This window comes from Singulisphaera sp. GP187 (genome assembly GCF_900129635.1).
Lineage (GTDB): Bacteria > Planctomycetota > Planctomycetia > Isosphaerales > Isosphaeraceae > Singulisphaera.
In genome coordinates this window covers 6,198,601-6,256,271 of sequence record NZ_FSRB01000001.1, presented here as the reverse complement: position 1 = coordinate 6,256,271, position 57,671 = coordinate 6,198,601, and the positions used below count along the sequence as shown (strand labels likewise).

Annotated in this window: 33 protein-coding genes and 2 riboswitches (2 of these 35 only partly in view); of the genes, 7 read left to right on the top strand and 26 right to left on the bottom strand. The window is 62.9% G+C overall.

Translation table 11 applies throughout. The annotated features are described in order from the left end of the window. The 4 genes from BUS42_RS24465 to BUS42_RS24450 all read right to left on the bottom strand — a co-directional run. Positions 1-292 carry the 5' end (the start) of a molecular chaperone DnaJ gene (locus tag BUS42_RS24465; protein ID WP_074310492.1) on the bottom strand. 629 nt of this gene lie to the left of the window's left edge, so the window shows 292 of its 921 coding nt (coding positions 1-292); the start codon lies at positions 290-292; its stop codon lies off the left edge, out of view. After that, positions 289-3,129 (bottom strand): PAS domain S-box protein, encoded by a 2,841-nt coding sequence (locus BUS42_RS24460; RefSeq protein ID WP_074310490.1) that lies wholly within the window; start codon positions 3,127-3,129, stop codon positions 289-291. The genes BUS42_RS24465 and BUS42_RS24460 overlap by 4 nt, the downstream gene beginning before the upstream one ends. A 235-nt stretch (positions 3,130-3,364) precedes the next feature. Then, a complete protein-coding gene (locus tag BUS42_RS24455; RefSeq protein ID WP_074310488.1) occupies positions 3,365-7,348 on the bottom strand; it encodes an LVIVD repeat-containing protein in 3,984 nt (1,327 codons plus the stop codon). A 614-nt stretch (positions 7,349-7,962) separates the two neighbouring features. Continuing rightward, entirely contained in the window at positions 7,963-10,011 is a 2,049-nt protein-coding gene (locus BUS42_RS24450) for a hypothetical protein (protein WP_074311426.1), read from the bottom strand. A gap of 548 nt (positions 10,012-10,559) precedes the next feature. Here BUS42_RS24450 and BUS42_RS24445 point away from each other — a divergent pair. From BUS42_RS24445 to BUS42_RS24430, 4 genes are all read left to right on the top strand, one after another. Next, positions 10,560-12,695: a heme-binding protein gene (locus BUS42_RS24445; protein ID WP_074310486.1), complete on the top strand. Its 2,136-nt coding sequence runs from the start codon at positions 10,560-10,562 to the stop codon at positions 12,693-12,695. 66 nt (positions 12,696-12,761) lie between these two features. Then, on the top strand, positions 12,762-13,151 hold the full coding sequence (locus tag BUS42_RS24440; RefSeq protein WP_074310484.1) for a hypothetical protein: 390 nt from the start codon (positions 12,762-12,764) through the stop codon (positions 13,149-13,151). A 515-nt stretch (positions 13,152-13,666) separates the two neighbouring features. Continuing rightward, a complete protein-coding gene (gene ltrA / locus BUS42_RS24435; protein ID WP_074308373.1) occupies positions 13,667-14,998 on the top strand; it encodes a group II intron reverse transcriptase/maturase in 1,332 nt (443 codons plus the stop codon). A gap of 733 nt (positions 14,999-15,731) precedes the next feature. Continuing rightward, positions 15,732-17,093: a dipeptidase gene (locus BUS42_RS24430; protein WP_074310482.1), complete on the top strand. Its 1,362-nt coding sequence runs from the start codon at positions 15,732-15,734 to the stop codon at positions 17,091-17,093. Positions 17,094-17,182: 89 nt separating this feature from the next. On the opposite strand, the gene BUS42_RS24425 is transcribed toward BUS42_RS24430, so the two are convergent. The 9 genes from BUS42_RS24425 to BUS42_RS43020 all read right to left on the bottom strand — a co-directional run bounded on the left by BUS42_RS24425 (position 17,183) and on the right by BUS42_RS43020 (position 30,700). After that, entirely contained in the window at positions 17,183-18,181 is a 999-nt protein-coding gene (locus tag BUS42_RS24425) for a DUF1559 domain-containing protein (protein ID WP_074310480.1), read from the bottom strand. A 176-nt stretch (positions 18,182-18,357) separates the two neighbouring features. Continuing rightward, the gene (locus tag BUS42_RS24420; protein WP_074310478.1) at positions 18,358-18,987 is read right to left on the bottom strand and encodes a hypothetical protein; all 630 of its coding nucleotides are present in this window, start codon (positions 18,985-18,987) and stop codon (positions 18,358-18,360) included. A gap of 4 nt (positions 18,988-18,991) precedes the next feature. Continuing rightward, positions 18,992-21,175 carry a serine/threonine protein kinase gene (locus tag BUS42_RS24415; protein ID WP_074310476.1) on the bottom strand — a complete coding sequence of 728 codons (2,184 nt, stop codon included), beginning with the start codon at positions 21,173-21,175 and terminating at the stop codon, positions 18,992-18,994. Positions 21,176-21,240: 65 nt separating this feature from the next. After that, positions 21,241-21,789 carry an RNA polymerase sigma factor gene (locus tag BUS42_RS24410; protein WP_074310474.1) on the bottom strand — a complete coding sequence of 183 codons (549 nt, stop codon included), beginning with the start codon at positions 21,787-21,789 and terminating at the stop codon, positions 21,241-21,243. A 978-nt stretch (positions 21,790-22,767) separates the two neighbouring features. Further along, positions 22,768-23,151, bottom strand: coding sequence for a hypothetical protein (locus BUS42_RS24400; protein ID WP_074310470.1), 384 nt, complete (start codon positions 23,149-23,151; stop codon positions 22,768-22,770). 1,372 nt (positions 23,152-24,523) lie between these two features. Further along, positions 24,524-25,522 (bottom strand): ribonucleotide-diphosphate reductase subunit beta, encoded by a 999-nt coding sequence (locus tag BUS42_RS24395; protein WP_074310468.1) that lies wholly within the window; start codon positions 25,520-25,522, stop codon positions 24,524-24,526. Between the two features lie 41 nt (positions 25,523-25,563). After that, a complete protein-coding gene (locus BUS42_RS24390) occupies positions 25,564-27,969 on the bottom strand; it encodes a ribonucleoside-diphosphate reductase subunit alpha (protein WP_074310466.1) in 2,406 nt (801 codons plus the stop codon). Between the two features lie 139 nt (positions 27,970-28,108). Continuing rightward, positions 28,109-30,430 (bottom strand): 5-methyltetrahydropteroyltriglutamate--homocysteine S-methyltransferase, encoded by a 2,322-nt coding sequence (gene metE, locus BUS42_RS24385; protein ID WP_074310464.1) that lies wholly within the window; start codon positions 30,428-30,430, stop codon positions 28,109-28,111. A 54-nt stretch (positions 30,431-30,484) separates the two neighbouring features. Beyond that, positions 30,485-30,700, bottom strand: coding sequence for a hypothetical protein (locus BUS42_RS43020; RefSeq protein ID WP_143206460.1), 216 nt, complete (start codon positions 30,698-30,700; stop codon positions 30,485-30,487). A gap of 115 nt (positions 30,701-30,815) precedes the next feature. Further along, positions 30,816-31,025, bottom strand: a riboswitch (cobalamin riboswitch). Positions 31,026-31,491: 466 nt separating this feature from the next. Continuing rightward, positions 31,492-31,692, top strand: a riboswitch (cobalamin riboswitch). Between the two features lie 464 nt (positions 31,693-32,156). On the opposite strand from BUS42_RS43020, the gene BUS42_RS24380 reads away from it, so the two are divergent. Beyond that, positions 32,157-32,642, top strand: a complete 486-nt coding sequence (locus tag BUS42_RS24380) for a carboxypeptidase-like regulatory domain-containing protein (RefSeq protein WP_254053711.1) — start codon at positions 32,157-32,159, stop codon at positions 32,640-32,642. A gap of 63 nt (positions 32,643-32,705) precedes the next feature. Further along, the gene (locus tag BUS42_RS24375; protein WP_074310460.1) at positions 32,706-33,740 is read left to right on the top strand and encodes a DUF1559 family PulG-like putative transporter; all 1,035 of its coding nucleotides are present in this window, start codon (positions 32,706-32,708) and stop codon (positions 33,738-33,740) included. Between the two features lie 720 nt (positions 33,741-34,460). Here BUS42_RS24375 and BUS42_RS24365 read toward each other — a convergent pair. The 6 genes from BUS42_RS24365 to BUS42_RS24335 all read right to left on the bottom strand — a co-directional run bounded on the left by BUS42_RS24365 (position 34,461) and on the right by BUS42_RS24335 (position 48,661). After that, positions 34,461-37,994 carry a YhaN family protein gene (locus tag BUS42_RS24365; protein ID WP_074310457.1) on the bottom strand — a complete coding sequence of 1,178 codons (3,534 nt, stop codon included), beginning with the start codon at positions 37,992-37,994 and terminating at the stop codon, positions 34,461-34,463. Next, positions 37,991-39,262: a metallophosphoesterase family protein gene (locus tag BUS42_RS24360; RefSeq protein WP_074311424.1), complete on the bottom strand. Its 1,272-nt coding sequence runs from the start codon at positions 39,260-39,262 to the stop codon at positions 37,991-37,993. Before BUS42_RS24360 ends, BUS42_RS24365 begins: the two co-directional genes overlap by 4 nt. A 253-nt stretch (positions 39,263-39,515) precedes the next feature. Further along, on the bottom strand, positions 39,516-40,523 hold the full coding sequence (locus tag BUS42_RS24355) for a DUF1559 domain-containing protein (protein WP_074310456.1): 1,008 nt from the start codon (positions 40,521-40,523) through the stop codon (positions 39,516-39,518). 129 nt (positions 40,524-40,652) lie between these two features. After that, entirely contained in the window at positions 40,653-41,114 is a 462-nt protein-coding gene (locus tag BUS42_RS24350) for a hypothetical protein (RefSeq protein ID WP_074310454.1), read from the bottom strand. 448 nt (positions 41,115-41,562) lie between these two features. Then, positions 41,563-44,664, bottom strand: coding sequence for a tetratricopeptide repeat protein (locus BUS42_RS24345; RefSeq protein ID WP_254053710.1), 3,102 nt, complete (start codon positions 44,662-44,664; stop codon positions 41,563-41,565). A gap of 889 nt (positions 44,665-45,553) precedes the next feature. Continuing rightward, positions 45,554-48,661, bottom strand: coding sequence for a tetratricopeptide repeat protein (locus BUS42_RS24335; protein WP_173878253.1), 3,108 nt, complete (start codon positions 48,659-48,661; stop codon positions 45,554-45,556). Between the two features lie 621 nt (positions 48,662-49,282). On the opposite strand from BUS42_RS24335, the gene BUS42_RS24330 reads away from it, so the two are divergent. Continuing rightward, positions 49,283-50,878, top strand: a complete 1,596-nt coding sequence (locus BUS42_RS24330; protein WP_074310450.1) for an alkaline phosphatase D family protein — start codon at positions 49,283-49,285, stop codon at positions 50,876-50,878. Between the two features lie 401 nt (positions 50,879-51,279). On the opposite strand, the gene BUS42_RS24325 is transcribed toward BUS42_RS24330, so the two are convergent. From BUS42_RS24325 to BUS42_RS24295, 7 genes are all read right to left on the bottom strand, one after another. Beyond that, the gene (locus BUS42_RS24325) at positions 51,280-52,680 is read right to left on the bottom strand and encodes a glycosyltransferase family 39 protein (protein WP_143206457.1); all 1,401 of its coding nucleotides are present in this window, start codon (positions 52,678-52,680) and stop codon (positions 51,280-51,282) included. A gap of 51 nt (positions 52,681-52,731) precedes the next feature. Further along, complete coding sequence (locus BUS42_RS24320) at positions 52,732-53,391, bottom strand: class I SAM-dependent methyltransferase (protein ID WP_074310447.1); 660 nt, start codon at positions 53,389-53,391, stop codon at positions 52,732-52,734. A 69-nt stretch (positions 53,392-53,460) separates the two neighbouring features. Then, positions 53,461-54,192, bottom strand: a complete 732-nt coding sequence (locus BUS42_RS24315) for a glycosyltransferase family 2 protein (RefSeq protein ID WP_074310445.1) — start codon at positions 54,190-54,192, stop codon at positions 53,461-53,463. Positions 54,193-54,313: 121 nt separating this feature from the next. Beyond that, positions 54,314-55,888: a glycosyltransferase family 39 protein gene (locus BUS42_RS24310; RefSeq protein WP_074310444.1), complete on the bottom strand. Its 1,575-nt coding sequence runs from the start codon at positions 55,886-55,888 to the stop codon at positions 54,314-54,316. A 91-nt stretch (positions 55,889-55,979) separates the two neighbouring features. After that, entirely contained in the window at positions 55,980-57,152 is a 1,173-nt protein-coding gene (locus BUS42_RS24305) for a DUF1559 domain-containing protein (RefSeq protein ID WP_083670482.1), read from the bottom strand. Position 57,153: 1 nt separating this feature from the next. Further along, positions 57,154-57,660 (bottom strand): Ig-like domain-containing protein, encoded by a 507-nt coding sequence (locus BUS42_RS24300; protein ID WP_143206456.1) that lies wholly within the window; start codon positions 57,658-57,660, stop codon positions 57,154-57,156. Between the two features lie 10 nt (positions 57,661-57,670). Beyond that, on the bottom strand, position 57,671 holds a 1-nt sliver of the coding sequence (locus BUS42_RS24295) for a glycosyltransferase family 87 protein (RefSeq protein ID WP_074310442.1). 1,469 nt of this gene lie beyond the right edge of the window; only 1 of the gene's 1,470 nt is visible here; its start codon lies off the right edge, out of view; the stop codon is cut by the window's right edge — 1 of its three bases falls inside, at position 57,671.

Here is a 57,671-nt window from a genome sequence, read left to right as displayed (position 1 = left end):
GGACCCGGGCCGTAATCCGGCGCACCTGGTCGGCGCTCGGCTGCTGCTTTTCGGGAATCTCGTTCTTGGTCCGAAGGTCGCCGCGAATCGCCTCGACGGCCGCGTTGTAGGCGAATGCCGCCAGCCAGCGGTCCGGGTAGAGGCCCAGGTTCACTTGCCGCCCTTTGCCCCGGCCGATCGAAGCTCGATACCGTCCTTCTCCATGGCTGGCGGGCTGCTCGCTGACGCCGCGAAGCCGATCTCGTTTCCGTTCCGAACCGGACTGATGAGCATGGGATCGCGACTGAGTCATGGGTTGACCGGCTCCTCGGCTTCAAGGCGGGCGACCTGCTGGATCGCCTGCTCGAGCGCCGGGAAGTCGACCGGCTTGGTCAGATGAAGGCAGAACCCCGCGTCACGGCTCTTGCGCACGTCATCCTCCATGCCATAGCCGCTCACGGCGATCCCCTTGACGTCGCGTTGGGCCCGAATCCGCCGCATCAGCTCCAGGCCGCTCCCATCCGGCAGACCGATGTCGCTGACGACGAGGTTGAACGGTTCGTCACGCTCCACCGCCTCGAGGGCCAAGGTGAAGCAGGAGGCCGACGTGACCTGATAGCCTCGGCGACGAAGCAGGCGGCTCATCACCCGGAGCGTATCGGCGTTGTCCTCCACGAGCAGGATGTGCAGCGAAGCAGGAGGCCGACTGGTCTCGATTCGAGGGGCCGGGATCGTGGCGTAGGGCACCGGCACGGTCGCCACGGGCAGGCGAAGCACGAACGTCGCCCCCTGGCCCCGGCCACCGCTCGAGGCGGTCAGGGTCCCGCCGTGCGCCTCCGTCAGGTTCCGACTGATCGCCAGGCCAAGGCCCAGGCCGCCGAATTGCCTCGTGACCTCGTTATCGCCTTGCTCGAACGCGTTGAAGATCTTCGGCAGGGCCTCCGGAGCAATGCCGACTCCGGTGTCCCTGACCTCGACGACCAAGCGCGGGCCGGCCGGTCCATCCACGTCATACGAGTTGATGACGACCATGCCCCCCTTCCGCGTGAACTTCACCGCGTTCTTGATCAGGTTCCAGAAGATCTGCTGGAGCCGGGCCGGGTCGCCGTCGACATGATGAGCGGTGGCCACCAGGTGCATGGAGAGGGCGATCCCGGCGGTGCCGACTTCGTCGCGGCAGATCTCGACCGCTCGTCGGATCAGCTCATGAGCATCGACGATTTCACGCCCCAGGTTCAGCTTGCCCTGGGTAATTCGGGTGATGTCTAGCAAGTCGTCAATCAGCCTGGCCTCCAAAGCAATATTCCGTTTGGTCACTTCCAGCGCCGGGCGGACCGACTCCGGCGTCTCCGGGTCTTCGAGCATCGCCGTCACGCTGACGAGCACCGGGGTGAGCGGTGTCCGGAGCTCGTGGCTCAGCACGGCCATGAACTGATCCCGCGCCCGCGTCCCGGCCTCCGCCGCGTCGCGGGCCGCCCGCAGCTCCCCTTCGGCGCGCTTCAGGTCGTGGATATCCGTCGCCACGCCGAACCAGTTCTCCACCTTCCCTCCGCGATCAATCATCGGTACGACCCGAGCAATGTGCCAGCGAAACTCACCGTCCCGATTCCGAAGGCGATACTCGCACTCATAAGGCTCTCCGGATTGGATGCTGACATCGCGAATCTGCCGCAACCGGACCAGATCCTCCGGGTGAACCACGTTGGGCCAGGATAGGCCGGTCAACAACTCGGGGGCGAACCCCGAGTACTCGCGCCAGCGCCGGTTGAAGAAGATGGTCCGGCCATCGGGATCGTTCACCCACATGAGCTGAAGGACGCCGTCGATCAGGGTGCGATACCGCCGTTCGCTATACCGGAGCGCCGCTTCCGAACGCATCTGTTCGGTAATCTCGGCGGTCATGATGCCGACCCCGAGCACCCGACCGTCGGTGGCACAGACCGGATACCAGTTGCTCAACCAACGGCCGACATAGCCGGGGAGACCCGGCATCTCCCCTTCGTGATAGACGCCGAGCCGGGGAACCCCGGTCTCGATCACTTCGCGAAGCGCTGATTCGTCGATCGCGGCCGCCGCCGACACGATCTCGCCATAGGATCGGCCCAGGTGGACGGATGTCGGCTCGCCGTTGAGCCGGGCCATGGCCTCGTTCAGGCGGACGAACCGCAGGTCGCTGTCGAGCAAGGCCAGGGCGAACGGTGCCCCCGCGACCAGCGCCTCGAGCTGCGCGAGCGTCTCCGACAGGCGCTCGCGAGAATGCCGGAGCTCTTCCTCGGCCCGCCTCCGCTCGCTGATATCGCGGAGGATGCTCAGCAGGAGCCGCTCGCCCGCGATCTCGGCGCCTCGAGAGCTGACCTCCACGGGGAATGTACTGCCATCCTTGCGGCGGTGGACGGTCTCGAAGGTGACCCCTTGAACGTCGGCCTGGGCCATCTGGTCGGGGACGAATGCGACCGTCTCCGAGTCGCGCAACTCGAGAATCGACATGCGTAGCAGGGTGTCCCGATCGTAGCCGTAGGCGGCAATGGCCGCGTCGTTGGCCTCGACGATTCGGCCGTCGGTTCGGACGAACAGGACAATGTCACGCGCATGCTGCGAGAGCAGCCGATACCGATCGAGCAGCCGCTCGGCACTCCGGCGATCGGCGACATCCCGGCGCAGCGTGATCTCGGTCATGACCGAGCAGGCCAGGTCGGTCAGCGCCGCGACCTCGTCCTCGGTCCACTCCCTCGGTTCGCGGTCGATGGCGCAGATCGCGCCAAGGACCAGGCCGTCGGTCGTGGTCAGGGGGACGCCCAGGTAGGCCACCACCCCGAGCTCGTCAATCGCCGGGTTGTCCCGGACCAGCGGGTGCGTGCGGGCATTCCCGACGATCAGCGGCTCGGACGAAGCGACGACGTGGCGGCAAAAGGAGTGAGTCAGCGGGGTCTCCCGCGCCGTGGCCCACGGTTCCGGCAGACCCAGACAACTCTTGAAGTATTGTCGACGGTCGTCCACGAGCGAAATCAACGCGATCGGGACTTTGAGAAACCGCGCCACCAGTCGCGTCAGCCGATCGAACGAAAGCTCGGCCGGACTGTCGAGAAGTCCGGTCTCTCGGAGCGAGGCGAGCCGTGCAGAGGCTTGGACTGAGCCGTCGGAATCGATCATTTGTCGGTGAACCGGTCCTCTCGCAGCCCCTTTTACGACGCCAATCAAGGCGTCCCCAGCCTGCGCGGGTCTTGGTCTCACGAGGGATGTCCGGTCTGCCCGCGCGGTCGTTGTTGGGGCGGCGCTCGATCGGAGGCCACGTCGCCTCTTATATCTCAACGATACAGAGGCGCGCCGGCTGCTGGCAACCCATCGGCTTACCGCCGAAGCTGGGATCGCCGTCCATCAAGGTCAACTAACGTCCCGGTGGTCTTGGCCCGACGAAACGATACAAGGGGTCGCGAGGGTCGTCGCTGACCTTCCAGACCTGCGGGCCACGCAGGTAAAGTTGCTGTTGTTCGAGCAGGTTGAACGGACGCGCTCCGATCCGTCCGAAGACGCCGATCTGGTTGCCGCTCTCGTCAACCGCCCGGTCGCGATCGAGGCCCTCCGAAATCGCCAGGGCATGGCCCCCCTTGGGCACCTTGTGAGTCGCAATCAGTTTCGGGGTCGGGCGCGGGCTGAACCCCATGTTGCCCGGCGTCTCCGGGGAGCTCAACTGGACGATCCGCAGGCCGTTGATCCCGTCGGCCAAGTAGGCGAACTCACTGCTGTACGTGATCCCGAGCTTCACGTCGTGCAGGTCGTTGATGCAGCCGTTGGCATTATAGACCTGGTCAATCCGCGGCCGTTCCGGATTCTCGACGTCAAGGATGACCAACCCTTGCTTGCCGGCGGCGACATAGGCATAGGTCCGCGCCACGTAGATCTTGTGGGCTTCGTGGAGCTCGAGCTCCGCGACCGGCCGAGGGATGGCAAGATCGGTCACATCAAAAACCTTGACCCCATGCGCGTCGCAGACGAACGCGTAGCGGAACTGCACCTGCACCGACGTCGGCTGCGCCAGCAAGGGGGCTTGCACGACCGACGTCACCCGCGGGTGCTTGGGATCGTCGAGCGACACGACCACCAGGCCAGCGTCGCAGCAGACATACGCATAGGTGCCCGCGATCGCCAAACTCTTCGCCCCGCGCAGCAGGCCCCCGGGGTTGAAGGTCACCTCCCGGCCAAGGAAATTGTTCGACGGGTTGCCGTCCAGGAGGGTACCGGCCGGAACGGTGATCAAACCTTCCTCACGGTCGGCGACGAAGAGATACCCATAGATCGGATGCACCGCCTGTTCCCGATTCTCCGGGCGGTGGGTCCGCGTCGGGTCCGGGGCAGGGGTCGCCGGCGCGGCGACGGCCGTGGCGTACTTGGTCCGGACGAAGAACCGCTGGCCGATCGGCGAGACCGGAGCGCTCGTGATCCGCTCGGAAAAGCCCTTGTGGTCGATGAACGAGATGTCGAAGACCCGCAAGCCATTCTCGCCGCAGGCCGCGTACAGATATTCGCCACGAGCCTGGATGTCGAGCACCTCCGCCTTCCGGCGCTTGAGCGAAACCGTCTCACCGACGTCGGTCGGCGCGTGCTCATGAGCATGCTCGAGCGTTCCTCCCCGCTCCTCGTGCTCCTGAAACGACTCGGGGAAGGCGAGCTTGTGGAGCGAGCTCCCCATGACCGCTTGGGGCTCATCGCGCTCGGTCACCACCACGCCTTCGAACCCGTGCTCGCCAGCCGCCACCCAGCAGTACCGACCGATGAAGTTGACGTAGTTCGTCCCCTGCATCAACAACTGCGCCACGATCGCGTTGTTGTCGTTGTCGCGGGACAGGTGACAGTCCGTGCATTGCTTGGTGTCGTTGCGCCCGGCGCGATAGGCCTCGGGTGAGACAGGGCGGCCCTTGTCCGGCCCTTTTTCGATCAAGGTGGGACCGCCGCGAACCGTGTGCGGAACGTTGGAGCTGAAGGCGACGCCGCTGAGTCCCTCGGCCGAGATCGTCTGCTGCTGGACGTAGATCGACTCGCGGTTCGCGTTGTACGACCCGACGTGAATCGCACACGACGACCGCGCGGGGCCAATCTTGTTGCCGGTCACGTCGCCATCGCGGGCGAGCATGTACACGTCATCACGAAGCGTCTGAAAATTATAAGAAACGTAGTTGCGTGAAATGTCCCCTTCGTTGTGCAGCGCCGGCATCTTCTTGTTCGCCTTCTGCGGCAGATGACAGCCGAAGCAGCTCGGGTTCCACGACGAGTGGCAGGCAATGCAGCTCATATTTTTGTTCGAGTGGGCGCACTTCTGGCTGTTCAAGCCGGGGGGCGTTCCCCACTCCATCTGGCCGGCGTCGTTGAACCGGACCGTCTTGGCCAGGTGCGACTTCTCGTTGTAGTGGTCGCTCGCCGGGTTGATCGTGTCGGCGGTCTGGACCACCTCCCACGCCAGGTTTTTCTCGACCATCGAGTTCTGAAAGAGCTTGTTCCCGCGGCGCTCGAACCGGCGCTTGCCGGACGGGGTCCGCAACGTCGCCAGGTCGCGGCCGTTGGGCCCGGACGTATACGCGGCCGGCCCCGAGGTCAGGAGGGTGGCCTTCTCATCGGACGAGCCGTGGCAATCAATGCACTGGATCTCGACGGCCGCGCGGACCTCCTGCTGGAGTCGCGTGTTGCCATGAACATCCTGCGAGAAGTGGCAATCGACGCAGTGCATCCCCTTCTCGAGGTGGACGTCGAGCAAGTGGACGGGGAGCCCGTCGCGATTCACCGGCGGCGGCGGAGCCTGGCTCCCCTCGCGGACCCGGTTCTGCTCCTTCAGCGCTTCGGGCAGGCCGATCGCCGCCATGAGCTGTTCGGTGGTCGGCTCACCCACCAGCCGCCCTTCATGGTCGAGCGCGTTCCCCTTGCGATCCTTTTTAAAGACGGCGCGGAAGACCCAGCCGTGCCCGTGGAAGTCGGCGAACTGGGTCTTCTTGGCTTTCGGGTTCAGCTCGGCGACCCGCTCGAGGAACCGCGGGTTCGACCAGAGCCCGCGTGCCGCGGCCTCGTCGGGGTTCGAAAGCTGGGACTGGGTGAACTCCTCGGCGGTCGGCTCGTGCTGATGCGCGGGGTACATCAGCTCACCGTCGGTCTCCTCGTCCCACCAGGTGTACCCCAGGTAGCTGTTCATGACGCTGGTGCCGGGGTGGACGTGGCAGACGATGCACTGGCTCGACGGCATCCCCGAGGTGAACCGGTGCTCGATCGGATGCCCTTGCTCGTTCTTCGGAATCGTCGGGTCGGGGTTCCGCGTGAGCCCAAGGTTACCGGCCGCCGCGTAAGGCCCGGAATGCACGGGCGAGCGATCGTTGGCGTAAACGACGTGGCAGGCGGTGCAGCCGCTCGAGCGATAGTCGCCTGGGTGATCGTTCGTCCCGAGGAAGTTGAGGGTCGGGTCGAGGAGCCGTGTCTTGGTCAGGCCCACGAAGGTGGGGTCGGTCCGGTTCCGGGTGCCCAGGCCGCGGGCACTCAGACGGGCGCGAGGCCGGCCTGGTTCTTCGAACGGGTCGGGCAGGCCGACCTCGGCCGGGCTCCGGCCTCCTCGTTCGAAGATGCGGAGGACGTTGCCGGGCTGGCTCACCTCGAAGTGGGGCAGGGGGTCGAGGAACGGGACAACGCCCTTGACCCGCATTTCCCACTCGCTGGGGGGAGGCACGGTTTGAAGCCGCTGCGGGGCGCCGTTCATGCTGTAGCTTTCGCCGTAGCGCCCTTGCTTCAACGGGATCGAGCCATTGTTGTAGAGGGCCGCCTCCCAGAGCATGGCCCCATGGGTCATCATGCTCATCCGGTTCTGGAGGACTTCCTTGGGATGGCAGCTCGTCGTACCGCAGCTCATATGGGCGATCCGGAGGTCGCCCGGATTGATGAAGCGGATGAAGTCGGGTGACTCGTGATTCAAGAGCGTGTAGGTGCGAACCGGATTGGCCGACGTCGCCCAGGCTCCCGGCTGGCGGGGCAAGATGTGGGCGCGGTGCTTATCGCCGGTCGTCGGGTCGCCGCCATGGCAATCGACACACCCCAGCTTGACCGTCTCACGCTCGTGAGGGTCGTGGGCCGTATGATGACACTGCAAACAGCCCGTGCTCTTGCCCATCGCCATCGCGTCGGTCTGCTTCGACAGGTCGATGCCTTGCAGTTCGGGAGGCACGGGGTAAGCGACCACGTCGACACCGCGTGCGATGGCCCGAGGAGCCCCAGGTCCACGCCGAGCCGCAGCTTCCGGAGGGCCCCCGAGCGAGGAGAGGCAGACGCCCGCGAGCAGTGCGGCAGCCAGCCCCAAGGCAAAGATCGGGGGAACTCGAAGCGCATGCGCGGCGGGGGGCATGGTGTCGCCGACCTCCGTGTCAACGAATGGATCCCTCACGACGCGAAAAAAAAGTTCATCGCGCACCGGGGGCGTGCCGGAACCATACCCGCGACCGCGAAATCGGTCAAGCGCAACCGCCTCTTATGAGAAAGAGTCTCTTACATGTTGGGCCCGGAGGTCGAAACCAAACCCACCTCAATTGAGCTGGGACACCAGGTCAAATCCCGGTCCCACACACATAAGTCTTGTAGGGTCCGCGATTGCGGAGACGGTAGCAAGAATACCGGGATCTCGTTCCCACGCTCTGCGTGGGAATGCCGTCTGCGACGCTCCGCGTCGTCTTGTCTTCCTCGGCGGGTGGGGCCGCAGAGCGGCCAAGACGGCATTCCCACGCGGAGCGTGGGAACGAGTTTCTCCTCTTCGATAGCCGCGTCCTTGGACATGGCGTCCGCGATGAAAACCGATGCCGAACAGCCCGCAATCGCGAACAATATTCATGCCCACATATTAAAGCAACCAGCCGCGTAAGTCTGAGACTCAAGAATGCGGGCGGGACGCCCGCGGTCCCAGGGAAAACGCAATCCGAAAACACCCTTCGACAAGCCAACCAATTCCACTGAGCTACGTTCAAACTAATAAACAAAATTCGCAAACAAGAAGCTGCCCACAAGCGGCTGAACGCGGTCGTTGGAGTTGTTGTAGAGGTCGCGGAACCCCTGGCCGGGGATCAGGCCCGAGACGCCCATCACGATGCTGACGTTCTCGGAGAGGAGCGGGCGGTAGTCGAAGCCAACGCTCAGGTCGGTGCCGATGTAACGGTCGATCTTGCCTTGAAAGAGGAATTGTTCGAGGACGTTGGTCTGATCGAACCAGAGAAAGTTGATGTTGTTGATCATCTTGAGCTTGGGGGTAAGGTCAAAGTCAGCGCCCAGGGTCGGCAGCAACAGGCCGGGGTTCACGAAGTTCGATTGGCCCTGGAACTTGCTGGAACGGAGGTCGGGGACCAGGCTGAGCCGCTGAACCAGGTTGACGCCGAAGAGCGGAACCTGCTGCCGATTCCAGTAGCTGAACGGGCCGCCTGCAAAGTTCGGGCCGTCGAGGATCGTGTCGAAGCCCGTGGCGTGGCTGTTATTGATGTTGTGATCGCCCGAGGCCCAGAAGAACGAGGCGCGGAACCGAGCCCAGTCTCGGTCGTATGAACCTTCAATGGCAAACATCTGAGCATTGATCGTCTGCGCCTGGTTGGCCAGCGGATTGAGCGTATCGCGGCCCAGCGCCCAGTAGAACTGATGCGTCAGATTGAACCGGCCGACGTGGCCGTCACCGGCCCAGCCCAGGTAGGCGACGTCGATCTGGTGGGGCCGGGCGATCCCGACCGGGTCGGGACGAACCAGGAATCGGTTCTTATCGAACTTAAACGATCGCGGATCGTTGTTGTACGCCACACTGAGCTGAGCCGTGTAGCCGGGGACCAAGAAATCCTGGCGGTAGTAGTTGGCAAACACCAAGTTCTGGCGGCGGTCGCTGAACGAGTTCAACTGGCTGTTCGTGTCCTTCTCCCACTGGCGGAAGTAGGCGAGGTTCCACTGATCCCGGTTCGCGTTGCGAGTGCCGAAAAAGCGGATCGCGCGATTCACGTCGTTGAACAGGAAGCCGCGGAAATCGTTATTGAACGGCTGCGTCCCCGCTCGAACCGAAACGAAGTCGTAGTCCGGCCCCACGTCAGCCAGCTTGGTCTCGAAGAAGGCTTCCTGAAGCGCCCAGAATGTGCGAGTTCTCGAGGTCCCCTGCAGTACGTTCGGGCTGACGATCGCGAGTTCCTCAACCGAGAGGTTGTTGAGGTTGAAGATCGGCATCACCCGGAACTTCCAGTCGAGCGGTTTGAAGGCGGCATCGCCGTGGCTCAGGTCGAACGCGAGCACGAAGAAGTTCGAGGTGAAGTACTGATTCGGCCGACCGAAGAAGTTCTGCTGGTTCGGGCGGGCCGTGCTCTCGAACGGGGTGGTGGCCGTCGGGACCTGGCGAAATTCCTGGAACGTGAACAACTGCGCGGTGAGGTCAAGGAACGTGTGCTGACCGAGGATCGGGTAATCCCCTTTCAGGACGTTCTGATTGAACGGGTCGCGGAGCCGTCCCGGCATAAACGGGTAGTCATCATTAACGGGGTGTCCCTTGCCATAGCGATCCCACTCGGGAAACCCGAGCCGCCAACGGTCCTCGACCGGAAGGAAGTGCCCGTCTTGCGGCCCTTCCGTCGGCAAGATCCCGGACGGACCGGTAAAGCCGAGCGACGGATCGACCGCGGTGGCCGTAATCGGCGCATCGGCCTCGGGGGGCAGGGCCGGCGGAGGGGGAGGGACCGGATCGATCGGCCGGTCCAACATCCGAGGCGCAAGGCGTGGCAGCGAGCCGATCGGCTCCGCAGCCCCGGCCGCCTCAGCGCTTCGAGAGGATCCCTCGAGAATCGGCGGTGGAAGCACGACGGAGTCCGAGCCTCGCGAATCGAGGGCGGTCGGCGCGCCCGGGGCGGGTCGTGGTGGGGGCGACGCGGCCACGGGATCGGGAGGCAACGGCGGCGAGTCCGTGTTGCCGGGCCGGTCGGACGCCACGCAGATCCCGGTCAAGACAAGCCCGGTGAGCCCACCGCGAAACAGGAATCGCGCCAGGTCTGCCAGGGTCATGCAATCGGCTCCGCTGACCGGGAATGAAAGAAAACTTGATTGAGGGGAATCCAGCTTGCCCAGCCGTATCTCCTTCACCCGTGGGGCGAATCGCGTTTGATCCGCTCGAAGGGAGATTCGGAACGCGTCGTGAAACGCGATCCCTTTAAGTGGCGCCAGGCCGTTGGGTCGCAAGCTTATATCGAACCGACGCATATCGATCTTGAGCATTATTCTGATTTTACGCTTTACGCCATTTGCCCCGCTTAAACCAAATCGAATCCGAATGCCTGTGATCCCAACCACCCGCCTCGATCGACCGCCCTCTTTTCCATCATTTCCAGAAAGGTCATTAAAATCAGTCACTCGATTTGGCCGAAAGAACGGGTGAGTCACCCTCGTCCGGGAGAGCGCATGGCGTATTGATTCGCTTTTGATCGGTTCCGGCCGCGTACCGACGCGGCACGAGCGATCTCGGATCGGTCCGCTCGCTTTTCGTGACGGGGGCGGAGGAGTTTGATCGTCGAACGCCTCGGCCTTTCCCCGCGGATGCCCCGGAGATGGACGTAATGCGTTGGCTCGATTTCCGAGGCCATCGAACGCCAGGCCGCGAGGTCTCCCGACGTGGGGAGAAGAGTCGGCGCCCCGAAATCGAGGGGCTCGAGACCCGAGCGCTGCTGGCGGCCAGTGCCGGCACCGGCGCCATCTCGGCCCAGGCGGCTTCGACGCTCCTGACGACCCAGGATGTCGAGACGCTACTCCAGCGCGCCGCGGGAGCGACGGCCAGTAACGACGGGATCATCGCCGTGGTCGATCGCGAAGGGAACATCCTCGGCGTTCGCCTCGAGAGCAACGTCTCGACCGCGATCACCGGCAACACCGAAAATAAGGTCTTCGCCATCGATGGCGCGATCGCCAAGGCGCGGACCGGGGCCTTTTTCGCGAATAGCCAGGCCCCATTGACCTCGCGGACGATCCAGAACATCTCGCAGTCGACGATGACCCAGCGCGAGATCGAGTCGAACCCCGATATCCCCGATCCCAACTCGACCTTGCGGGGTCCCGGCTTCGTGGCGCCGATCGGCAAGAAGGGGCACTTCCCAGCGCGGGTCATGTACACCCCGCAGGTCGACCTGTTCCAGATCGAGCACACCAACCGCGACAGCATCGTCAGCCCGGGGCCCGACCATATCCGCGGGACGCCCGACGACATCAAGCTCGCGAGCCGGTTCAACGCCGACCCGAACTTCATTCCGGCCGGTCAGGAGATCAACGCGCCGGAGTCGTACGGCTTCGTCACGGGGACCTTGCCCAGCGCCCAGTCGCGCGGAATCGCCACGCTGCCCGGGGGCATCCCGCTCTATAAGAACGGCACGCTGGTCGGCGGGATCGGGGTCTTCTATCCCGGCCAAACCGGCTACGCCACCGCGGAGAACTCGTCGCTCAACGACGCCGGCTTCTTCGACCCGACCAAGCCCGACCGATCGCTCGAGGCCGAGTACGCCGCCTTCGTCGCGGCGGGGGGCAGCAAGGCCGCGGGAGTCTCGTTCAACAACCCGCGAGTCAACAAGAAGCTCGGGCTCCCCGCCTTCCCCGCCGGGGAGAACTTCGACCTTCCGTTCGGACGGATCGACCTGGTCGGGATCACCCTCGACATCTTCGGCGGTCACGGCCGGCAGGGGCCCCGCAACCTCGTCGACAACGGCCGCACGCTCGGAATCGGCGACCCCAACAGTGGCACCAACCAACCGGTGAACACCGCCGGCGCCACGCTCCTGCCCGGGTCGCCGGTTCCCGACGGCTGGCTCGTCCTGCCTCACGCCAGCGCGGACGGGACGCTGACGGCCGACGACGTCACCGCGATGATCAATCGGGGGATCGCCGAGGCCAAGCACGTCCGCGCGGCGATCCGCCTCCCTCTGAACAGCCAGACCCGAATGGTCTTCGCCGTGACGGATAAGACGGGGGAAGTCCTCGGCCTGTACCGGATGCCCGACGCTACCGTCTTCTCGATCGACGTCGCGGTCGCCAAGGCGAGGAACGTGGCCTATTACGCCAACCCCAACGAGCTCCAGCCAATCGACCAGGTCGCGAACGTCCCCAAGGGGGTGGCGATGACCAACCGGACCTTCCGGTACCTGGCCGAGCCCCGGTTCCCGGAAGGGATCGACGGCAATCCCCCGGGCCCGTTCTCGATCCTCAACGACGTCGGCATCCGCAACGACGGCCCGGCATTGACCCCCTCCGCGTTCCAGAGCGTCCAGGGGTTCGACTCATTCAACCCGCAGTCGAACTTCCACGACCCGTTCAACGTCGCCAACCAGAACGGCATCGTGTTCTTCCCCGGCAGCGCTCCGGTCTACAACACGGTCGCCGGCAGTAGCACCCGACAACTCGTCGGTGGCCTCGGAGTCAGCGGTGATGGCGTCGATCAGGACGACGATGTCACCTACGAGGCCGCGAAGGGCTTCACACCCCCGAGCAACGTGCTGAGCGCCGACCAGGTCTTCGTCCGCGGCGTCCGGCTCCCCTACCAGAAGTTCAACCGCAACCCGCACCTCGGGATCGGCGAACCGCCTTCGACCCCGATGACACCCCAGCCGATCCTGCCAGGGGGTCAAACTGGCCTGACTCCTCAGGACGTCCAGCGGCTCCAAAAATTCAATCGGCAAGCCCGACAAGCCGCGCGGAAAGCCGGGCCTTGACGCGACGTTGGAATCGGATGATGTCGGGTGGGACAAGTCGCCCAAGAGCGACGGAGGATCAAGACGATGCCGCGAGTGAGTTGTCGAGCCTGGCTGTTGGCGCTATTCCTCGTGGCGGGACCAACCGCCTTCGCCGGCTCGTTCTTCCATCCCCCGGAAGCCACGCCGCCGCCCGGCCCGCCGCGTGCCATCGAGCACACCCACCATCGCGCCGGCCATCCGACCCGCGTCGCCGACCACGCCAAGGCCACGAACGGCCCGAGCTACGTCGGCTATTACGTCGGCGGCGGATCCGCCCACGGCGGTTGCTCGCGACGCGTTGAAGAGGGGACCTGGGGCTGGGACTACGAGGGGATCCACTTGCCCCGCCGCGTCTGGCTCTCCTGGAGCCACGGCCGCTGCTCCCAAGGGGGCACCGGCGCGTACAAGACCGATGGCCCCCACCTCGGGCATTGACCCATACCAAAGGCCAGACGACGCGGAGCGTCGAGGAGTGCGCCTGTAATTGCATTGAATCCGCAGGGTGTGAGTTCCTGCCGAAGTGTTCTGGCACTTCGTAACCGAGGGTAACTGCGTCGCCGCGAGGCGGGGTGGGAAGCAACCGTAGGTGAACGATCAGTCCGTAACGCAAGTAAACTCGATTCGGCCGACTGTCGTGGCGAGCCTGCTCCTCGATGGCGAAGCCCAATTGACGCATGGCCCCTCAGAAAGGGCGTCCACAGTGATGTGGTCCGGTAAGACCGACGCACAAAACCCCAGAATGGCGTCGGGACGACAGTAGGTTGTTGGAGACGGAATGATCGGAAGGTTCGATGACGAAACACAGGGAGACCTGGACCTCGCCAAAGCCGGTGTTCATTGTCCCTGATAAGGATACGAAGAGCCGGGGGTCCAGGAGTCAGAGCACCCATAGTAGCGCAGAAGCCGGGTAACTCCGGTGGAGCGAAGGGGTGCAGGGAGGTGGAGACGCGATGTCCGATGCGAAGGAATTCCCACTGGAGGCAGTGCCCGCGAGGGCTAGGCGCGCCAGAGAGATCCCGATCCCATGGGTCTGGGTCGAACCGACGGTCTGGACGGAGCGGATGTTGACGGCCCTCATCGAGGGGGTCAAAGGTGGAGTCTGGTATAGCCTGATGGACAAGGTCCACCCGCAACGCGCCCTGTATACGGCCTACTCTCGAGTCGCCGCCAACGAGGGTGCCGCGGGCGTGGACCACGTGACCGTGACGATGTTCGAGGACCGCCTGGAAGAGAACCTGAAGGATCTCAGCGACGCCCTGCGTACGGGAACCTACCGTCCGCAAGCGATCCGCCGACACTGGATTCCCAAACCAGGAAACCAGGAGAAGCGTCCGCTCGGGATTCCCACCGTCCGCGACCGGGTGGTCCAGACGGCACTCCGGCAGGTGTTGGAACCGATCTTCGAGCGTGACTTCGCCGCGCACAGCTACGGCTTTCGCCCCGGCAGGGGATGCAAGGACGCGCTGCGGCGGGTGGACGAGCTGCTTAAAGGCGGATTCACACATGTGGTAGATGCCGACTTGAAGAGCGATTTCGACACGATCCCCCACGACCGCCTGCTGGCGCTGGTCGCCAAGAAGGTAGCGGACGGGAAGGTGCTGAATTTGATCGACGCGTTCCTGCACCAGGGCGTCCTCGACGACCTGGAGGTATCGACGCCCGAACAGGGGACGCCGCAGGGTGCGGTGATCAGCCCGCTGTTGAGCAACATCTACCTTGATCCGCTCGACCACCTGATGGCCGAATCGGGTTTCGAGATGGTGCGCTACGCGGACGACGTCGTGATCCTGTGTCGAAGCTCGGAGGAAGCGGCCCAAGCGATGGCGGTGGTGCAGGAGTGGACGGCCTCGGCCGGCCTGACCCTGCATCCCACCAAGACGCGGATCATCGCCGTCAGGACCGAAAGCTTCGACTTCCTGGGCTACCGGTTTGAGGACGGCACACGCCGCCCGCGACCGAAGAGCCTGGACAAGTTCAAGGAGACGGTCCGGACGAAGACCTCGCGTACGACCGGGGGCAGCCTCTCCGCGATCATCGCTAGCCTCAACCCAACGCTTCGTGGCTGGTTTGAATACTTCAAGCACAGCCACAAGTGGACGTTTGAACGACTCGACGGCTGGATCCGCATGCGTCTGCGGAGTCTGCTCCGTAAACGGATGAAGAAACGAGGCCGCGGTCGTGGCACCGACCATCAACGTTGGCCCAACGCCTTCTTTGCCGACCATGGACTTTTCAGCTTGGAACGAGCCCATGAGTTAGCCAGTCAATCCTCTTTGAGGTAAAACCACCAACGGGAAAGCCGTATGCGGGAGATCCGCCCGTACGGTTTGGAGGGAGGGGGAGCGTAATCCGCTCTCCCTACCCCTATCGGCATTCCCACGGAGGACCGCTATGCATTACCCACAAGTGGGGGGTCTGGCCCGGTGTCCAGCGAGGGTGATCGGCGCAAGTGCTTGAGAGTCCTCCAGTTGTGGCATCCAGCTCGGGCCACAGCCCCCTTCCGTAACCTCCGGATTGCTAACGACTTACGACTTGTGGGTAAGGCATAGCGGAGGACCGTGGGAACGAGGTTGATTCCTCGCTCTCTAGAGCGGTTTTCCCTTGCATTGCGCACAGCGGAGGAAAAAGGGGACTGGCTCCCGGCCCCTGAGCCCTTGAATCTCGCCGAACGCCTTGGAGGCCGGGTGCCTGTCCCCTTTTTCCGTGCGCCAGCCGGTCGGGAACCGCTCTAGCAGGTCGTTGAAAGTGATCGAAACAGTCGCAAGAATACCGAGATCTCGTTCCCACGCTCCGCGTGGGAATGCCGTCCCCGACGCTCTGCGTCGTCTTCTCCGGCGGGTGGGGCCGCAGAGCGTGTGAACAAGTTTCTCCCGCAAAGCTCGGCCTCCGGGACAGACAGAAGGCCCGACTTCCTTTGCAACATGCTCAAATCAGCAAGCACACATTAGTGCTTCACTCCTGGCGATCATCGGTCGCCGCTTCGGGATTACGCACGACCTTGGGAGACATCGGAACATGCTTGCATTCCGCCAGAGTCGACGGCAATTCCTGCACGCGGCCGCAGCCGCATCCCTGGCCGGCCGCCTGGGCGTTCGGTCGGCTCGAGCGGCCGAGCTCGGAGTCGACACCGGGCCATTCGCCACTGCCAACGAGACGATCCGCGCCGCCAGGCGGGGGGCGCTCGCGATCCTCAAGCCGAACGAAGCGGACCTGAAGCGCGGCCTGGAGCTTCATGCCGATGCGTTGGTGTTCGAGTCGTACGGCTTCGCGCCGCGCGGTGCGCTCGATGGCGCGAGCTTCGCGAAGGCGATCGAGGACAAGGCGTCGGACAGCGAGCTCATCGACCTGCGCGAAGAGATGATGATGACCCGATGCGCGACCGATGCGGTCGAGCGCCGTGAGTTCTTCGAGGCCTTTGAAGCGGCCGGCGTCACCTGCATCTTCCAGAACAGCGGCGAGGAAGGGAACGATCCACTCCGCCTCCTCAAACGGCTGGCGCGATTCACCTTCACCACGGACACCCTACGCAACGAACTGTTCAAGGCGGTCGCTCCCGACGAGGTCGTGGCCGCAAAGCAGTCTGGACGACGCTGCCTGGCGTTCACCACCAACGGGGTGCCGCTGCCCCAGCGCTGGGAGAGCGAGCGCGATGAGTTGCAGATGCTCCGGATCTTCCGGGACCTCGGCGTGCAGATGATGCACTTGACCTACAACCGCCGCAACCCGCTCGGCGACGGGGCAGGGGAGCCGAACGACGGCGGCCTGAGCGACTTCGGACGCACGGCGATCGCCGAGATGAATCGGCTCGGCGTGATCGTCGACGTGGCCCACTCGGGCTGGCGCACCAGCCTCGAGGCCGCCAAGGCCTCGGCCAAGCCGATGGTCGCCAGCCATACGACCTGCGGTGGACTCTACAAGCACTTCCGCGGCAAGCCCGACGACGTCGCCCGCGCCATCTGCGACACCGGCGGCCTGATCGGCATCTGCTGCATCCCCCGCTTCCTGGGAGGCTCGGGAGACATCGCCGCATTCCTCGACCACGTCGACTACGCGGTGAAAACGTTCGGGGCCGACCACGTCGCGATCGGGACGGACGTGGCCTATTTCTCGCGAAACGACGGGCCCGAGCGGGCCAAACTCCCCAAAGGTCCCGGCGGTCGTTCCCCATTGGCCCTGGCCGGCGCCCGCTGGGAACACCTCTGGCCCAAGGACGACTTCCGCGAGTCGCCCCAAGGCATCCAGAGCCTGGCCTGGACCAACTGGCCCCTGTTCACCGTGGGCCTGGTGCAACGGGGCCATTCCGACGAAACCATCCGCAAGATCCTCGGCCTGAACGTCCTGCGCGTCTGGAAGGCCAATCAACCCACCAAGCCGTAAGCCGCGGCAGACGCATAATGCAAGGTAAGGTCAGCCGATCGGACGGCCGCGGGACCGATCGTCCCGCGGAAAAACTCCTACTCCTCAGCTCAATACGCTGAGGAGTCGATCGTTTCCCCTCCGGCACGGGTGCCCAACGCTCTCCACACATCCAATTGAATGGAATTTTTGATAAACCGAACCGAGCCGTCACAGAGGGCAACATTGACTCCACCCGAATGATAACTTCGGGAGGCGAGGTGGGATTGGTTGAGGGCCGCACTTACGCAGTCGCGATTCTTTGAATTTGGGACGAGCGTATGAGTGTAGAGCCCGGAGATCAATGTCCCGTTCTGATATTGGAGACCGACGTAGGGAAGCCGCTTGTAACCTGGCAGGACATTGCAAACCGCCAGAGGCATCAAATTATTCACATTGGTCGCAGGATCGCCCGTACCCCAGAGATTCGGAAGCACGACGATGACGTCGAGATCACTCAATGTCGGAGACGCACCGCGTTTGATCTCAGCGAACATCACGGTGTTACTGCTGCCGTCCGTAATTTCCGACATTCGTGTCGAGGATGTATAAGCAAAGACGCCAGCATATCTTGAATCTTTTACAGAGGTGCCCGATTGATTGAACGCCCAAGCATGGGCGCCCAGGTTGCCATAATAATTCGTTCGCCCGGACGCGACCGGCGGTTGGCCCGCCTTGACAAGGGGTTCCAACCATTGGCCCGTGGACGGATCGGAAGGACAAAGGAATCCAGAAATATCCTGGCTTCGTACGGTCCAGTTAGTCCAAGTGCTCGAGACGTTGGTCGTGAGGTCGAATTGGTCGTAGCGGCTGCCCTGTTCGAGAAACGGGAGCAGAAAAACGAGAGTGGACGCATAACTCGGGCCTGGACTCGTTCCAGGTGGAAAGGCGCCGTTCGCCGTCTCGAAATTGTGAGCGCCCAAGCCGATCTGCTTGAGGTTATTCGTGCACTGCATCCGCCGTGCCGACTCCCGGGCCGCCTGCACGGCGGGCAGCAACAAGCCAATCAGGAGCCCAATGATACTCACAACAACCAGCAGTTCGATGAGAGTAAATGCACGTCTACGCATAACAGGAACCCTTTAACACAAATCTGACAATCACAATGCCAACGCCCTAGTGCGCAAAGCACCGGCACGAACCTGGTCCACCAACGAGCTTTTGCCATTGAGGCACGCGCCGGCCTCGGGAGGACAAGAAGGTCTCGAACGCTCAGACCTGCGACCAACCGTCAGTTCGCAGGTGGCTACGGCCCCACATAGATTCCTGTTGCGGTCTGTCCATTGCCATTGGCGTCTTCAACATGCAACGAATAGGTACCAGGAGCAAGAGGAGGATAGGTCGCGATCCAACATTCCATGAACTGGTAGTCTTCGTACAGGCTGGTAGGTGTGATCACATTACCGCTTGAGTCTTTGAATTCAAGAAGGGCGAGCGGGTAAGTGATCAGGTCGCCATTGGCCGTTAGATTACTTGCCTCGAGGGTGATGTCTTGGTTCGTACCGGGATACAGGACGTTCGCGAGGCCCAATCCGGCCAGCATCGAAACACTCGCCTGCCCAACCCGAAACGGAACGCTCACCGGATCGGGGTCGAGGCTTCCGTCTGCTCTCAAGCCCGAGACCGTGAGGACGTAATCTCCCGGGCCTGGCGTCTTGACAACGATCGACCACCGGTAGCGGTACGCTCCTTTTCCGGCCCCCTCGGTCAACATGAAACTGACAACGGTGCATGGAATCGGCACCGCCGGTTCCGAAATGGACCGACATGCGCCGACGACCCCGACAGTCGACTCATCGGCCAGCCCGAACGCCACAAGCGACTTGGGAACCGACTGAGACTCGTGAGCCCGCGGCCAGGTGATCTCGAGCGACATTGCGTTACAACTCCTTGGATGTTTCACGAACGAGGGGGCTGGTCTTCAGAGGGGTCACAGTAAACGATCGGAACGACGCCGCGCCGTTCCGCACGTAGAGTCCAACTCCACCGCGTAGTTCAAACTTGGGAATAAACCCACGAGGCGTGCGCCTGACACGATCTGGATGGGCGGTCAGGCTATTCTCAATCTCCTGCTGTCCGAACTCGATCCCCTTCTGGACTTCCGCGGGGGTCATCGAGAATGTCCGGCCATTCCATCCCGCCGTGATCTTCGCCGGAGTGACAACGATCTCGAGGTCATTCCAGCGTGCTTCTAACTCACCAGACGGCTCGAACTCTGGCCCGGGAAAACTAGCAAGCTTCTGATCGTAATCGTCTGGCCGTTCTGAATTACTGATCAGACGAGGAAAGAGTTGGACACGGTGGGGCCGCTTTACCGGAAGCATTCCGGGCTTAGTAACCATCTGCGTTAAGACCGTTGACCTCACGGTTCGCACGTCATCGAAGGTCAACTGCGTAAAGAACTCAATTTTGGACGTTTGAAACGGAGACGTCTTGCGTGCGAAATAGAGCCCGACTTCACCTGCCGTACCATTTTTTTCATGACGCACCTGTACGTTGATCCGATAGCTGTCCGATTGCGGATCCGGCAGGAGTTCAACGAGTGCTCGGTTCCAGGTCGAAACCAACCAGGTTTGATCGACGCCAAGCTCCTGCAGGCCGTTGGCTTTTTCCGATCTCCAATCGGACCACTTCGGTCCCCCGGTCTTACCAATCAGTGTCACGGCTCGCCCGCTCGCTAAATCGCGTTGCGCCTGCTCAATCGCCTGATGGGATTTGTCCGGGACAGATCCGCTCACCGCCATGAGATCGGGTTTTTTCAGGGCAAATCCGCTCACAGCCATGAGGAGTGCCGACCCGCAGACCACCTTGCCCAGGTTCTTCCGCGTCGAGCGCGTGAGCCGCGTGATCGTACTCGGCGTTCCCTGGGGCCGTTCGTCGCTCAGCCAGCGTTCGAGGTCATCGGCCAGGGCTTGGGCCGTGGGAAACCGCCGCTGGGGTGATTTCTCGAGGCAGGTCAGACAGATCGCCTCCAACCAGTAGGGCACCTCGGGACGGAGGCCTGACGGGGAGATCGGTGGCGTGGCCCGAACTCGCTCCAAAGTCTTGAGCTTGGTCTTCTCCTGAAACGGCGGGTGGCCGGTGAGCAACGCGTAGAGGATCGCCCCTAATGCATAAACATCCGTCGCCCGGCCGATGTCCGCCGACCGGCCCTCCGCCTGTTCGGGGGCCATGTAGTTCGGAGTGCCCAGGATCGTGTCCGTCTCGGTCAGAAAGACGGTGGAGTTGTCGTCCGGGTCCGCGTCCAGCAGCTTGGCGAGTCCGAAGTCGGTGATCTTCGGGGTCCCGTCCTGGGCGAGCAGGACGTTGGCCGGCTTGAGGTCGCGATGCACGACCCCCTGATTGTGGGCGTACTGCACCGCCTTGGCCAGTATCACCATCAAAGCCGCGGCGTCTCTCGGCTCAAACGCCTCGTGCCCCAGCTTCGCCTCGAGACAGCCCCCTTCGACGTATTCCATCGCCAGGTAGGGGAGCCCCTCGTGCTCGCCAAGTTCGTAGACCTGCACTACGTTGGCATGATGCAGCCGCGCGACCGCTTTCCCTTCGCGCATGAATCGGGCGACTGTGGAGTCACTCGCGTGATGGCCCGCCAGAATCATCTTGATGGCGACCGTGCGTTGTAACCGCGGCTGCAACGCACGGTAGACGACTCCCATCCCCCCCCGGCCGACCCTCCCCAGCACCTCGTAAGGTCCGATTCGGAGGCCGACGACCGGTTTGCCATCGACGCCGAGCCCCTGGTCCCACGCGGCCGCCCGCCGGATCTTCGCCTCGGCTTCGAGCGCCTTCGCGCGATTCTCCAGCGCGGTGTATTCGAGGCTCATCGGCGACTGAGGAGCCCGCAAGCATTGCTTCAAGCAAGCAATGAGCGGGTCGTCGTCGGCTTCGTCCTCACCGTCGCTCAGGAGTTGGTCGAGGGTCTCCACGCAACGGTCGCACGACGAGACGTGCAACGAGATGCTCGAGTAGGCCGGATCGGAGAGCTCGCCGCGATCGAACTGCAGGAGCAGTCGTTCGTCGGGGCACTCCGCCACGGCGGTGGCGGCGGACGCGGATGGAATCATCGGAGTACCTCGAACAATTCCGAACAGGCTTCGGGAGCCAGCGACCTCGCCGCGCTCGTGCCTCGTCAGTCGTTGACGAGTTGGGCAAACCCTTCGCGGATCCGCCGCAAAATGTGCGACTTCGCCAGGTAGACGGCGTTAACCGTCATCCCCAGGTCGGCCGCCACGGAGGACGGATGTTCCCCTGCCACCACCACACGCAAGAAGGCCTGACGACTTTCCGGCTTACAGTTCTCAAGAACCAGGTCGCTGACGCGACGGACCAGGATCTGTTCCTCGTCATCGGGCGAAACCGGCTCGTCCACAAAATTTGCGGGAAGATCAAGCAGCATCGCCTGCGCATCGCTTCCGCCGACCGCCTCAGGCTCCTTCGCCTTACGTCGCAGGAAGTCGATGGTTCGGGTGCGCGTGATGGTGCGGAGCCAGCCGCGAAACGAATCCCCCTTCTGATTCCGTTGGAAACCGGCGATCGAGCCGGACACGGTCCGAAACACTTCCTGCCCCACGTCGGCCGCCTCGGCCTCTTGGAGGCCGAACCGCCGGCACCAGTGGTAGACGAGCGGCCCATAAAGTTGCACGAAACGCTGCCAGGCTTCCTGGTCCTTCGCCTTCATAAGAACAACGAGGCTTTCAGAAGTCTTCTCTGAAGCCTCATTAAACACAACGCAGTCATCTGTCACGGCGATTCCTCGGCGATCGGATGATTCGGTGTGGAAAAAGCAACGGCCTGGGGACCCGAAGGCCATTCGGGCTTGAGATTAGGATACGAATTGGACCATGACTTCGTCGAATGAAAAGCAACGCGGCACCAAAAACAAGGATTCCCGCATCCCGTTAATAGAATAGTTTTCTTTCGTCCCGAAGTCTCGTATTTTTCGGGAGAGTCCGCCGCGAACATCGCGATCCAGGCTGCGAACCTACGAACCGAGGTGGTCGTCGCCCGCACAAAAGGAAGCGAATCACAGCGTCAACAACACGAGCTGGAAGGTCCCCCCCCGGCCAACGAGATTCGCTCGTAAGAACGTGCGATCCCGATCGAATTTACCGATCCCGCGAATCGAATCGATTTTACTCCGACTGCGGCCCGAACCGAAGGCGCAAAACCAAGTCGGCCCGAGCTCAAAGCTCGGGTGCCCGTGCCTGAGCCGGTTCCGAACCGAGGCCGTACCGGCTCGAGGTGATGGTGCGCTCACCCGCATTGGATTCGCTTGATTCAATTCAATCTCTCCCTCCCCCTTGAGACTGCGGGTGTCCTGCCCGCAGTCTCAAGGGGGAGGGAGAGGCGTTGGGTTCAGCCAGGAGCCGTGTCAGAGACCTGTTCGATGTTGGAACTCAAGCCGGCAACGGCAATCACCGCGGTCTCAGGTCGAAGTACCGCACGCCGATTCACGATCCCAAATGCTTGCAAGCAACCAAGGTCGCCCAAATCATCAAAGTCGGATCCGAATAGGACTTGCACCTCCCGGATTCACGACATCCTCATTGCACAAAAAAACCAACGAGCCTTCATCACAAAGGCAATCGTTGGTCATGGGAGACTGAAGAAGATCCCAGATGGCTAAATCCGCGTCTGCCACCTAGTCAGCACACGTCTACGGTCCCACATAGATCCCTCTTGCGGTCTCGCCAATCCCATAAATGTCTTCAACATGCAGGACATAGACTCCAGGGGGAAGCGGAGGGAAATACGCGAACCAGTATCCCAGGTACTCGAAGTCCCCGAACACATACGTCGGCCAGATGGGATTGCCGTCCGCATCGTAGAGTACAACAGTGCCAATCGGCGCATCTAACAGATCGCCAGTGGCGACCAAATTGCTGGCTTCGCTTGTAATATCTTCGTCCTTCTGAGGATACCCGATAGTCGCATCAGCGTTCGCGTCTATGGCCGTAAAAACGGCTAGACCGAACGCCACGATCGTAAGACCAAGAGAGATCGTCCTGCGTGTTCCCAGCCAGGGAAACTTAATTGCCATTGCGATGCAACTCCTTGAAAGGTTAACGAGAGTAAAGACCGACCTTCACGAGAACGAGCGTGGTGACCGAGCAAAACAAGACCGAGGCACTCCAGACTTCGAGTCCAAGTCCACAACGAGGTTCAAACCCAGAAAAATAAGCCCCGAGGGACGCAGCCGACTCGCAACGAAGCGATTGTCAGATCAAAATCGATTCGCCCCTGAGAACCAACACGCACAAACACGAACACGCATGCATTTCGTTTTGTCGCCATATCCGCAAAGAAACGATAATTCCGAGGTTGTTCCAGCGTCTACCACTCACACCGAAGTACCGGCACCGTGGTTAACTCAACGCCATCATCTGTCTTGGCGATTGGAACTCCGACAAGGGCGAAGCACCAGCGTGGGCTCAAAGCATCATTCGAACCTGAACCACTACGACGGTTATGACGACGAGACAAAAAAGCTTCCCCGCATAAAAACAGCGGTATCTTGGATCATTGTGATTATAGTTCACTTCTGCCCCTGTGTCTCGAACTTTTCGACAACTTGTTCTCAAAACTCCTCGGGGCCAAAATTGTCCCCTCAATCCCGGTCCCCACCACAACCAACTAAAGTTCGCAAATATTGAACCTAAGTTTGACACTCGAGCCCAGTCAGAACCGATACCGTATCGATTCAGAGTGAGGGGGCGCTCACGTTCTTCTAGAGCGGTTCCCGACCGGCTGGCGCACGGAAAAAGGGGACAGGCACCCGGCCTCCAAAGTGTTCGGCGAGATTCAAGGGCTCAGGGGCCGGGAGCCAGTCCCCTTTTTCCTCCGCTGTGCGCAATGCAAAGGAAAACCGCTCTAGCAACTGAAGAGCGGGGTGTTGGTCGTAAAATACGAGATCGGGTAGAGGGAGCACTTGCTGTCGGCTGAGTTCATCGCAATCAACATCGCATTCCCGCAGCAAAAATATCCGATTTGCAAAGACGTTTACACACAACGACATTATCATTGCTCAATAGAAACGGTCCGGTCGTGGAGATCTTTGCCGCAGCCATTATTGCGCCCGATTGCTTCAACCGTCGGGATCGCGGATGCACATACCAATTAATTTTTTTTGATTTGTTTCATTCCAATCTCCCCTGGGACACTGGTCCCAGGGGAAGGTGGAAAGGGAGGAGGTGTTGGGTTCAGCCAGGGAGCCGCAACAGAGACTTGCTCGATGCGCGAACTCAAGCCGGCAACGGCAATAACCACAGTCTCGGTCTTGGGTCGACGATCCGCTTGCCGCTTCGCGACCTCGGCGGCTTGCAAGCAACCGAGGTCACCTAGATCATTAAATAAAGACCCACCACGCAACCTTATGTGTTTTTCGCACGTAAGTCCACAACTATTTTCGATTGTTAGAATTCTTCGCTGAATACGACGTCGCCGGTGACTCCAACCTGATAGGCGGACACCCGCCGCTCGAAGAAGTTGGCGAGTTCCTGGACGTCCTGCAACTCCATGAACGCCAGCGGATTCCGCGAGCCGTAGACCGGGGCGATGCCGAGCGACTCGAGACGGCGGTCGGCGACGTATTCGAGGTATTTCCGCAGGTCTTGCAGGCTCAGGCCCACGACGCCGAACGAGAGGACGTCGCGGGCGAAGGCGGTCTCGCACTCGACCGCCTCGCGCATCATCGCGACGACGTCAGCCTCCAGGTCTGCGTCGAACAGGTCGGGCTCCTCGCGACGGGCGATCGCGATCACGTTGAACGCGAACGCGATGTGGGCGCTCTCGTCGCGGAAGACCCAGTTCGTCCCCGTTGCCAGGCCATGGAGCAGGCCCTTGGACCGGAGGAAATAGACGTAGGCAAAGGCCGCGAAGAAGAAGAGGCCCTCAATACACGCGGCGAAGCAGATCAGGTTCAGGAGGAACTGCCGCCGATGCGCGCGGGTCTCGAGGCGGTCGAGGCCCTCGATCGAGTCGATCCAGCGGAAGCAGAAGTCGGCCTTGCCCTTGATCGACGGGATGTTCTCGATCGCGGCGAACGCTTGCTCGCGCTCGGCCATATCAGGGAGGTAGTTATCCAGCAAGGTTAGATAAAAATGAACATGCAGTGACTCCTCGTAAAGCTGGCGGGACAGGTACATCCGCGCTTCGGGCGAGTTGATGTGCTGGTAGAGGTTCAGCACCAGGTTGTTGCCCACGATCGAGTCACCCGTGGCGAAGAAGGCCACCAGACGCTGGATCAGGTGCTTTTCCGCCGGGGTGACGCGCCGGTCGAGGTCGGCCAGGTCGGTCGAGAAGTCCACCTCCTCGACCGTCCAGGTGTTCTTGATCGCCGCCTTGTACATCTCGAAGAAGGCGGGGTAGCGCATCGGCCGTAGCGTCAGGTCCATGCCGGGATCGAGCAACATCAGTTCATTCTTCCGTAAAAGAGGAGGGGAGGGCGGTGCGGTTACTGGCAGGACTCGCACGACTCGGGATTTTCCAGCGAGCAGGCCACCGGACTGGGCGTACCAGGCGCGAGCGAAACCGTCGTCTTGGCGATCCCGGTTGCCGGCCGGGACCGCAAGTAGTAGGTTGTTTTGAGGCCCCGCTTCCAAGCGTACATGTACATTGACGAGAGCTTGCCGATCGACGGGCTCTCGATGAACAGGTTGAGCGACTGGCTCTGGTCGATGAACGGAGCGCGATCGGCCGCCATGTCGATCAATGAACGCATCGGAACCTCCCAGACCGTGCGATAGACCCGGCGCAATTCGGCCGGGATCTCCTCGATCCCCTGGATCGAGCCCTCGGCCAGCTTGATCCGGTTGCGGACCTCCTCCGTCCAGAGGCCGAGCGCCTTGAGTTCCTTGACGAGGTAGCGGTTGACTTGGAGGAACTCGCCCGAGAGCGTCTCGCGTTTGAACAGGTTCGAGATTTGCGGCTCGATGCACTCGTAGGCGCCGACGATCGAGGCAATCGTGGCGGTGGGCGCAATCGCCACGAGGAGCGAATTCCGCAGCCCGTGCCGGCGGATCCGGTCGCGGAGCTCGGCCCAGCGTACGGCTTGTCCTCCCTCCCAACCCCAGAGGTCAAATTGCAGGACGCCCTCGGCCGCCCTGGTCTCGGCGAAGGCCGGGTGCGGCCCATGCCGCTCGGCGAGGTCGCATGAGACGCTCAACGCGTGAAAGTAAATCTCCTCCTGGATCCGAACGGACAGGCTTCTCGCCTCAGGGGCATCAAACGGGAGATTGAGCTGAAAGCAGACGTCCTGGAGACCCATCAGCCCGATCCCGACCGGCCGCCAGCGCAGGTTGGAGGTGGCCGACTCGGGGGTGGGATAGAAGTTGATATCCACGACAGCGTCGAGGAACGGCACAGCCGTCCGGACGGTCTCGGCAAGTGCGTCGAAGTCGAATCCGTCGTCGCGAACGTGCTCGGCGAGGTTGATCGAGCCCAGGTTGCAGACGGCCGTTTCGCCGGCCGAGGTGACCTCGACGATCTCGGTGCAGAGGTTCGACGAGTGAATCACATTGCCCGCGACTTGCGTCTGGTTCGACTTCCGGTTGCACGCGTCCTTGAAGTTGAGCCAGCCGTTGCCGGTCTCCGCCAAGGTCTTCATCATCCGGGCGTAGAGGTCGCGGGCGGCCACCTGCTTGATGGCCAGGCCTTGCTCCTCGGCCCGGGCATAGGCCGCGTCGAACGCGTCACCGAAGAGGTCGGTCAGGTGCGGGACCGTCTTCGGGTCGAACAGCGACCAGAGCGAGCCGGCCTCGACCCGACGCATGAACAGGTCGGGAACCCAGTTCGCGAGGTTGAGGTTATAGGTCCGGCGCGCCTCGTCGCCGGCGTTGTCCTTAAGCTCGAGGAACTCCTCGATATCCGCGTGCCAGCTCTCGAGATAGACGCAGCAGGCCCCCTTGCGTCGGCCCCCTTGGTTGACCGCCGCCACCGACGAGTCCATCGTCTTGAGCCAGGGGACGACGCCGTTGCCGTGTCCGTTGGTCCCCTGGATGTACGACCCGCGCGAGCGGATCCGGTGGTAGGCGAGACCGATCCCGCCCGCGTATTTCGAGAGCTTGGCGATATCCGCATAGCGGTCATAGATCGACTCCAGGCTATCCGCGGGGGAGTCGAGCAGGTAGCACGAGGACATCTGCGGCCGGGGGGTCCCTGAGTTGAACAAGGTCGGCGAGCTGGGCATGTAGCGGTGCGACGCCATCAGCGCGAAGAGGTCGAGGGCGTCGGCGACGTTCCGGGAGAGACCGCAGGCCACGCGGAGGAAGAAGTAGGCGGGCGTCTCGATCACGTCGCGGGTGGTCGGATGGCGCAAGAGGTAGCGGTCGTAGACCGTCCGCAGCCCGAAGTACTCGAACTTGTCACGGGGGCTCGCCGCCGCGGCGGCGTTGAGCTTCCGCGCGTCGGCCGCGACTTGTCGGGCGGTCTCCTCCGCGATCAAGCCGAGCCGATGTCCGGTCGCAACCGCCTGCGAGAATGAGTGGATATCCTGATTCATCACCTCCTTGGCGATGTAGCAGTCGAGGAGCCGGGCGGCGAGCTGCGAGTACTCGGGCTCCTCGGCGATCAGCGAGGCGGCCGTCTGGATCGAGAGTTGATCGAGCTCGCGGGTGGTTGCACCGTCGAACAGGCCGCCGATGGTCTTGACCGCGATCCGCATGATGTCGACACCGGGCAGGCCGCCCGACGTGCGGCGGACGGCCCGGACGATCTTGTTGACGTCGACCGGCTCGAGCCGGCCGTTCCGCTTGCGGACGTGCATGCCGGGATCCTCATCCGGATCGAGGGCCCCATTGGGGGGACTGCCGTTGCCGTGTGCGTGCCCGTTGACAGGGGTGAAATCAAGATCGACGGCCATGAACGGCTCCGATTCCTTGGAGGATAGGGAGAGAGGGGCCGAGGCGCATCGCCTCCCGACGAGGTTCGGGATCGACCTGAGGCCCGCGACCCCAATGAATGCCGGAGCCGTCCGGAGACGACCCCGGCCGGAACTGGCGTCAGGGAATGCCGGGGGCGGAAACGGACGCCCCCTCCAGGCGTTGGCGGACAGACCGAGCCGCGGCGACGAGCGCGACCAGAGCGGGCTTGACCTCTTCCCAGCGTCGGGTCTTCAGTCCGCAGTCCGGGTTGACCCAAAGCTGCTCGGGCGAGAGGACCGCGAGTGCCCGATCCAGGAGTTGCTCGATCTGCTGGGGGGACGGCACCCGGGGCGAGTGGATGTCGTAGACCCCCGGCCCGACCTCGTTGGGGTACCGGAATTCGGCGAAGGCCCCGAGCAGTTCCATCTGCGATCGCGAGGTCTCGATCGAGATCACGTCGGCGTCGAGCGCCGCGATCGAGGCGATGATGTCATTGAACTCGCAGTAACACATATGCGTGTGGATCTGCGTCTCGTCACGCACGGCCGCCGAGGCGAGCCGGAAGGCGTCGACGGCCCATTGCAAGTAATCGGCCCAATCCTTGTGGCGGAGGGGGAGCCCCTCGCGCAAGGCGGGCTCGTCGATCTGGATCACGCCGATCCCGGCTTGCTCCAGGTCGACGACCTCGTCCCGGATGGCCAGGGCAATCTGCCAGCAAGTCTCGCGGCGGGGCTGGTCGTCCCGGACGAACGACCATTGGAGGATCGTCACCGGTCCGGTCAGCATCCCCTTGACCGGACGCGCGGTCAGAGACTGGGCGTATTCCGCCCACGCGACGGTCATCGGGCCGCGACGGGTGACGTCGCCGAAGATGACCGGCGGCTTGACGCAGCGCGAGCCGTAGCTCTGCACCCAACCGTTCGCCGTGAAGGCGAACCCTTCGAGGTTCTCCCCGAAGTACTCGACCATGTCGTTCCGCTCAAACTCGCCGTGAACGAGCACGTCGATCCCGACCTCCTCCTGCCAGCGGATCGCCTCGACGACCCGGGCCTTGAGGAAGGCGTCGTACTCGTCCGCCCGCCATTTCCCCGAGCGAAACGAGGCGCGTGCTTTGCGAACCTCGTCGGTCTGGGGGAACGAGCCGATCGTGGTGGTCGGCAGGATCGGCAAAGGGGTGCGGTGGCGCTGGGCCGCCTTCCGGGCCGGATAGGGATGGGCGCGGGCGAGTGCCTCCGGGGTCACCGCGGCCAGCCGCCGGCGCACCTCCAATGACCGCGTCCGGGGCGAGTCGCGACGGCTCCGGAGTGCGGCTTCGTTCTCGGCCAGGGCTTCCTCGATCGCCGATCGCCCACCCTCTACGCCGCGTGCGATCAGGCTGACTTCATCGAGCTTCTGGCGTGCAAACGCGAGCCAGTTCTTCAACTCGGGATCGAGGCCGGTCTCTCCTTCCAGGTCGACCGGAACATGAAGCAGTGAGCAAGAAGGCGCAATCCAGAGCCGATCCGCCCCCAGCAGATCGGCGGCTTTTTCCGCCCGGCCCAAGGCCTGCGTGAGGTCCGCCTTCCAGATATTTCGGCCGTCCACCAGGCCAAGCGAGAGCACCTGATCCGGCTGCACGAGCGGCAACACCTCGTGAAGTGGGTCGGAACCGCGGACGAGGTCGAGGTGAACCGCCTTCACGGGCAGGCGAAACACGGTCGGAAGCGCATCGGCCAGACCGCCGAAATAGGTGGCGAGCAGGATATTCATCGAACCGGCCGCGCCCGCCAGCCGCTCGAAGATCGGTTCCAGCGCGGGGAGGGCCCGTACCGAAGCGTCCGTCACCAGGCACGGTTCGTCGATCTGGACCCACGGGGCTCCGGCCGCGGAGAGCCGACGCAAGATCTCTTCATACACCGGGAGCAGGCGGGGCCAGAGTGCGATCGGATCGAAATTCTCGCCTTTCGCCTTGCCGAGTAGGAGGAGTGAGGCCGGGCCGAGCAGGACCGGACGGGTCGTGATGCCCAGGCCTTTCGCCTCCAGGAACTCGTCCACCGGCTTCGTCGAACCGAGGGTGAATCCCTGTCCTGGCCCGATCTCAGGGACGAGGTAGTGGTAGTTGGTGTCGAACCACTTGGTCATCTCGAGCGCCGCCGCGCCGATGCGTTCGCCTTCGTGGGCGACCCCGCGTGCCATGGCGAAGTCTCGTTCGACACCCGCCGGCAGGTGCTTGAATCGCTCGGGAATCATCCCGACCATCACCGCCGTATCGAGCACGTGGTCATAAAGGGAAAAGTCATTGCTAGGGATGTGAGCAATCCCCGCCGCCTGCTGGAGCCTCCAATGGGCCGCACGGAGTTGCCGCGCGACCGCCTCGAGGTTGTCGGCGTCCGATCGGTTCGACCAGAACCGTTCGAGGGCCTTCTTCAACTCGCGCTGGCCGCCCATCCGCGGAAAACCAAGATTCATCGCTGCCGTCATCGGTACAAACTCCTGGACTCGGGTGTCAAACGAAGGGTGTCAACCGACCGAAAATCACGCGGCGACCGGGATCGCGCGGGCTTTCAGGACGGAGAACCCGGCTTCGACACCGTGTCGCGGTCCAACCAGGAGGGAGACGATAGCGGCGATGCGGCAAGTCACGACTGCGGTGACGACAACACGAGCGACGGCCTGAGAGACCGTACGAACCAGGAGGGAATGCCGGTGAGGGCAAGTCCCTGCGCATTCACGATCAGAGGGAGTAAACATGGAGACAATCCTTCCTGCCGGTCCGGGCAGATGGGGTGGTCGGACCAAGAGCGCAGGAGGTGTCCGCAAGCGCAGACTGTACCATGTCCTGCCTACGTGCCTGGGTCCGAGGCACCAAGACGATCGCTCGACAGGCAGGTCTTCTGGCTTTCGGCTCGTAGCGATTCTCGGGCAACCTTCCCCCGATCCGGCTCATCGCCGGGTCGAAGTGGCATCACACCCGAGTCTCTGACCGATTACAGCAGCGGCCCTGCGCCGGATTCACACCGGCTTCCCTTTTCATCCACCCGCTCTCGCGGCTGGAACCTGTCGAGATGACGAATCATAGAGCCTATCGGGTCGATGGTCCAGTCGCCTCCAGGAATTCCTTATCCTTGGCAGACTTTGGCGTGTGACGACGATCCAATCGCAGACTTCACGCTCATGCACATGTCCCTCATTCCGTGCCGGATTGGTTGGAGACGTGACCCAAGCCGCCCAAATCGTTCTATTCGTATTTTTTGATATCCATGCAATAACAATAAGATCTCGTTCCCACGCTCTGCGTGGGAATGCCGTCTGCGACGCTCTGCGTCGTCTTGTCTTCCCCGGCGGGTGGGGCCGCAGCGCGGCCAAGACGGCATTCCCACGCAGAGCGTGGGAACGAGTTTCTCCCGCGAATTTCGGCCTCCGGACCAGACCGACGGCCCGGTTTCCTTGCGAGAGACTCGATCCACTTCGCAAATCCGTGGTGAGAGGGGAGGGGGGCACACGACAGGCGTCCTGCTTGACCAGAAACCCACCTGTCGTTCTAATAAGAATCCTCGACAGGTGCCGCCGCTCCGAATGGGGAGCGGGGGATAATAGGGAAGACGGTGTGAATCCGTCGCGGGGCCGCCGCTGTAATCGGTCAGGCATCCGGACATGAATCGCCACTGCCGCAAGGCGGGAAGGCTGTCCGGGGCCATTAAGAGCCGTAAGCCAGAAGACCTGCCCGTCGAGCTTCTGTTCCGATGCTTCGGCCATTAAGCATCCGGGCGGGCCGCTCGCAGACCGTCTGCAACGTGCCGTGCGCCGGTGGGTCGAAGTGAATCCCTCACGCCCGGCCCGGCGGAAAGGTCTGCGCCCATGTCGATTCCTCACGTTGCCCCACCTCCATTCGATTCACGCTGGTCGCCGCGCGTTGGCGACTTTGAATCACGACAAGCCCTCGGCCCATTCCACCAGCCCCAGGAATCGCCCCGGGCCACAGTCCCCTTGAGCGGTCGCTGAACGGATTCGACCCGGCATCCCGGTCAATGCTTCGCGTTGCCCTGACGATGGACGTCGCCCCTCATCCTTTCGCGGGAGCGTGCAGTCATCTCGATTCGACGCGGCTGCGTCCGAGTGACCGCCCCGGCGCGAACTCCGCCCCTTTTTTGATCCGCTTCGCAGGCAGGCAAAACATTTGAACACTTCCAATTGCTTCGATCCCAGCGTGCCGACGAAGGCGTCGGACCGAGCGTTTTCGATCGCGGCCCTGATGCTCCTGAGCCTGATGGGCTGCGGAGTCAGCGGCCCCACCGAGGACGGACGATTCCCGATTCGCGGCACCGTCGTCCAGGAGGGTGGTCAACCACTCGGCCAGGGCTCGATCGTGTTTCATCCCGAATCCCAATCGGGAATTCAAGGGGCAGGCACCGTTATCAAAGATGGACGATACGAACTCCGCGCAGCGCAAGGCCTGACCCCAGGACGCTACGCGGTCGAGATCCAGACAGGAACCACGGCCCCTTCCCCGGCAGACGACGGGGGCACCGTCACCATCGACGAGATCACCGGCGCGGAGATTTCCAACCAGCCCGTCAAGATCTCTCGATCCAACCCGTTGATCCCGCAAAAGAATTCACCGAAGCGAATGCCGCGGATCATCGAAGTGACGAAAGAGGGACCGAACCAGTTCGACTTTGATCTGAGCCAGTGAACCGGCCCAAGTGCTCCCCCTTATTGGATCCTCACAATACAAAAGTTTAAGGACACGCATTTCATGATCCGGCAACGTCGCGGTTTTACTTTGATCGAACTTCTCGTCGTGATCGCGATCATTGCGGTCCTGATTGCCTTGCTGCTTCCCGCGGTGCAGGCCGCGCGTGAAGCGGCCCGACGCGCCCAGTGCACCAACAACCTGAAGCAGGTGGCCTTGGCCATGCACAATTATGAGAGCACCCACGGCCGGCTACCTCCCGGGCGGAAGGGCACGAGCTGGGGCACCTGGGTCATTTTCACGCTTCCTCACCTGGAACAACAAGGCATTTTCAACGCCTTCAATTTCGTGGGTAACAACACCGAAGGCCGAGGCCCTTACGACACCAACTTCCGATTTTTCGGGGCGACCAACGTCACGGTTGCGGCCAGCCGGATCGGCTCGCTCCTCTGCCCGAGCGACGTGATGACAAGTCCCAACGAGCGATCGTTCATCCTGGGCGCGAACACGTTCTACGCCACCCAGCATAACTACGTCGCGAACTTCGGCTCGTCAGTTCTCTTGCAGCCGGCAATCTATCCCATCGGCGCCAATGCCAATGACCCAGGGGCCGTCGCCTACGCCGGAGCGCCGTTCTCCGATATGGGAAGCCCCTTCGTTGACATCGCCTCGGTCAACTTCCCGCCCCCGTCGGGCGGATTGGCCGACTACGCGTTCAGCAGCTTTCTGGACGGCGTTTCCAACACGATGCTCGTTTCGGAAACCGTCATCGGCTTCAATAAAGACTCGCGTGGATTTTCCTGGTGGGGCGATGGTGCCACCTTCGAGACCTACCTGGCCCCCAACAGCCCGGCCCCCGATCGGGTCAACGGCGGTTGCAGCTTCCCTTACCAAAACAACCCGCCTTGCATCCGCCTGAGCACCGACCAGATCCTCGACACCACGTTCGCCGCGCGGAGCCGCCACACCGCCGGAGGCGTCAACACGGCGATCGCCGACGGCTCGGTTCGATTCGTCAAGAATTCGATCAACCTATCCACATGGCGAGCCTTGAGCACGACGAAAGGTGGAGAAATCATCAGCGCTGACGCATTTTAAATCTTTTAGTGTGGGCACGGCCCACCCAAAAGGTTTCACCTCCAAGAACGAAGCCGCTCTTCGATGGTCTCGCGTCCCACTGGCCGCGAATCAGGTCGGGCAATTCGTCTCTCGGAGCGGTTCGATCGCCGAGTCGACCTGGTCATCAGACAAGGGATGAGCACGAGCCGAGCGGGCTCTTTTCCCTTGTCTCAGTAGCCTTTGCACAAGGCCTATCAACGCCATGCATGCGACCGAGACGATCAGGCCATGGGCGAGCATTTCTCGAAACGGCCAGTGGACGATCCTCGGATTCAGCAAAGTGATATTTATATTTGCGGCGAACGGAAATGCCATCCACAAATCGGTTGTACTGGCATCGGATGGTCTCCTGACGAATCGATAAACCACCCAGCCCGCGAATCCGGAAAGCGTGTAGGCGGTCGCGTTCATGATTGCCCGCGAGACGTGACATCCTGGAAAGCCGATGCTGAGGAAGAAGCCCATGCACCACAGGAGGGGAGGAAGCACAAGGGTCATCTGCCGGATTACCGTCCGAGTCGCCGGCGCCGGAAGTGAAGAGGGATTGGCTTTCATGGCGGCTCATTCCCAAGAGATTCCAACGCCTCAGCGAAGCAGGCCAGAGGCACTTCCTCCGTCAATTCTCGTCCCGTTCTCCCCTTCATGAAACGTCCCGGAAACTTCGTAGGTCACGCGTATCGCCGCGGCTGCCCATCAAAACTACGCAGGACGATTCGACGGCAACGTCTGAATGAAGACGACGTCGTCCGGCAAGTGCTTGCGGGCCAGGTCGAACAGGTGTGCATGATGCGTGAAGAAGAGAACCTGCGTTCGTCGTGACAGCTCGGCCAGGGCCCGGAGCGCGGCCAGGGCGCGGCGATCGTCGAAGTTCAGCAGGATGTCGTCCACGATGAATGGGATCGGTTCGTGCGCTTGGAGCCACGACTCGAGGCTGGCCAGCCGAAGCGCCAGGTAGAGCTGGTCGTGCGAGCCGTCGCTCATGCCCTCGACACCGACATGGCGGCCGTCGGCCCGGACACCTTTCAACAAGGCGCGGCCGTCGCCGTCATCATCGATCTGGAGACGGGAGAAGGAGCCGTCGGTCAGGTCGGCAAAGAGCTGGCTGGCGCGGGCGAGAACCGGGCCTTGGCTCTTCTCGCGGTATTTCTCGATCCCTCGGTTGAGCACGGCCGCCGCCAGTTTCAGCTTGGCGTAGAGGATCACGTCGGTTTGGAGCCGAGCCGTGATCGTCTGCGCTTTCTCGGCCGCCTCCGCGGCGCTGTCGCCGCCGTCCATCCGCGCGAGCTCGACGCGTTCGGCGCCTAACGTTTCCTTGACCGTGTGCAACTCCGACTCGAGTGCGGCGACGTCGGCCTCGCGCTGCGCGATCGCCGGCCCGAGATCGTCGGCGTCGGCCTGCTCGACCTGGGAGGCGAACTGGACGAGATCCGCACCGGCACCGAGCGCAATGACCTGGTCCTCGCAGGCACGCAGATCATCCTCGAGCCGGGCGCGATCGCGCGAGCGGCGCTCGGCTTCGGGAAGCTCGTCGGTCGACTCGCAGCCTGCCTCTTGACGGAGCCGGTCGAGCCGCGCGACCACCGCGACCTGTTCGGTCTCGGCCTCGCGAAGCCGCTGGCTCTCGCGATCGCGCTGCTGGATCAAGGTCGTCCGGCGCTGTTCGACGTTCCGCTCCTGCTGGAGCCGCTGAGTCAGCTCTCGAGCTAAGACCGCCGGAGGTTGCTCCTCGAGCTCCAAGCCCACCTGGCCGCGAAGTTTGGCGACTTCGGCGGCGAACTGCTCGGCATCCCGGTCGATGCCGCGGATCCGGCTCTGGAATTCACGGCGCTTGCTCAAGGCCTCGAACAGGCTCTGAATCTCGGTCAGCACGATCTCGGCCTGCTCGGGCGCAGCGTCAGGTTCGAGGCCAATTCGCGCCATCTTGGCCGACCAGTCGAGCCGCCAGCTCGCGAGCTCGTCCTCGGTGGCCTGAAGGCGAAGTTGATCGCGAGCGAGATCGGCGCGTGCCTCGGCGACTTGATTAATGAGAGTCTCTCGGCGACGGCTGGCGCGGTCTTCGCGCTCGAGCACTTCTTCGCCCTGTTCGAGCAAGGCGGCGAGCCCCTCGTGCGGATCGGGGAGCGCGACGCCCAGCCCCCCCATCGCCCGCTCCAGGGCCGCGCGGTGCTCGGCGAGTGAAGCCTCGCACTCCTCGCGAGCGAGCCGGGCATCGCGGGCCTGCTCCTGGCGATGAACCACCTCGGCCCGCTGCCGGAGCCAGGCCCGAAGCTCGGCCGGCTCGGCGGCGGCAACACCCAACGCATCGACCAGTGCTTTCCAGTCAGCGTGAACACGGTCCCGCCGGCCCTCGACGTCGCGTCTCGTTTGAGAACGACCGTCGCGCGAGCTCTGGTGGGCGTCGAGCTGAGCGAGCCACTCCGCCTTGCGGGCCACGCGTTCGGCCTCATGGCGGAGGCGATCGCCCATGGTATCGGCGCGGTGCAAGCTTTGCTCGAAGGCGTCGGCCAGCGTGCGCCCGGGCGCGAACTCGGCCACGAACGCAGCCGATTCCGCGGTGTCGTCCGCGGGGGTGAGCCCGGCAACCCGGATCAACCGCCAGCCCTCGTCACGGCGCTGACGTGCCGCGCGGAGATCGTCCTCGGTCGGCACGTCCTGATGCAGATCGAGGGCCCGCAACTTCGCCTCGAGCTGCTTGACGGACTTCGACTCCGCGTTTTCCTGATCGTCCAGGAGTTGGAGCTCGCGCTCGACGGCCTGCCAGTCGGATTCGAAACGGACGAGCGTGGGCTCGACGGGCACGGCCTGGCGTTCCAGGTCGTCGAGACTACCGGACCAGCCGGGAAGCTGTTCGAGCCCGAGGGCCGCCTGCCGCGTGGCACTGGCGTACGCAGCGCGGGCCTCGGCGTTCCTGGCGTCGAGGTCGCCGGCCTTGCGGGCCGCCCGGACGGCGCGGCGGAGCGAGGCGACGTCACGGGCCTGGCCCAGGCCGGACTGCTCGCGTTCGAGCCGACCGGCCTGATCCTCGTGCTTGGCGATCGCGCTTCGGGTCTCGTCGCGCTGGACGCGGAGGGCGGTGAACCGCTGGCCGAGCGTCCGGATGATCGGCGGTTCATCGGCGCGCAGGTGGAGCTCCTCGGCCGCGTCCAGGTCGCGGGTCCGGCCGAGCTTACCGAGGATTTCGCGGGCCTGGTGCTCGTTCTCGAGCCGCCAGCTCTCGAGCCGAGGGCGGTGTTCGAGCGCCTTTTCCACGGCGCCGAGCTGTTCCTTCAACGCCTCGATCGCATCGGCCGAATCGAGCAGGAGGTGGCGGGGCTCCGTCTCGGCCAGGCGTGCGTCCAGTTCTTCCACGGTGGCGCGGGTCTGCTCGATCGTGCTGACCACCCGGTGGAGCGTCTCTTCCGCCTCGCGGCATTCGCCGCCGAAGGAGTCACGGAGCCGGACGACATCCCCGAGTTGCCCGAATTCGCCCTGGAGGCGGCGGAGGCGGGCGACCTGCGGGATCGCGTCGCGAACCCGGATCATCCGGTTGAGCTCGCGACGCGCGGCGTGGGTCTGCTCGACCAGGCGATTCCCCTGTTCCTGAGCGTCACGCAGGGCCCGGTCGTGCCGCTGCCATTCTTCGCTCGGCAACTGGAACCGCTTGATCTCGTCTTGAGAGACACGGTACTCGGCCAGGGCCTGGTTGATCCGCTGGTTCTGGCCCCTCGGCTTGAACAGGGCGTCGAGCCGCTCCTGGAGCCGCTGCTTGGCCTGGCCGAGACCGGCCAGGCCCGTTCCGGCGGCGAAGAGCAGCTCGCCGAGCCTCCCCTGGCCGGTCTTGATCTCTTCGCCCGCTTGCTTGAGGCGGGCGTGATCGATGCCGAAGAGGTTTTCAAACGTCTCCTGATCGACCCCACCGAGAAACCGGCCGAGCCGTTCGGGCGCGACGGTTGCGGCGTCGTCCAACTCGCGGATCGTATTCTTGTTCCCCTTGCGGCGAACGATCTCGAGGACCTCGCCATCGCTGTGGCGGAGGATCCCCCCCACCCGGAGCTGATCGTAGGGGTGGAGGAAGCCGTCGGTCGTGCGCGTCGGGAAGCCAAAGAGGAGGTGAGACAAGGCCCGGAGCGTCGAGGTCTTCCCCGCCTCGTTCGGCCCGTAGATCAGGTGCAGGCCCTGCTGACCGCCCGAGAGGTCGAGCTCGACCCCCGAGAACGGCCCCACCGCCTTCAGATGGAGTTGTAAAAATCTCATGATTGCGCTCCGCGATCGGGACGGAGCAGCAAGTCGAGCAGGAACGGCTGGACTTCGTCGAGCTGGGCTCGCAACCACTCGGGATCGTTGAGTTGGAGCGGGTCGTGGCCACCGGTCAGGTCGGGCGGCAGCTTCCGCCGCAGCTCGGTCAGTTCCTCACCGAGTGCGGCCAGGGCCTCGGGATCGGCACGAAGCAGGTCAAGCACCTCACGCAGTTCCTCGATCGGCCCGTCGAGCACCGGCATCATTCGGGTGGAGCGGGTCTGAATCTCCACCTTCTCGACCCAGAGCCGATCCACGCCACGCTCCAGGGCCAGGTTGCGAACCTCGGCCACATAGCGCTCCGGATCCGCATGGAGCCGGTCGTGCAGCGTCGAGGCCCCATGAATCACCACGCGGACCGCCAGCAGGCGGTCCGCGTCGGTCTCGGCCTGGAGGAGATCATCGAAAACAGCCGCCACCTTGTCGAGCAAGTCCGCCTCGGTGTCGAGATCCGAGGCATCGACCCGGCCACGTTCCCAGCGCACGACGTCGAGCCGGTGAAACGTGTGGGCGACGCCGTTCCCAGGCTCGAGGGTCGCCAACAAGCAGCCCTTTTCACCGGTTTCCCGAATGTGCCGGCCTTGCGTATTGCCGGGGAAGACGACCAAGGGGTCAAGGCAAGGGTTGCCTCGCGTGTGGATATGACCCAACGCCCAGTAGTCGTAACCGCGTTCGCGGAGGTCTTCCACGGTGCAGGGGGCGTAGCGTTCGTGCCCCTCCAGCCCGGTCAGCCCGGTATGGAGCAAGCCGATGTTCACCCAGCCGGGCACGGGGTCAGGATAGCCGGCCGCAAGGTTTTCGGTCACCGCGGCCCGCGCAAAGCTCTGCCCGTGGATCGCCACGTCGAACTGGTCGAGCCGGACCGTCTCGGCCCGGTCGGAACCGAGCACACGCACGTTATCGGGGAGCCGCAAGGCCCGGGTCATCTTGTTCGCGGCGTCGTGGTTGCCCGCAATGATGAAGACCGGGATGTTCGCTTCGCGCAGCCGGTTGAGCTGGCCGACGAGGTAGAGACCCGTGTTGTAGTCCCGCCAGTCGCCGTCGTAAAGGTCGCCCGCGATCAGCAAGAAATCCACCCGACGATCGACCGTCAGTTGAATCAGCCGCTCGAAGGCGCGGCGGGTGGCCCCTCGGATCCGATCCACGGGCGCATGCTCGTAGCGTTCGAGCCCCCGGAGCGGACTATCAAGGTGGATGTCGGCGGCGTGGATAAAGGTGATCGACATGATCTCGGCAAGGCGTGACCGGGACTCGAGCAGGGGTGTCCACAGCCTCGCATCTTCCCAGAAAGCGGCGAGCACTGACAAGGCAGCCTCGAGCAATCCCTGGCCAATCCCGCCGTCGGCACGAGAAACCCGATAAAATCGCGCAACCAACCCGCGTGCGGATGGCTCGCCAACGAAAAAATGCCGCCCTTGCCGGTCCCGGAGGGGTTGGCAACGGCGGCATGGTCGCAAGTCAAGCGCGAGGGCGGTTCGCTCAATACTGATCGGAGCTGACGATTTCACCGCCGGCGCGGGTCACGAGGTTGGCGAAGATCCGGATGCTCACGGTCTCTTTGATGAACTTGACCGAGCCGTCGCCGAACACGAAGTTGGCCCCACCGGGGTGGAATCCGTAAGCCTCGCCCGACCCCTCGGAGCCGTAGTAGGAGTAGGGGAAGGTCTGCGAGCCGATGTCTTCACCGTTGGTGCAATTCAGCGGGCAAGGGCCCGGGATCACCGAGCCGTCCTGGCTCGAGCCGTCGACACTGAAGTCACTCGCCGGGCGGCACCAGCCACCGGCGTTCGAGCGGTTGGTCAGAAGATTGCTACCAGCTTGCTTCCCCCCCTTGCGATACACATAGGGCCGACTGGCGGACTCGGCGATGGCGATCGTGTTCGACAAGCCATCGGTCACGTCCGCGAGCCGTGACTTGACGTTTTTGGGGAGCAGGCCGGTCCAGGGGCCAATCGTGGTGGTGTCGCCGGCCGCGCCGACCAGGCCCAGGCCCGGCGTTCCGAGTCTCCGATCGATGCCGATCGTCGGCGAGTAATGGGTCACCGCCGCCACGTTCGCGGCGTAGACACTGGGCGGCTGGGGATCGCCGTCGAGCACGTCGCCCTGCTGAGCGGAGGGGCAGAGGAAAACGTTCACCTTGTTGCGGACGCTGGTCGTGTTTTCAAGACCGCTCCAGTTCAACGTCTGGTTATACGCGTTGTAGACGTTAGTCTGTTCAAAGTAGGGAAGCATGAACGTCAGCCCGGCAATTCGCGGGAGGGTGGTCACCCCGCTCGGCCGATCGCTCGACGGGAGGTTCAAGTTGACGTCATGGAAGTTATGCAGCGCGATGCCGAGCTGCTTCATGTTATTCACGCACTGGGAGCGGCGGGCCGCCTCTCGCGCGGCCTGCACGGCGGGCAGCAGCAGGGCGATCAGGACGGCGATGATCGCAATCACCACCAACAACTCGATCAAAGTGAAACCACGGCGTATGCGAATTTTCATGAGAACCTCTCGCGATCTGTGTGAGTGAATCCGTCAGCGAATGACGTCAAAGTGCCAACATTTCAAGGCATTCGCAAATTTACCGGAGCAGCAATCAACGACTCCGGCAATCTTGCAACCGTCGTCGCGTTATTTGGTGATGGTGAGCGGCTCGAGCTCATTGGGGGCTTCCGCCACCTTGATCTTCCAGCGCGAGTTCTCGCGATTCGCGTAGCTCTTGGGGATCAGGTCGGGGCCCGCCTTATAATCCTTCCCGCTCTTGATGATCTTGTTCCACTGGATCGTGGCGGTGTACTCACCGGAGGGTGCGCCGTCATCCGCGTCGTAGGTCGTCAAGCTGAAGGAACCATCCGGTTTGACTTTGGCCGACGGGCGCAGCTCCGACTCGCCGCCTGCCTTCGCCGGGTAGAAGACGATGAGCGCCCCTTCCGGGACCTCGCCCGCAACGCTCACCTTCCCCTTGACGGGGAACACCGGGACATGCCCATCGTCCTGAGAACATCCCGTGACCAGCATCGCCAGCCCCACGCCACAGAGCGGGACAAACTGCTTCGCGATTCGCCAGGGGGAAAACTTCAAACGTAGGCACATCGGTTCCACTCCACATCACTCCGTTCGATCGACCTTAGACAACCGCGCCGGACGAGCGTCTCGCTCCCGGCAACGCCCTCTCGGACTCGTCACGCCAAGGTGATCCGCACCACTCAGCCAGACCGACGCGGCCCCAAGCGAATCAGGCACGCATCCTTGACTGAGGTGTGATTTTCATGATCCTGATCGTTTTAGTCAAGTACAAATTCGACTAAACGAGTCGACATTGTGAATTTTTTTCCGACCAAGGAGCGGCATTTTTGGATTATCCTGCTGACCAGGCCGAAATTTGGCCTGAATTCCGCCAAAACAGCGAGCTCTCGGAGGGCGCGCGCGACCGCGGCCTTGGGGCGGATCCGCTTCGAGAAGGGGAATCCGCACCAAGGCCGCGGTTCAGAAGTCAGGAGCGAGCGAGGGGGTGCCGGCCTTGGGATCCGAACGCCGCCGATCAGTGGTCGCGGGCGCGCAAGTGGCTGTCGGCGATCACCCGCCACCACAAGAAGGATTGCCCTTTCTCGGCCGCCTGTTCCCAATAGGGCTTCGCTTTCTCGTGCTGCTTGGCCCCCGCATAGTAGGCGGCGACGACGAGGGCCGGACCAATCCGACCCGCCGACGGCGTTTCCTCGATCAGCGTATCGACGCCCTTCTGGTCGAGTGCGTCCGGATCCCCCTTGGCGATCGCCTCGCGAATCTTGGCCAGGATCGCCGTGAACTTGGGGGAGGCGGTTTTGTACTGGTCGATGAACTGCTCCGCGCTGGTGTCGAGCAGCTTCTGATCGCCCGCCAGTCCGGCCGCGGTGAAGAGGGTCACGCAGGCGACTTGATGGCCGGACGTGTTATCCGATTCCGCCTTGATCAACTGCTGAAGTGAGTCGAACGTCTTGCCAGGCTCACCTTTGGCAATCAAGAGCGAGGCACGCTGGACCACGACCTGATCCTCGGCTCGATCGCCCGTGCGGTTCAGGACCGCGAGCGTGAAGTCACACGCCTCTTTCAGGTGGCCGTGGCCAGTCCGCACACAGAAATCGAGCCAGTCGTAGGCGGAGGTGTGCGGATAACGCTCGGCGCGGGCATAGGCCCACTTCTCGGCGTCATCCCAATCCTCCTGACCCTCCGCGCATTTCTGAGCGGTTTGCATCGCCCAGCCGGCCCACGTCTCGGCCGCGGCATCGGCGTACGGTCGTGCCTCATCGAACCGTCCCTTGGCCATCAAGGCCTCGGCGATCTCGACCCGGACCTTGGCATGATCGAGGCCATGATCTTCTTCTTTCGCGAGATAATCATCGAGAATCGCGATCCAGCGGGCCTCGTTCCCCAGCGCCTTGGCTCGATTCGCGAGCAGCCGGTAAGCCCAGGGGTCGGGCGAGAGCTCGATGTACCGCTTCAAGAGCACCTCGGCCTCCTCCATCCGATCCAGCTTGTCGTAGCGGCGGGCCAAAGCGCCGATCAGGCTCGGGTGATCGCCGACCTGCTTGCGCCAGCCGTCCACCTTTTTCTCGGCCTCATCCCACGCGTACTCGACCAGCATCGCCATGGCATAGGCGGAGTTCGGGCTGACCGAAAGCAGCTTGTGCGCGTAGTCAGCGGCCCGTGACTCCCGGAAGTAGAGGAGCGACTGCGAGAGGTCGCGGGCGTTCCAATCGCTAAGGAGCACCGAGACCCCGAAGAGGCTCGTAATCGTCCCAGGGGGCATGTTGGCGGTCATCTTGCGTTGCAACGCCGCGGAGTTCGGCCCGAGGTCGGTCGTGTCGAGCTTCTCGCCAAAGGCGATCAACGAGGCGCGGTCGTTTGCGCCTGGGACGTACGTCTCGAGGAACGGGCGAAACCGGTGTTCTGCGACGAGCGGACGCGCTTCGACCCAATACTCGCCGGTCGGCACCCTCCAGAGATTCGCCATGAAGTCGAGCCGACGATAGGTGCAAACGAACCGGGTCTCGCGGATCATCCGCGCCAGGGCTCCCCAGGAGGGTTCCGCTCGATCGAGGCTCGGGTCCGCGGCGGCATCCAGGGCCCGCGTCAGCGCGACTTCGTCCTGATCGTCTTGGACCGTCTTGCGGACGGCGGCGGGCACGCCGGGCAAGTCGGCAATCCGCCCCGGAATGACCTCGTCGAGAACTTGGGGGGCCGCGGTGGTGGCACCATGGAGGTTCGCGACCCCGCTCACCTCGCACAAGGCGTCATGGGCGCGGAAACATTCGGGGTTGGCAACGATCGCCTCGCGGGCCGCGCAGAGGGCGACGTCGGTGTTCGACGGATGCTCGACCGTCATGACGTAGAGGAGGGCACCGAGCTCGGCCACGGAACCGTTGCGGAGCTTGGCGAGCTTCTCCGCGTCGTAGTGGCAGTGGGCGTCGACGAGCTCGACCCAGGGCGGGGGAGCGGGCCGCAACGCTTCCGCCATCCCTTTGGCAAAACGAGTCGCCGCCTCAAGGTCGTCGAGCGCCTCGATGTGGACTCCGGCCATGGCCGCGGCATAGGCCCGGTTCCAACGGGCCACGGGCGCGCCCGGCCTGGCCGCCACGTCGCGCTGGGCGTAGAGCATACCACGAGCCTTGTAAGCTTGCCCCGCGGCGTCCCATTGGAACTCGGTTAGCACGCCGAGGTTGGCGTAGCCACGTGCCAGGCCGTGCAGTCGCCAAGGCGATGAGCCATCGGTTCGGATCGTCTCGTGGAGTTGCCGGACCGCCGCGAACTGCGACACGAACGACATCTTCAAGAGTTGCTCCTCCAGACCGGCGGGGAGCCGGCCGTCCCCCTTCTTGGGAACCGCCTTGCCCTTGACCCCGACCTTGGTGAGAACCTCCGGCAGCCCGTCACGCGCAGCGACCTCGGCATTCTTGACGAGGGTCGGGTAGTCGTTGAGTTTCTCGCTATCACGGAGCGTGCGTTCGAAGAGGATCTCGCGGTTCTCACCTTGGCCGCGGCTCAGACGGAGCGACGTTTTCTCACGTGGGCAAAGCACCGCGACCTCAATCACGGTCGTCGGTTGCCCGTTCGGCGCGGGGTCACCGATCGAGGCGTCGCGCACCGGCACGTTCAGCGCTTCCCGCGCGGCGAGCAAGAGCGCCTGCCGCACAATCTCACGGGCAAGCCGGCTGTGGTTCCCATAATATCCCGCGCGGAACTCGGTCATCCTCCCGGGCTCGGTCAGAAAGACGATCGTCTCGCCCCCCGGTTGGTTGGCAAACACCTGCAACTCACAACGCTCCGAGGGGTCCTCCGCGGCGGGAACAGGAGCGGGAGCAGCCGCCCCCTGATCCTGCTCCGCGGCTCCGCCCACCCGCGGAAGGAGGGCGAGCAGCCAGTCCGCCTCGCGAAGCGATTGCGCGATCGAATAACCGGCGGCCGACACGACCAACAACAACGTGGCGAGGACCACACGCTTGAACCCAGAGCGTCGCCCCCCCGAATTCCGGCTCGGCCCCGCGCGCAACAAGGCAGGTGGAACCCCCTCGTCCGGTCGCGGGCCGTCCGACCGCTCCTCCTCAGATCCAGGCTCGGGAAACGACGAATCGTGGGAATCGGGATTGCCCCGCTGATCGCTCGACATGGCCGGCACTCCAGGAACGGCCCGCGCGTTGGGGGGAGGTCGCTTGAACGCGACCGCGAAAGGCCTTGCTTGCGTCAATGAATCGCCCGTGCGCCCAAGCGTACACTCGAGATTCATTGAATGCAAGCAATCGACTCATGAGAACGTCGTAGGGAATCATCAACCCACCGATCTCCGCGACAACCTTACCGCTCCGGCTCGCCACGATCCGAATTCGATCGGCATGGAGACGCAGCGGCCGCCCACAGGCTTCGGTTGGGAAGGGAGACTCGTTTCGATGAACACAGTTCCCGCGATCCGCCGCGAGCTTTGACGAGGGCGGCTACGGCGTCTTGCGCGACTCCGCAAACAATAACACAATCTAACATGTTATTTTGATGAAATCTTCAATCAACATAGACACTCGTTCGCGAAAAATCCCCAGGGATCTCCACCTACAACTCGATCCAAGTGAAACCACGGCGTATGCGAATTTTTTCTGAGAACATCCCGTGACCAGCATCGCCAGCCCCACGCCACAGAGCGGGACAAACTGCTTCGCGATTCGCCAAGGGGAAAACTTCAAACGTAGGCACATCGACATTGGTTTCACTCCACATCACTCCGTTCGATCGACCTTAGACAACCGCGCCGGACGTGCGTCACGCTCCCGGCAACGCCCGCTCGGATTCGTCACGCCAAGGTGATCCGCACGTCTCAACCAGACCGACGCGGTCCCCAGCAAAACGCCAAAATTACGAGCTTTCTGGGCGCACGCGACCGCGGCCTGGGGGCGGATCCGCTTCGAGAAAGGGAATCCGCACCCAGGCCGCGGTTCTGAAGTCAGGAGCGAGCGGGGGGGCGCCGTCCCGAGAGGACGGCGCTCGAATGGGATCCGAAGCGAGGCCGATCAGCGGTTGCGCGAGTCCAATTGGCTCTCGGCGATCACCCGCCACCAGTAATAGGGTTCCCCTTTGTCGGCCGCCTGCTCCCAATAGGGCTTGGCCTTCTCGTGCTTCTCGGCGCCCGCGAAGTAAGCGGCAACGACAAGGGCCGGGCGGACCCGGTTTGCCGCAGGCGTTTCCTCGATCAGCATATCGACGCCCTTCTGGTCGAGTGCGTCCGGATCCCCCTTGGCAATCGCCTCGCGAATCTTGGCCAGGATCGCCGTGAACTTGGGGGAGTCCGCTTTGTACTGGTTAATGAACTGCTCCGCGTGGGTGTCGAGCAGCTTCTGATCGCCCGCCAATCCGGCCGCGGTGAACAGGGCCAAGTAGGCGGAGTGATGGCCGGACGGGTTTTCCGCTTCCGCCTTAACCAACCGTTGAAGCGATTCGAGCGTCTTGCCGGGCTCGCCTTTTGCCATCAGCAGCGAGGCACGCGGAATCGCAATCTGACTATCGTTTCGATCTGCAAAGCGTTTCAGCAACGCCAGGGTAAAGTCGCTCGCCTCCGTCCGTTGGCCTTGGCCGGTCCTCATACAGAATTCGACCCAGTCGTAACCCGAATTGACCGGGTAACGCTCGGCACGGGCATGCGCCCATTTCTCGGCGGCGTCCCAATCCTGTTGCCCCTCCGCGCATTTCTGAGCGGTTTGCATCGCCCAGCCGGCCCACGTCTCGGCCGCGGCATCCGCGTAGGGTCGTGCCTCCTCGTAGAGCCCGGCCGCCATCAAGGACTCGGCGATTTCAACCCGGACCTTCGCATGGTCGAGGCCATGATCCTCGGCTTTGGCGAGATATTCATCGAGGATCGCCTTCCATCGAGCCACGTTTCCAAGTTTCTTCTCTTGCTCCGCCATCAACTGGTAGGCCCAGGGATCGGGCGAGAGCTCGATGTAGCGTTTCAGAAGCACCCCGGCCTCGTCCGTGCGTCCCAGTTTGTCATAGCGGCGTGCCAAGGCGCCGATCAAGCTCGGGTGATCGCCGACCTTCTTCCGCCATTCGTCCACCTTTTTCTCGGCATCACCCCAGTCGTGCTCAACGAGCATCGCCATGGCGTAGGCCGAGTACGGGTTAACCAGGAGCAGCTTGCGGGCATACGCCACGGCATAGGTCTCCCGGTAAGAGAGCAGGGCCAGCGCGAGGTCGTGAGTGTTCCAGTCGCTGAGGAGCGGCGAGATCGAAAAGTACGGCGGCTTTGGATCCTTGGGGATCCTTGTGCTGATCACATACTGCATCACCGAGGTGTTCAGGCCGAGGTTCGTGGTGTCAAGCTTCTCGACAAAGGCGAGAAACTCCTTGGGATCCCGCGAGACTCGGGCATAGGTCTCGAGGAATGGGCGGAAGCGGTGGTCCGCCACGAGCGACTGGGCTTCCTCCCAGTACCCGCCGGCCGGCACATTCCAGTGATTCGCCATGAAGTCGAGTCGCCGGTAGGTGCAGACGAACCGAGTCTCGCGGATCATCCGCGCCAGCGCTCCCCAGGAGGGTTCCGCCACGTCATGGGCGGGGTCCGCGGCGTCGTCCAGCGCCTTTGTGAGCGCGACCTCGTCTTGTACCGTCTCGCGAACGGCGTCGGGTAATCCGGGCAACTCGCGAATCCGCTGAGGAACGACGTTCGTGAGAACATGGGGGGCCACGAGTGTGGCGCGATGAAGGTTGGCGACGCCGCCCACCTCGAACAAGGCGTGATGAGCGCGAAAACATTCGGGGTTGGCAACGATCAATTCACGGGCGGCGCGGTGAAGCACATCGGTATTCAAGGGATGCTCAACCGTCATGAGATACAAAAGTGATCCTAATTCGCCGACAGTGCCACCGCGGAGGTTGGCGAGCTTGTCGACGGCGAAGTGGCAATGCGCCTCGATCAGCTCAACCCAGGCCGGGGGGGTAGGTCGAAGCGATTCCGCCATGTCCTTGATAAAACCGCGCGCCGATTCAAGATCCATGAGCGCCAGGTTGTGGGTTCCGACCATGGCCGCGGCATAGGCGCGGTTCCAGCGGGCCACGGGCGAGCCTGGCCTGGCGTTCACGTCGCGATGGGCGTAGAGCAAGGCACGGGCCTTGTAGGCCTGAGCCGCGGAATCCCACTGGAAGTCCGTCAGCACGCCGAGGTTGGCATAGCCGCGAGCCAGACCGTGAAGTCGCCCAGGCGAAGAACCATCGGTCCGTATCATCTCGTGGAGCTGGCGAATCGCCGCGAATTGCGGTAAGAACGACATCTTCAACAGTTGATCTTCGAGCGCGGCGGGAAGTTGACCCGCCCCCGGCTTGGGAACCGGCTTACTCTTGACACCGATCTTGGCGAGAGCCTCCGGGATCCCTTCACGCGAGGCGATTTCGGCGTTCTTGGTGAGCGTCAGGTAGTCGTTGAGCCTCGGGTTATCTCGGAGCGTTCGCTCGAAGAGAACCTCGCGTTTCGCCCCCTGGCCACGGCTCAGACGGATCGACGTTTTCTCAGGCGGCCAGATGACCGCGACCTCAATGGCAGTCGTCGGCCGTCCTTGCGGCGCGGGGTCGCCGATCGAGGCGTCGCGAACCGTCACGTTCAGTTCCTCACGCGCAGCGAGCAACACGGCCTGGCGGACAATCTCACGGGTCAACCGGCCACGGTTCCCATAGTGTCCCGGACGGAACCCGGGCAATCTCCCAGGCTCGGTCAAATAGACGATCGTCTCGCCCCCCGGCTGATCGGCAAACACCTGCAACTCACAAAGCTCCGAGGGGTCTTCCGCAATGGGAGCAGGTGCGGGTGCGGGTGCGGGTGCAGCCGCCGCCTGATCCTTCACCGCAGCTCCCCCTGGCTGCTGCGGAACGAGAGCGAGCAGCCAGTCCGCCTCGCGAAGCGATTGCGCGATCGAATAACCGGCGGCCGACACGACCAACAACAACGTGGCGAGGACCACACGCTTGAACCCAGGGCGTCGCCCCCCTGAAATTCGGCCCGGCCTTGCGTGCAACGAGGCGGGTGGAACCCCCTCATCGGGTCGCGGGCCGTCCGACCGCTCCTCCTCAGATCCAGGCTCGTGAAACGACAGATCGTGGGAATCGGGATTGACCCGCTGATCATTCGACATGGCCGGCACTCCAGGAACGGCCCGCGCGTTGAGTTAGGGGCGTGAGAACACGACCGCGAAAGGCCTTATCGACTTGCTTGCTTGCGCCAATGAATCGCCCTATGGCTCAAGCGTACGCTCGAGATTCCTTGAATGCAAGCATTCGACTCATGATAACGTCATTAGGGCTCATCAATCCACCGATCACCGCGACAACCTTGCCGCGCCGGCTCGTCACGATCAGAATTCGATCGGCGTGAGACTCAGCGCCCGCCCCCATTCTTCGGTTGGGAAGGGAGGCTCGTTTCGGTGAACACAGTTCCCGCGATCCGCCGCGAGCATTGACGAGGTCGGCTAAGGCGTCTTTCGCGTCCTCTTCAACACAAACAATATCCATTATGTTCTCTTGATGGGTCAGGCAACTGACGTGTGCTCCCGTTCGAGAAAAAGCCCCTGACTTGGGCGTCGAATCGGCGAACTCCTTGACTCGAGTCGCCGGGTTGCCTCAACATGGTTCGAGACAAAGCGAACCTGCCGCCACGCCCCGACCAACCTCCCGAATCCTCGAGCCTCGTCTCCAGCGGAAATCCTGCGTGGATTCCGCTCCGCAACGGATGGCTCCCAGCTTAAGGATCGTGCTCCATGTCGGACCTGGACCTGACCGCGCTTCATGAGTTCGCACGCCGCGAAGGGGGCCTCAGCCGGAGGACGTTCCTCGCTTATAGCACCACGCTCGCGGCCTTGCCCTGGCTTGCGGAGCGGTCAGAGGGCGCCGTCATGCGCCGCGCCACGTTCGCCGGCAATCCGTTCCGGCTCGGCGTCGCGTCGGGAGATCCGACGAGCACCGGGGTCGTCCTCTGGACCCGCTTGGCCACCGAACCGCTGATTCCGGGGGGCGGGCTGCCGCCCGAGGCGATCGAGGTGCAGTGGGAGATCGCCGACGACGAGGCCATGACCAAGGTGGTCCGCCGCGGCACCGCGCTGGCGACCCCGCAACTCGGGCACTCGGTTCACGTCGAGGCGGACGGCCTCAAACCGGACCGGTGGTACTGGTATCGGTTCCGGGCCGGCGACGTGGAGAGTCCGACGGCACGGACCCGAACCATGCCCGCGCCCGCCGCGCAGCCCGATCGGCTCCGGTTCGCCTTCGCCTCGTGCCAGCACTATGAGACGGGCCTTTTTACCGCCTACGAGCACATGGTCAAGGACGATCTCGACCTGATCCTCCACCTGGGCGATTATATCTACGAGGATGAGGGGAAGCCGGATAAGGTCCGCATCCATCTCGGCAAGGAATGCGAGTCGCTTGATGACTATCGGCTTCGCTATGCCCAGTACAAGTCCGACCCGTTGCTCCAAGCCGCCCACGCCCGTTGCCCCTGGCTGGTCACCTGGGACGACCACGAGGTGGACAACAACTACGCGGGGAGCGCATCGGCCATCAAAGGGGTCGATAGCCTGGCCCTGCTCGCCCGGCGGGCGAACGCCTATCAGGCCTACTACGAGACGATGCCGTTGCGGCGTCCCTCGATTCCCCGCGGCCCTCGGATGCGGCTCTACCGGAAAGCCTCGTTCGGACGACTGGCCGAACTGCTGATCCTCGACACCCGCCAGTTCCGCTCCGACCAGGCGAACGGCGACAAGCCGGCCGACCTCAACGACGAGGCGCTCGACCCGAAGCGCACGATGCTCGGACAGCGGCAGGCGGGCTGGCTGCAATCGTCCCTGCTGACGTCGACCGCAACCTGGAACGTGCTGGCCCAGCAAGTCATGATGGCCCTGGTCAAACGCAAGCGCGAGGCCGGGATGCTCTACTCGATGGACCAATGGGCGGGGTACGCCGCGGAGCGGATCAAGCTGGTCAAGTTCCTTGCCGAGCGCCGGGTCCCCAACCCGATCGTGCTCACCGGAGACATCCACTCGAACTGGGTCAACGACCTCCGCGTCGACGACCGCATGCCCGAGACCCCGGTGGTCGCGACCGAGTTCGTCGGCACCTCGATCTCGAGCGGCGGCAACGGGACCAGCGCCTCCAAGGGCCTCGAACAACTCCGCTCCGAAAACCCGGGGGTCCGATACCACGACGCCCAGCGCGGTTACGTCCGCTGCACCGTAACCCCCGGCATCTGGCGGACCGACCTCGTCGAAGTCGAAGACATCTCCCGCCCCGGTGCTCCGGCCGTGGAACGAGCCTCGTTCATCGTCGAAGCCGGTAAGCCGGGCGCCCAAGCCACCTGAGCCGATTGCTTCACCACCCCAGCCCCCTCCAAGTGCGTCAGATCAGGGCCGATCTCGACGCTCTTGCAAGGGTGGGCTGGGCCCACCCACTTCACCTTCTCTTGCCATCTCCCGCCGATCAAGCCAGGAAGCCGACGCTCCACGCTCGCCTGGAATTTTGAAGCCGACTTGATGGCGAACCGCACTCGAGCAACGAAAACGAGAGTGCCAAAGGGGGAGAGGATCTCCGTTCGGACTCCATCTCCTTACCATGATTCAGGATAACAAAACTCAACCGGCCTGAAAATTCATCGGTCAGAGTAGAATTTACGACAAGGCCCTGGAAGCCGAGTTGGGGGAGATCCGGGGATCGTTCAGAAAGGAACAGGCGGTTTTCGACCTGAAGCTGGCCAACTCAAACATTAATGGTTCCTTGCCTTTATGGCTCGCACGATGTGCTCATCATATTTCATAACATTTTCAACATCAGCCATGTTTATGAATTGCAAATTCGCGATCCGGCACAATTCGAGGACCGTTCGCATGGCACCGGCTCGCTCGCTGTCGCAATAACCGTAGACGCGACCGCCTTGGTCTTGGTCGAGATATCTCTGGATCCTCAGATAGAGATGATGTTCGGTCACTATGCATATCGCGTTCGGATCCTCCCGCAGGATACGACCCACGGTATCCATGGAGGCCTTCATGGCTACGTGATCGAGATGAAGTCGGGCCAAGTCATGATTCACATGGTAACCCAGGCTTTCCAATGCGATCAAAATACATATCCCGTGGAGCAACGATCCGTGCCGTTCCGCCTCGTGCAGGACGGTAGCACCCAACAAGGCAATACCCACGATCATCACGATCGCATAGCGCGGTGAGTAGGCATTGGTAAATATCGACATTCCATGCACCCAGACGGGCATCAGGGCGGCCGTGCAGAACAGCACCACCTCGTAATGCCGGAAACCAGGTTGCACCGGGGCAACCCGCGATCGAGCCCGGAGCACGGCCGCGCCCGCGACACACAGGCAGCCGACGACGAGGACGAGGGTGAGAGGAATCCCGCAGAGGGAATGATACGCCCACAGGCTCGAGGCGGCATGAGGCCGACCCCAGAACGTCGGCGACCAGGTCCGGGCATAGCGAGCGAATGGGAGGATCGCCACCAGTGGCGTCAACCCAATCGCGAAGGAACCGAGAATCGGCAGACTCGCCTTCAGATTGCCCCTCGAACGGGCGAGCTCGGCAAACCCGAATGGCACCATTATCATGAACCCGTAGAAATGAGCAAAGGATGCGATTGCAAAGCAGGATCCCAATGCGAGGGAATCCAGGGCCGGGCGTCGATTCTCGACCGTCGATCGCCAGAACAGCAAGGAAACCCCGGCCAAGCCGAGCAGGAGGCCGTAGACGCGTCCTTCCACCGCGTACTGGAACTGGCAGAGGGACAGGGAGGCCGCGACGCCTGCGTTGAGCCGGGAGACGCGGCGGAGGGCGAAGCGGAAGACGCAGGCGACCATCACCCAATAGCCGATCATCGAGGGTAGGCGAATCGCGAGATCGGGATCCAAAGGACTGAGCAGGGCGTAGTGCGCGACGATGTGCATGAACGGCGGATTGGTTTCTCCCAAGCCATCGGCCATTCTTCTCCAGATCTCCTCCGCCGAATTCAGCCTGGCGATGCGATAGGTGAAATTCTCGTCAAACCCCATGAACTTCCTGCCGGACAACGGGATCATCGCCGCAAAGAACCCGACTGTGGCGGCGAGACAGGCCACGCATCTCCAGATTCCCTTGTGCTTGCCGAGGTAATTCATCGTGGCCAAGACTCCGATCGAACGGGGGCCGAGGACCGAGGTGATGGTCGATCACTCCGGGGGCTTCTCAACCACGAGGAGCATTTGGCCGGCGAATGGCTTCACGGGCGACCGCAGGTACAGTCGCACCAGGGACGCCGAGACGGGGAGCCAGGACTTCATGGAGAAGGGCAAGAAGCGTGGCCTTACTTCCAACAAATGAAACCCGTAAGAGCTCAATAAGTCGGACAGCCCGCAGTCTGAGAAGATTTGCAGGTGCGTGTAATCGTCGAAATAATGGCGATAGCAGAGTCGAAAATTCGGTTGCAGCACGATCAAACGCCCCCCCCTACGCAGGACCCGCCAAGCTTCAAGCAGGGTCATGTGCAAATCCTCACGGCTGAGATGCTCGAAGAGGTTGCTCGAGAAGACCGTGTCCACGCTCTCCTCCTGAAGTGGATGGAGCGAGACGCATGACTGGACATGGGTCACCACATTCGGCCGGGCATAATCGGGGAGGCCGGGAAACAAGTCGAACGCGTGCTTCTCACACCCTTGTATCTGATTAATGAAATGACAATAGCCCGCGCCAATCTCAATAATGACATCCCGCGGCGCAATGAATCTCGCCTGGAGCAACCTGCAAATCTCGCCCCAGACGACTTCCCGCCTCTCGTCAAAGACAAATCGCGTTGCGTAATAGCGGTCCAGCGAACGATTCCTGTCGGTCATGAATTGCCCTCTCGCCCCTTCGAGCGGCCGGTCGGCCCGACACGTTGTCTCGACGCGGATTCCCCGGCATTATTCGCGGACTCGAGACTTCGGCAGGTCATAATGGCGGGAAAAGACCGCACGGTGAACCGACAACATATCAAGGATCGTCCCGCTGATATTGGCCCAGGTCGTGGACGTGCTCTTGCCGAATCTCCTGGGAAACGTCTGGATTCCCACCTCGCCCACCCTGTAACCCTTGAGCATGACCTTCACGGTGATCTCCGCGCCGATGAACGGGCTGGTCGACTCCAAGTCGAGCTCGGAGAGGAGCGACCGCCTGATCACGCGCAGCCCGGTGCTGATGTCCCTGTAACGCGTGTTAAACAGCCACCTAAACATGCAATTGTAACACCACGACAAGACTTGCCGGAAGCTGGAGTAGAGTTTCATGTAACGGAACGTAATAATAAGTTCGTAGTAATCCGCGAGCCGGATGAGCTTGCAGAAATCATAGATGTCGTATTCGTCGTCCCCGTCCGTGAAGCAGATCAGTTCATACCGGCTATTCCGGAGCCCCGTCCTCACCGCCGCCCCATACCCCAGATTCCTGGGATGATGGATAACGCGCACCCGATTGTATTCCTCGGCCAGTTGATCCGCGATGGCCCCGGAACGGTCCGGTGAGCCGTCGTCGATGATCAGGATCTCATAGCGCGATGATTCGCCGGAGAGGAACGCGATCGCCTTCTCCGTGACCTGCCTGACCGTCGATTCGTCATTGTAGACGGGAAAGAAGAGGCTGATCTCGGGCTTTTCCATGACTTCCCCGATCTCTCAAGGATATCCGGTTGCCGGACTTCGCAAAACTATCCACGGGTATGCTCATTCCTTGCCAACGTCCCGTGCGGGTCGTCGGCCGCCTCGCCAGGTATCGCCCGCCTTAATGCGAATACTCATGCTCGGGTCCGCCCCGAGGCCTACTTCTCACCCTGTACCTGTTCGCGTACAGCGTCCTGTGGAGGGGTTGATAGAAGGGGACGGTGAAGCTCGACTCGGGTTCCAGCCGATCGATCGAGGGGAGTACCGCGGAGCGGGGGGTCGAACTCAGGACCCAGACCCCGCTGCCGAGGCAGTTCGACAACTCTCCGGGGCTGATCAAGTCGGACGGCCTGACCAGGTGCGGCCCCCAGGCATGATCGGGGCCCGTCCACAGCAGTTGGACCTTCCCCCTCCCCCCGACGTAATACTTGGCGGGGAAATACTGCATGTAGTCCGTCGTGACGATGATCTCTCCCCCTCGGCTCATCGCCAGGATCCGTTCCACGGCACCGCGGGGCCCGGGCCCGTTCGGTATATCCAACGTCTTCCAGAAGAGGATGTAGGCAAGAACCATCCCGACGACCAAGTCGGCGAAGAGGATCGCTCTCGCCCTTGGCGAGGTCCGCGTGACCCGCCAGGTCGCCAGCACGACTGCGGCGAGGATAAAGAGATGGGCGAAGCGGAAATAGCGATAATACCAGATCGGGGTAGCCAGGGAGATCGTCGCAGCGAGGCACATCGGGCCGATGGCGGAGATCAAGACGAAGGCGTCGCCTCGCTTCGCCCCTCGATTGGCCACCACCAGGCAGCAGATCGCGAACAGGAGCAGGATGTAAGGACCCGCCTGACCGAGACCCGACTCGTGGGCGAACGGGACCGTGAACTCGCTGAAGGTATTCGGCACAGTCCACCACGACATCGGCCGGATCCAGTAGTCCTCCCGAACTCGCTTGACTTGACCGAGCAGGATGAAGAGACCGGGGACATAAGCAACGAGCGTCGCGATCCCGAAGCCTGCCGCGTGGAAAAACAACCTCCGAGCATAATCACGCGCATTGGTTGCATAACGATAAATCGCATAGGCGAGAATGAAGCCATACTGCACGGTCACCGTCAAGATGCCGTAATGGTGAGTATACAGGAGCGCCAAGGAGGCCAGGCTGTACGCCATCCAGGTTGCCGTGGAATTCACGCGACGCAATGCCCGGAGGAGTATCCAGGAGCTCAAGGCCGTCAGGGCGGTGCCCAAACTGTACATTCGGGCCTCGATCGCGGCATGGACTTGAAATGGGCTGACGGCCACGAGGCCTGCGATCATCAATGCAAACTCATGCCCACGGAAATGCGGGGACGACGCGTGGCCCTTGCGCGTCGCGCCGGAGCATAAGTAAAGTTCTCGACCAAATTCATACATCAATACCACCGACAATGTCCCGAAGAGGACCGAGAGCCCCCGCAACGACGCCACGGAGTCCCCGAATCCTTCCATCCAGGCGCGAAGCAGGACGTAGTAGAGGGGCATATGCACATTGAGTCGAAGGCTGTTCATCATGTCCGTGAAGGTGAAGCTCGCGGTCTGCCACGATGAGGCCTCGTCGAACCACAAGCTCCGCTCCGTCAGGTATGGGAGCCTCAGGACGACCGTCAGCGCGGCCAGGATTGCCAGATGAACCCTTCTCTTGACACGACGACTCATGATCGACCATCTCGCTGAGATCGGGACGTTGCGCTTGACCTGGCCACAACTTGCGAACGGCTCCCCGGAGCCTTGAGATATTGTCGGCATGTTAATAGGAATCGACATTGGCCGCCTCGCCGCCGTTGCGAGTGCTCAGCGCCTGCCAGATACCGGGCGGCGGCGTGTTGACCCACCATCCCCCCGGGTCCTGCGAAGCTCCGATCGGGATCCCGGTCGTCCGGTCGAGCGCCCAGGACTGGATCGACTCCTTGATGAATCTCGACGAGCCATCGCCCATCAGGACGTTCACACCTCCCGGATGCAGGCTGGTCGCCGCATTGGCCCAAGCCGACGACACGGTGGCCGCCACGGTCTTATGGGCATTGGGCGGATAGAAGGAGGTGAGCAGGGTGTCCCCCCAGTTTCCCGTCACGTACCAACCGTATTTGGCAGACGTCCATGGCTTGATGGCGTCGACGGAGCCGAGCAACGTGGTCGACTTTTCGGCGACCATGACGGTCTGGCTCATGCCGTCCGTGATCCCGGCGACGGAGATGGGAGAGATGTCGTTGAAGCACCCATTGTTCTGCGCGGCGGATTGGGATTTCACCTTGCAGTCGTTCGTCGGGAGCGGGAGCGCCAGGACCTCGAAGGAGCCGGTGCAGCCAGCGTAGCTCGTGAAGACCATGCGATAGGCGCCGGTGGACGGAACCGGGGCGCCGTATTGAGACAGGGAGCCGGGGGCGAGTTCCCGGGCCGTCCCCGACATGGGGTCGCTCGGGCACGCGTAAGCGGCGACTGATATGGTGTGGACGGTCTGATTCTCGGCCCCGAGGATGGTCAGGCTCTGATTGATCGCGTTGTACAGGGCGACATTCTCGATGAAGGGAAGGATGTAAAGCTCGAAGCTCTTGTCGATGACGTAGGAGGTGCATGGAGGATTATTCCCCGAGAAGCGGGGGTCGAACGACTTCATCCTCCCCGGCGGAAATGAGCCAACAGCGTCGTGGTACGTTTGCAACGCCAGCCCGATCTGCCTGAGGTTGTTCGAGCATTGGGCGCGCCGACCCGCCTCGCGCACGCCCTGGACCGCGGGGAGGAGCAACCCCATCAGGATCGCGATGATGCCCATGACCACGAGCAGCTCGATGAGCGTAAAGCCGCATTCCCACGGCCGGGGGCGGGGCCGGGAGATGCGCACGGGCCCGCCGCGCCCTCGGATCGACCGACTCGTATTTCCTGATGCGTCACCGCTCGATTTCGCGAGTTCCCTCGGATTCATCTCAATCGTCCTCGCCCGTCGCCGGGCCGTGGGAGGGATGATTCACGGGATCCGATGCCACTTCCAGCTCGACGGTGGTGCGGAACACCTCCGCGCCCGCCGCGTAGCCATAGACTCCCACGCCGAGTTTGCCCTTGAAGTCGGGATCGTGGGACGGGTCGAAGGTCACCGTCAGGGGGGTCGAAGCGCCCGGATCGACGACCAGGGACGCGGGCGTCGCCAGGAGGCACGGGCAATCGGTCTCGACCTTGTCGATGGCGATCCTGCGCAGGCCCGGGTTGAGGAGCATCACCATGCATCCCCCCCCTTGCCCAACGCGTAGGACCCCCAACGAATGCTTGAGCGACGTTGTGATGAGAGGAAGATGATCCCTCGGAGCGACCGCCGGGACGGGGCGGCCTTCCTGGCCTCGGCCGAGATCGCCCTTCACGATGACCGCGACCAGGAGGGTCGTCGGTAATGCCGTCAGGGCCAGTAGTCGTGCCAGGCGGGTGCTTCGCTTCGACATCTCGAGGCCCT

What these genes read in the sequence shown, in the direction of transcription:
- BUS42_RS24460 (WP_074310490.1), bottom strand. Translation starts at nt 3,129, where the DNA reads ATGATCGATTCCGACGGCTCAGTCCAAGCCTCTGCACGGCTCGCCTCG.
- BUS42_RS24455 (WP_074310488.1), bottom strand. Translation starts at nt 7,348, where the DNA reads ATGCCCCCCGCCGCGCATGCGCTTCGAGTTCCCCCGATCTTTGCCTTG.
- BUS42_RS24450 (WP_074311426.1), bottom strand. Translation starts at nt 10,011, where the DNA reads ATGACCCTGGCAGACCTGGCGCGATTCCTGTTTCGCGGTGGGCTCACC.
- BUS42_RS24445 (WP_074310486.1), top strand. Translation starts at nt 10,560, where the DNA reads ATGCGTTGGCTCGATTTCCGAGGCCATCGAACGCCAGGCCGCGAGGTC.
- BUS42_RS24440 (WP_074310484.1), top strand. Translation starts at nt 12,762, where the DNA reads ATGCCGCGAGTGAGTTGTCGAGCCTGGCTGTTGGCGCTATTCCTCGTG.
- ltrA (WP_074308373.1), top strand. Translation starts at nt 13,667, where the DNA reads ATGTCCGATGCGAAGGAATTCCCACTGGAGGCAGTGCCCGCGAGGGCT.
- BUS42_RS24430 (WP_074310482.1), top strand. Translation starts at nt 15,732, where the DNA reads ATGCTTGCATTCCGCCAGAGTCGACGGCAATTCCTGCACGCGGCCGCA.
- BUS42_RS24425 (WP_074310480.1), bottom strand. Translation starts at nt 18,181, where the DNA reads ATGCGTAGACGTGCATTTACTCTCATCGAACTGCTGGTTGTTGTGAGT.
- BUS42_RS24420 (WP_074310478.1), bottom strand. Translation starts at nt 18,987, where the DNA reads ATGTCGCTCGAGATCACCTGGCCGCGGGCTCACGAGTCTCAGTCGGTT.
- BUS42_RS24415 (WP_074310476.1), bottom strand. Translation starts at nt 21,175, where the DNA reads ATGATTCCATCCGCGTCCGCCGCCACCGCCGTGGCGGAGTGCCCCGAC.
- BUS42_RS24410 (WP_074310474.1), bottom strand. Translation starts at nt 21,789, where the DNA reads ATGAAGGCGAAGGACCAGGAAGCCTGGCAGCGTTTCGTGCAACTTTAT.
- BUS42_RS24400 (WP_074310470.1), bottom strand. Translation starts at nt 23,151, where the DNA reads ATGGCAATTAAGTTTCCCTGGCTGGGAACACGCAGGACGATCTCTCTT.
- BUS42_RS24395 (WP_074310468.1), bottom strand. Translation starts at nt 25,522, where the DNA reads ATGTTGCTCGATCCCGGCATGGACCTGACGCTACGGCCGATGCGCTAC.
- BUS42_RS24390 (WP_074310466.1), bottom strand. Translation starts at nt 27,969, where the DNA reads ATGGCCGTCGATCTTGATTTCACCCCTGTCAACGGGCACGCACACGGC.
- metE (WP_074310464.1), bottom strand. Translation starts at nt 30,430, where the DNA reads ATGACGGCAGCGATGAATCTTGGTTTTCCGCGGATGGGCGGCCAGCGC.
- BUS42_RS43020 (WP_143206460.1), bottom strand. Translation starts at nt 30,700, where the DNA reads ATGTTTACTCCCTCTGATCGTGAATGCGCAGGGACTTGCCCTCACCGG.
- BUS42_RS24375 (WP_074310460.1), top strand. Translation starts at nt 32,706, where the DNA reads ATGATCCGGCAACGTCGCGGTTTTACTTTGATCGAACTTCTCGTCGTG.
- BUS42_RS24365 (WP_074310457.1), bottom strand. Translation starts at nt 37,994, where the DNA reads ATGAGATTTTTACAACTCCATCTGAAGGCGGTGGGGCCGTTCTCGGGG.
- BUS42_RS24360 (WP_074311424.1), bottom strand. Translation starts at nt 39,262, where the DNA reads ATGTCGATCACCTTTATCCACGCCGCCGACATCCACCTTGATAGTCCG.
- BUS42_RS24355 (WP_074310456.1), bottom strand. Translation starts at nt 40,523, where the DNA reads ATGAAAATTCGCATACGCCGTGGTTTCACTTTGATCGAGTTGTTGGTG.
- BUS42_RS24350 (WP_074310454.1), bottom strand. Translation starts at nt 41,114, where the DNA reads ATGTGCCTACGTTTGAAGTTTTCCCCCTGGCGAATCGCGAAGCAGTTT.
- BUS42_RS24345 (WP_254053710.1), bottom strand. Translation starts at nt 44,664, where the DNA reads ATGTCGAGCGATCAGCGGGGCAATCCCGATTCCCACGATTCGTCGTTT.
- BUS42_RS24335 (WP_173878253.1), bottom strand. Translation starts at nt 48,661, where the DNA reads ATGTCGAATGATCAGCGGGTCAATCCCGATTCCCACGATCTGTCGTTT.
- BUS42_RS24330 (WP_074310450.1), top strand. Translation starts at nt 49,283, where the DNA reads ATGTCGGACCTGGACCTGACCGCGCTTCATGAGTTCGCACGCCGCGAA.
- BUS42_RS24325 (WP_143206457.1), bottom strand. Translation starts at nt 52,680, where the DNA reads ATGAATTACCTCGGCAAGCACAAGGGAATCTGGAGATGCGTGGCCTGT.
- BUS42_RS24320 (WP_074310447.1), bottom strand. Translation starts at nt 53,391, where the DNA reads ATGACCGACAGGAATCGTTCGCTGGACCGCTATTACGCAACGCGATTT.
- BUS42_RS24315 (WP_074310445.1), bottom strand. Translation starts at nt 54,192, where the DNA reads ATGGAAAAGCCCGAGATCAGCCTCTTCTTTCCCGTCTACAATGACGAA.
- BUS42_RS24310 (WP_074310444.1), bottom strand. Translation starts at nt 55,888, where the DNA reads ATGAGTCGTCGTGTCAAGAGAAGGGTTCATCTGGCAATCCTGGCCGCG.
- BUS42_RS24305 (WP_083670482.1), bottom strand. Translation starts at nt 57,152, where the DNA reads ATGAATCCGAGGGAACTCGCGAAATCGAGCGGTGACGCATCAGGAAAT.
- BUS42_RS24300 (WP_143206456.1), bottom strand. Translation starts at nt 57,660, where the DNA reads ATGTCGAAGCGAAGCACCCGCCTGGCACGACTACTGGCCCTGACGGCA.